Annotated in this window: 43 protein-coding genes and 1 pseudogene (2 of these 44 cut by a window edge); 24 read left to right on the top strand and 20 right to left on the bottom strand. The window is 74.3% G+C overall.

What is annotated here, in order from left to right:
* From CD790_RS16570 to CD790_RS16610, 9 genes are all read left to right on the top strand, one after another.
* Positions 1-656, top strand: the 3' portion of a protein-coding gene (locus CD790_RS16570; RefSeq protein WP_144383995.1) for a phosphocholine-specific phospholipase C. Its footprint begins 1402 nt before the window's first position; 656 of the gene's 2058 nt are visible here — the last part of the coding sequence; its start codon lies off the left edge, out of view; its stop codon occupies positions 654-656.
* Positions 657-861: 205 nt separating this feature from the next.
* Positions 862-2004, top strand: coding sequence for a CapA family protein (locus tag CD790_RS16575; protein WP_144383996.1), 1143 nt, complete (start codon positions 862-864; stop codon positions 2002-2004).
* A 668-nt stretch (positions 2005-2672) separates the two neighbouring features.
* Entirely contained in the window at positions 2673-3416 is a 744-nt protein-coding gene (locus CD790_RS16580; protein WP_144383997.1) for an IPT/TIG domain-containing protein, read from the top strand.
* 85 nt (positions 3417-3501) lie between these two features.
* Positions 3502-4560: an IPT/TIG domain-containing protein gene (locus CD790_RS16585; RefSeq protein ID WP_144383998.1), complete on the top strand. Its 1059-nt coding sequence runs from the start codon at positions 3502-3504 to the stop codon at positions 4558-4560.
* Positions 4561-4844: 284 nt separating this feature from the next.
* Entirely contained in the window at positions 4845-6209 is a 1365-nt protein-coding gene (locus tag CD790_RS16590) for a beta-ketoacyl synthase N-terminal-like domain-containing protein (RefSeq protein WP_144383999.1), read from the top strand.
* A 75-nt stretch (positions 6210-6284) separates the two neighbouring features.
* Positions 6285-12812: a type I polyketide synthase gene (locus tag CD790_RS16595; protein ID WP_186319057.1), complete on the top strand. Its 6528-nt coding sequence runs from the start codon at positions 6285-6287 to the stop codon at positions 12810-12812.
* Between the two features lie 406 nt (positions 12813-13218).
* A complete protein-coding gene (locus CD790_RS16600) occupies positions 13219-14130 on the top strand; it encodes a hypothetical protein (protein ID WP_144384001.1) in 912 nt (303 codons plus the stop codon).
* Between the two features lie 109 nt (positions 14131-14239).
* Positions 14240-14755, top strand: a complete 516-nt coding sequence (locus CD790_RS16605; RefSeq protein WP_144384002.1) for an ATP-binding protein — start codon at positions 14240-14242, stop codon at positions 14753-14755.
* Positions 14756-15026: 271 nt separating this feature from the next.
* Positions 15027-16406: a transcriptional regulator gene (locus CD790_RS16610; protein WP_144384003.1), complete on the top strand. Its 1380-nt coding sequence runs from the start codon at positions 15027-15029 to the stop codon at positions 16404-16406.
* A gap of 194 nt (positions 16407-16600) precedes the next feature.
* Here CD790_RS16610 and CD790_RS16615 read toward each other — a convergent pair whose 3' ends face one another.
* Genes CD790_RS16615 through CD790_RS16625 form a run of 3 tightly spaced genes read right to left on the bottom strand, consistent with a single transcriptional unit; the run spans position 16601 to position 19332 of the window.
* Positions 16601-18313, bottom strand: a complete 1713-nt coding sequence (locus CD790_RS16615; RefSeq protein ID WP_144384004.1) for a bifunctional phosphatase PAP2/diacylglycerol kinase family protein — start codon at positions 18311-18313, stop codon at positions 16601-16603.
* 12 nt (positions 18314-18325) lie between these two features.
* Positions 18326-18550 (bottom strand): hypothetical protein, encoded by a 225-nt coding sequence (locus CD790_RS16620; RefSeq protein WP_144384005.1) that lies wholly within the window; start codon positions 18548-18550, stop codon positions 18326-18328.
* Entirely contained in the window at positions 18547-19332 is a 786-nt protein-coding gene (locus tag CD790_RS16625) for a glutamine amidotransferase-related protein (RefSeq protein WP_144384006.1), read from the bottom strand. Before CD790_RS16625 ends, CD790_RS16620 begins: the two co-directional genes overlap by 4 nt.
* A 106-nt stretch (positions 19333-19438) precedes the next feature.
* On the opposite strand from CD790_RS16625, the gene CD790_RS16630 reads away from it, so the two are divergent.
* On the top strand, positions 19439-20347 hold the full coding sequence (locus tag CD790_RS16630) for a LysR family transcriptional regulator (protein ID WP_260867625.1): 909 nt from the start codon (positions 19439-19441) through the stop codon (positions 20345-20347).
* Positions 20348-20650: 303 nt separating this feature from the next.
* The gene (locus tag CD790_RS16635; protein WP_144384007.1) at positions 20651-21067 is read left to right on the top strand and encodes a VOC family protein; all 417 of its coding nucleotides are present in this window, start codon (positions 20651-20653) and stop codon (positions 21065-21067) included.
* Between the two features lie 103 nt (positions 21068-21170).
* Here the strand turns inward: CD790_RS16635 and sigJ are convergent, their stop codons facing one another.
* The 4 genes and pseudogenes from sigJ to CD790_RS16650 all read right to left on the bottom strand — a co-directional run bounded on the left by sigJ (position 21171) and on the right by CD790_RS16650 (position 23719).
* Complete coding sequence (gene sigJ, locus CD790_RS16640; RefSeq protein ID WP_186319070.1) at positions 21171-22076, bottom strand: RNA polymerase sigma factor SigJ; 906 nt, start codon at positions 22074-22076, stop codon at positions 21171-21173.
* Positions 22077-22199: 123 nt separating this feature from the next.
* Positions 22200-22367, bottom strand: a pseudogene (locus CD790_RS34640) (carbonic anhydrase); the annotation flags it as partial.
* On the bottom strand, positions 22345-22728 hold the full coding sequence (locus CD790_RS16645) for a GntR family transcriptional regulator (protein WP_144384009.1): 384 nt from the start codon (positions 22726-22728) through the stop codon (positions 22345-22347). The gene CD790_RS16645 and the pseudogene CD790_RS34640, both read right to left, overlap by 23 nt.
* A 1-nt stretch (position 22729) precedes the next feature.
* Entirely contained in the window at positions 22730-23719 is a 990-nt protein-coding gene (locus tag CD790_RS16650) for a DUF1648 domain-containing protein (RefSeq protein ID WP_144384010.1), read from the bottom strand.
* A 164-nt stretch (positions 23720-23883) separates the two neighbouring features.
* Between CD790_RS16650 and CD790_RS16655 the strand changes: the two genes are divergently transcribed.
* The 4 genes from CD790_RS16655 to CD790_RS16670 all read left to right on the top strand — a co-directional run bounded on the left by CD790_RS16655 (position 23884) and on the right by CD790_RS16670 (position 31208).
* A complete protein-coding gene (locus CD790_RS16655) occupies positions 23884-24258 on the top strand; it encodes a hypothetical protein (protein ID WP_144384011.1) in 375 nt (124 codons plus the stop codon).
* Between the two features lie 56 nt (positions 24259-24314).
* Complete coding sequence (locus CD790_RS16660; RefSeq protein ID WP_144384012.1) at positions 24315-25661, top strand: hypothetical protein; 1347 nt, start codon at positions 24315-24317, stop codon at positions 25659-25661.
* A 41-nt stretch (positions 25662-25702) separates the two neighbouring features.
* On the top strand, positions 25703-26791 hold the full coding sequence (locus CD790_RS16665) for a MoxR family ATPase (RefSeq protein WP_144384013.1): 1089 nt from the start codon (positions 25703-25705) through the stop codon (positions 26789-26791).
* Between the two features lie 112 nt (positions 26792-26903).
* Positions 26904-31208: an effector-associated constant component EACC1 gene (locus CD790_RS16670; protein WP_144384014.1), complete on the top strand. Its 4305-nt coding sequence runs from the start codon at positions 26904-26906 to the stop codon at positions 31206-31208.
* Between the two features lie 15 nt (positions 31209-31223).
* On the opposite strand, the gene CD790_RS16675 is transcribed toward CD790_RS16670, so the two are convergent.
* The 3 genes from CD790_RS16675 to CD790_RS16685 all read right to left on the bottom strand — a co-directional run bounded on the left by CD790_RS16675 (position 31224) and on the right by CD790_RS16685 (position 33351).
* Entirely contained in the window at positions 31224-31754 is a 531-nt protein-coding gene (locus tag CD790_RS16675; protein ID WP_144384015.1) for a DM13 domain-containing protein, read from the bottom strand.
* Positions 31755-31849: 95 nt separating this feature from the next.
* Positions 31850-33076, bottom strand: coding sequence for a beta-ketoacyl synthase (locus CD790_RS16680; RefSeq protein WP_144384016.1), 1227 nt, complete (start codon positions 33074-33076; stop codon positions 31850-31852).
* Positions 33073-33351: an acyl carrier protein gene (locus CD790_RS16685; protein ID WP_144384017.1), complete on the bottom strand. Its 279-nt coding sequence runs from the start codon at positions 33349-33351 to the stop codon at positions 33073-33075. The genes CD790_RS16680 and CD790_RS16685 overlap by 4 nt, the downstream gene beginning before the upstream one ends.
* Positions 33352-33768: 417 nt before the next feature.
* On the opposite strand from CD790_RS16685, the gene CD790_RS16690 reads away from it, so the two are divergent.
* From CD790_RS16690 to CD790_RS16705, 4 genes are all read left to right on the top strand, one after another.
* Entirely contained in the window at positions 33769-35700 is a 1932-nt protein-coding gene (locus tag CD790_RS16690) for an ABC transporter ATP-binding protein (RefSeq protein ID WP_260867628.1), read from the top strand.
* 10 nt (positions 35701-35710) lie between these two features.
* Complete coding sequence (locus CD790_RS16695; protein WP_144384019.1) at positions 35711-36601, top strand: TIR domain-containing protein; 891 nt, start codon at positions 35711-35713, stop codon at positions 36599-36601.
* Between the two features lie 248 nt (positions 36602-36849).
* On the top strand, positions 36850-37041 hold the full coding sequence (locus tag CD790_RS16700) for a hypothetical protein (protein ID WP_144384020.1): 192 nt from the start codon (positions 36850-36852) through the stop codon (positions 37039-37041).
* 155 nt (positions 37042-37196) lie between these two features.
* A complete protein-coding gene (locus CD790_RS16705) occupies positions 37197-37730 on the top strand; it encodes a hypothetical protein (RefSeq protein WP_144384021.1) in 534 nt (177 codons plus the stop codon).
* A 193-nt stretch (positions 37731-37923) separates the two neighbouring features.
* Here the strand turns inward: CD790_RS16705 and CD790_RS16710 are convergent, their stop codons facing one another.
* Together CD790_RS16710 and CD790_RS16715 are read right to left on the bottom strand one after the other, a co-directional pair.
* Positions 37924-39372 (bottom strand): NAD(P)/FAD-dependent oxidoreductase, encoded by a 1449-nt coding sequence (locus CD790_RS16710; RefSeq protein ID WP_260867629.1) that lies wholly within the window; start codon positions 39370-39372, stop codon positions 37924-37926.
* Positions 39369-40643: a globin domain-containing protein gene (locus CD790_RS16715; RefSeq protein WP_144384022.1), complete on the bottom strand. Its 1275-nt coding sequence runs from the start codon at positions 40641-40643 to the stop codon at positions 39369-39371. The genes CD790_RS16710 and CD790_RS16715 overlap by 4 nt, the downstream gene beginning before the upstream one ends.
* A 143-nt stretch (positions 40644-40786) precedes the next feature.
* Here CD790_RS16715 and CD790_RS16720 point away from each other — a divergent pair, with 143 nt between their 5' ends.
* Positions 40787-41560 (top strand): response regulator transcription factor, encoded by a 774-nt coding sequence (locus tag CD790_RS16720; protein ID WP_144384023.1) that lies wholly within the window; start codon positions 40787-40789, stop codon positions 41558-41560.
* An 86-nt stretch (positions 41561-41646) separates the two neighbouring features.
* Here CD790_RS16720 and CD790_RS16725 read toward each other — a convergent pair whose 3' ends face one another.
* Positions 41647-42483 (bottom strand): helix-turn-helix domain-containing protein, encoded by an 837-nt coding sequence (locus tag CD790_RS16725; protein WP_144384024.1) that lies wholly within the window; start codon positions 42481-42483, stop codon positions 41647-41649.
* 102 nt (positions 42484-42585) lie between these two features.
* On the opposite strand from CD790_RS16725, the gene CD790_RS16730 reads away from it, so the two are divergent.
* Entirely contained in the window at positions 42586-43356 is a 771-nt protein-coding gene (locus tag CD790_RS16730; RefSeq protein ID WP_144384025.1) for an SDR family oxidoreductase, read from the top strand.
* 72 nt (positions 43357-43428) lie between these two features.
* On the opposite strand, the gene CD790_RS16735 is transcribed toward CD790_RS16730, so the two are convergent.
* The 3 genes from CD790_RS16735 to CD790_RS16745 all read right to left on the bottom strand — a co-directional run bounded on the left by CD790_RS16735 (position 43429) and on the right by CD790_RS16745 (position 47763).
* On the bottom strand, positions 43429-44940 hold the full coding sequence (locus tag CD790_RS16735; protein ID WP_144384026.1) for an L-lactate permease: 1512 nt from the start codon (positions 44938-44940) through the stop codon (positions 43429-43431).
* Positions 44941-45091: 151 nt separating this feature from the next.
* Complete coding sequence (locus tag CD790_RS16740) at positions 45092-45910, bottom strand: AraC family transcriptional regulator (RefSeq protein WP_144384027.1); 819 nt, start codon at positions 45908-45910, stop codon at positions 45092-45094.
* Positions 45911-46026: 116 nt separating this feature from the next.
* A complete protein-coding gene (locus CD790_RS16745) occupies positions 46027-47763 on the bottom strand; it encodes a GAF domain-containing sensor histidine kinase (protein WP_144384117.1) in 1737 nt (578 codons plus the stop codon).
* A 969-nt stretch (positions 47764-48732) separates the two neighbouring features.
* Between CD790_RS16745 and CD790_RS35815 the strand changes: the two genes are divergently transcribed.
* The gene (locus CD790_RS35815) at positions 48733-49020 is read left to right on the top strand and encodes an acyl-CoA dehydrogenase (protein WP_260867650.1); all 288 of its coding nucleotides are present in this window, start codon (positions 48733-48735) and stop codon (positions 49018-49020) included.
* Between the two features lie 326 nt (positions 49021-49346).
* On the opposite strand, the gene CD790_RS16755 is transcribed toward CD790_RS35815, so the two are convergent.
* Complete coding sequence (locus tag CD790_RS16755) at positions 49347-50270, bottom strand: MurR/RpiR family transcriptional regulator (protein ID WP_144384028.1); 924 nt, start codon at positions 50268-50270, stop codon at positions 49347-49349.
* A gap of 317 nt (positions 50271-50587) precedes the next feature.
* On the opposite strand from CD790_RS16755, the gene CD790_RS16760 reads away from it, so the two are divergent.
* The gene (locus CD790_RS16760; RefSeq protein ID WP_144384029.1) at positions 50588-50875 is read left to right on the top strand and encodes a hypothetical protein; all 288 of its coding nucleotides are present in this window, start codon (positions 50588-50590) and stop codon (positions 50873-50875) included.
* A gap of 225 nt (positions 50876-51100) precedes the next feature.
* Here CD790_RS16760 and CD790_RS16765 read toward each other — a convergent pair whose 3' ends face one another.
* The 3 genes from CD790_RS16765 to CD790_RS16775 all read right to left on the bottom strand — a co-directional run bounded on the left by CD790_RS16765 (position 51101) and on the right by CD790_RS16775 (position 56212).
* Positions 51101-51745 carry a hypothetical protein gene (locus tag CD790_RS16765; RefSeq protein ID WP_186319058.1) on the bottom strand — a complete coding sequence of 215 codons (645 nt, stop codon included), beginning with the start codon at positions 51743-51745 and terminating at the stop codon, positions 51101-51103.
* A 138-nt stretch (positions 51746-51883) separates the two neighbouring features.
* Complete coding sequence (locus CD790_RS16770) at positions 51884-53938, bottom strand: RICIN domain-containing protein (protein WP_260867631.1); 2055 nt, start codon at positions 53936-53938, stop codon at positions 51884-51886.
* Between the two features lie 165 nt (positions 53939-54103).
* Positions 54104-56212 (bottom strand): sigma-70 family RNA polymerase sigma factor, encoded by a 2109-nt coding sequence (locus CD790_RS16775; protein ID WP_144384031.1) that lies wholly within the window; start codon positions 56210-56212, stop codon positions 54104-54106.
* Between the two features lie 408 nt (positions 56213-56620).
* Between CD790_RS16775 and CD790_RS16780 the strand changes: the two genes are divergently transcribed.
* Positions 56621-57671 carry the 5' portion of an amidase domain-containing protein gene (locus CD790_RS16780; RefSeq protein WP_144384032.1) on the top strand. 110 nt of this gene lie beyond the right edge of the window, so only the first 1051 of its 1161 coding nucleotides appear in the window; it begins with the start codon at positions 56621-56623; its stop codon lies off the right edge, out of view.

Below are 57671 nucleotides of genomic sequence, written 5' to 3' on the forward strand. Positions count from 1 at the left end.
CGATCGACGACAAGCGGCACCCCGACTACTCGCCCACGCCGCCGGCCGACCCCTCGATGCCCAAGCAGGAGAAGGGCTCCCGGCGCACCCGCCCGCTGAAGTACGCCCCGCTGACCGACGGCTCCACGACCCCGTCGACCGGCCGCGTCACGCTAACCTTCAGCGGAGGCGAGAAGGCGGGCGCCTGCTTCACCGTCACCTCCGGCAACCGCACCGACGGCCCGTGGACCTACACCACCGAGGCCGGCAAGAAGATCTCCGACACCTGGAACACCGCCTACTCCCGGGGCGTCTACGACCTGACGGTGCACGGCCCGAACGGCTTCCTGCGCGGCTTCAGGGGCGCCGGCTCGGCCACCGACCCCGAGGTCACCGCCCGTCACGTGGCCCGCGGCGGACGGCTCAGGCTCACCATGACCAACCCGGGCACGGTCGACGCCCACCTCACCCTCACCGACGCCTACACCGGCCGGAGCGAGACCTTCCGGGTGCGCGCGGGCCGCACCGTGACCCACACGGTGGAACCGCGCCGCGGCAGCCGCTGGTACGACCTGTCCATCACCTCGGACACGGACGAGAGGTTCCTACGGCGCTTCGCCGGACACGTGGAGACGGGTGAGCCGGGCGTGAGCGACCCGGCGATCATCACCGGGTGACGGCCGTGGGCTGATCCCGACCCGTTCACGGGCCTACGGGCCACGGGGGCCGCTCCCGCGCGTACGCGGGGGCGGCCCCCGCACTCCGTACCTCCGCCGCCGGCCCCGGTCGGGTGCCGAGCGCCACCGAGGGAGCGAAGGAGGCAGCTATGTGGGTAAATCTCATTATCGACATTCCTGTCCGCATACGAAGGCGGCGTGCACCGTGTTCCACTCCCTGCGCCACCGAACCGCGCCGGCGGCCGCCGCGCTCCTGCTCGGCATAGCCCTGGCCTGCGAAGCCGGATCCGTGCACCAGAGCGCGCAGCAGGGGCCCGCGCCGGCCGGCCGGGGCTTCACCCTGCTGGCCACCGGCGACCTCCTGGTCCACGCCTCGGTGATCCGTCAGGCGCGGGCCGACGCGGGCGGCGAGGGGTACGACTTCCGGCGTATGCTCGCCGGGGCCCAGCCCCTGGTCAGCGAGGCTGACCTGGCGATATGCCATATGGAGACGGTCTACGGCTCCGACGGCGGCCCGTTCACCGGCTATCCCGCCTTCAAGACCCCGCCGCAGCTCGCCCAGTCGGTGCGGGACACCGGCTACGACTCCTGTTCCACCGCCTCCAACCACACGTTGGACGCCGGCGCCGAGGGGGTGCGGCGCACCCTCGACGCCATGGACCGGGCCGGCCTCCGGCACGCCGGCACCGCCCGCTCCGCCGGCGAGCGCGACTGGACGCTGTTGAAGGCGGGGGATGCCGAGGTCGCCCATCTGGCGTACACCTACGGCACCAACGGCATACCCGTCCCCGAGGGCCGACCCTGGCTGGTCAACCTCATCGACCCGGAGCGGATCGTCCGGGACGCCCGGGCGGCCCGCCGGGCCGGAGCCGAGGTGGTGGTGGTGAGCCTGCACTGGGGCACCGAGTGGCAGCGCGCCCCCGACGAGCTCCAGCTCTTCGTGGCCCGGAGGCTCACCGCCTCGACCGACCGGGGCCACCGCGACATCGATCTCATCATCGGCACCCATGCCCATGTGCCCCAGGCGTACGAGAAGGTCAACGGCGTCTGGGTGGTCTACGGGATGGGCGACCAGATCGCCGGTGTGATGGGCGACCCCCGCGGCCAGATGGGCTCCGCCGCCCGCTTCACCTTCGCCCCGGCCACGGCCGGGGGCGCCGCGTGGACGGTGCGGAAGGCGGAGTTCATCCCCTACGTGGTCGACAACGATCCCATCCGGGTGGTCAACCTCCCCCAGGCCCTGGCCGAGCACCCGGACGACGCGCGCTACTCCACCGCTCTGAAGACCGTCCGCGACGCCGTCCTCGACCGCGGCGCCGACCGGGACGGCCTCACGATGGGCCGCTGACCCGCCCCGACCCGCGCCGTCCCCCTTCCACGCCCTCGGAGCCACGCGCCCTCGGACCCACGCGCGCGCCCCGTCCCGCCGTCCGCCGCCGGGGGCGCGCCACGCGCTCGGCGACGTCGCTCCGCGGGCCGTGACCGGCGCGGGGGCCGGGCGGCGCCGGCGCGGAGCCCGGGCGCGGGCAGCGGCCCGGGGCGGGGCGGCGGGGCCCCGCGGGGGGCACGGGGGTAGTACGACGCACCAGGCGTCACGACCCGCCATCCGGGTGACAGGGCCGCGCGACTATTGCCCCGCGTAACAGCCGAATGGATTACTTGTCATTATCCAATCCGGTGGGTCGCCCATCCTTTCCGGGGAGTGGCGTTCGGCTTGCCCTCGCCTTTGCCTCACATCGGGCGGCGGCCTCGCCGAAAGTCACCTGGGCGTCCCCGGAAAAGGATTGGGAGGCGCCAGCCGGCGCCTTACGAGTCGCCGGCTGGCGCGCACCACACGCCGCGTCCGGGGAGCTTCGGGCCCATGGCCGTGGCGGCGTCGGCACACCGTCGACGGCGGAGCGTCCCTTCACCTCGACGTGCGCGCACGATGCCAGCCGGGCGGATTTCGCCCCGTTCCAACGCGCCTCCATCGCGCGGGATTCCCCCATCGCACCGATAACCAAAGAAGGAGTGGCCATGCCCATTTCTCCCAATCAGGGATCGACCGGCGGCGGAACGACGGTCACCATCACCGGCACCAACCTCGGCGGCGCGCTCGCGGTGAAGTTCGGCAGCAAGCTGGCGACCATCACCGCGAACACCGCCACCTCGGTCACCGTCATCTCGCCCTCCGGCACCGGAGTGGTCGACGTCACGGTCGTCACGCTCGGCGGCGTCAGCAATCCGCTGCCCTTCTACTATGTGGGCGCCCCGTTCAAGTCGGGGCTGAGCGACCTGTCCGGGCCGACGGCCGGTGGTAACACCGTCACCCTCACCGGTGTGGGCCTGTCCACCGCCTCCGCGGTGAACTTCGGCGCCAACGCGGTGACCCCGGTGGTGCTCAGCGACAGCCAGCTCAGCGTCACGGTGCCGGCGGGCGCCGCGGCCGGACCCGTGGCGGTCAGCGTCACCACGCTCGGCGGCACCAACAACGGGCTGTCCTACACCTATGTGGACGTCCCCACGATCGGCGCCCCGCTTCCGGCCACCGGGCCGACGTCCGGCGGTACCCCGGTGACCATCCCCGGCACGGGGCTCAGCACCACCCAGTCGGTCACCTTCGACGGGGCCTCGGCGCCGTTCGTGGTGGTCTCCGACACCAGCCTGACCGCCGTCACCCCGCCGGGGACGGCGGGTGCCGCGGACGTCGTGGTGACCACCACCGGCGGCACCGTCACCGGCGCCGGCGCCTTCAGCTACGTCGCCGGACCGGGTATCTGACCGAAGGCCCGCCCACGGCCCCCGCAAAGCGAGCCCCGGCCGGTCAACCCCCCTCCGGCCGGGGCTCTCCCCGGAAAGGGATTCCATGCGTGAGCTCCACGATCCATCAGGCCGTCAGAGCGCCCAGCAGGTAGGGCCCGTCGTCGGTTCCGTCTCCCCGTCGTCCGGCCCGGCCTCGGGCGGCGCGCTCGTCACGGTGACCGGCTCGGGCTTCAGCGCGGTCACCGCGGTGTGGTTCGGCTCACTGCCGGCCATCCGCTTCACCGTCGAATCCTCCTCACGGATCACCGCGGTGACGCCGCCCGGCGCCGGCACCGTCCGGGTCAGCGTGAGCACGCTGTTCGGCGGCACGAGCACCCAGAACGTCACCTACACCTACCTCACCGTGGCCGCCCCCCGGCTGACCGCGATCACCCCCGACTCGGGCCCGGTTTCCGGGGGGAACGTCGTCGCGCTGACGGGGACGGGTCTGACCGGGGCCACGGCCGTCCACTTCGGGACCGTCCCGGCGACCTCCTTCACCGTGGTCTCCGCGACCCGCATCAGCGCCGTCGTGCCGCCCGGCGTGGTCGGCCCGGTCGCGGTCACCGTCACCACCCCGGGAGGTGTCAGCGACGGTCTGGCCTACTACTACCTGGGCGCGCCGACGCTCACCGGTGTCAGCCCCGCCATGGGCCCCATCGGCGGCGGGAACACCGTGACGCTCACCGGCGACCACCTCTCCACGGCCACCGCGGTGCGCTTCGGGAGCGTGCCGGCCCCGTCCTTCACCGTCGTGTCCGACACCCGGATCACCGCGGTCGCCCCGCCGGGGGTCGGCACCGCGCAGATCACCGTCGAGACGACCGCCGGCGTCAGCAACGGGGTCCGCTACGCCTATCTCGCGGCCCCGGTGCTCGTCTCCGTCAGCCCGGACCGCGGCCCGCAGTCCGGCGGCGACAGCGTCACCATCGCCGGCACCGGCCTCACCTGGGCCTCCGCGGTCCGGTTCGGCTCCGCCTCGGCGACCTTCACCGTGCTCTCCGACACCCGGCTCACCGCGGTGGTCCCGCCCGGGAGCGGCACCGCGCCGATCACCGTCACCACCCCGGGAGGCGTCGGCTCCGGGATTTCCTATACGTATCTTTCGGCGCCCGCCATCTGAGGGCCGGCCGGCTCCGACATCGCCCCGGTGCCCTTCCCCACGGGAAGGGCACCTTTCCCTGCTTTCTCCACCTTCTCTTCACCGTCCTCTCCGGCCTTTGGCAGAACCCCTTTCGCCGCACCCGTGAATACCTTCTCGTACCACCCCCACGCATCGTTCACTCCCTTCCTCGCCTCATCCACCGAAGTTAAAGTCAAACGCCCAACGACAAGCCGTACTTCGGTGAAGTCGCATCCCCGCAGGAGGGAATCCATGCGTAATTCCCCCACGCCCGGAGGTACTCCATGAATACACGAGAGGCCGCCCGACACGCCGGAAACGCCAGAGACGTCATGGTCACCGGAATGGGCTTCTGCCTGCCTGGCATCCACGAACCGGTCCGCACCGCGGCCGAGTTGTGGGACATCGCCTCCCGGGGCGCCACGTGTCTCGCCCGGGACGAAGTCTACTTCGGCTCCGTGAACCTCACTCCCGCGATGTTCGAGGAACGACTCCCCGATATTCCGGAATTCTTCTCCCGGCATTACACCGCCGCCCACCGGTTCGGTCTGATGGCCATGGCGGAAGCCTGCGCGGACGGGCAACTCAACTACCGCGCCGGCGATCTCGAGGAAGCCGCCATCCTGGTCGGGCGGGGCAGCGTGGACACCAACATCGACAGCTATCTGTCGGTGCTCGGCGCCGATCCGGACGCGGTGGGCGGGCTGGCGGCCATGGATCTGTTCGTCTCCGCCGAACAGGCCATGACCCCGTCCGACGTCGCTCTCGTCCAGTCCGCCCTGGCCCGGTCCACCGGTCCGTGCTTCACGGTCTCCTGCGGCTGCGCCTCCTCCGCCGTCCAGATCGGCAACGCCCGTCGGATGATCGCCCACGGCGAGGTTGACCTCGCGGTCGTCACCGGGGTGGACGTCTTCAACCTGCGGCTCCTGCAGAACATCCAGCGTCTGCTGCACGACACCCAGGCGGCGTACGACACGGTGCGAGCCGACGTGGCGCGGGCCGACGCGGTGCCCGACGCCGAGGGCATGCCCGACCTGGTGCCCTCGTTCGAGTCGCTGATGCGTCCCTACGACCGCCGGGCGAGCAGCATCAACCACGGCGAGGGGGCGGCGACCGTGATCCTGGAGAGCCGCGAGCACGCGGAGCGCCGCGGCGCCTACACCTACGGCCAGGTCCTGGCCACCGCCCTGACCCGGGACGGGCTGGGCAACCCGCTCGCCGCCGACGAGTCCGGCGCCGAACTGGTGACGGCCGTGCGCAGGTGCCTGGGCGACCGGTGGCGCATCGAACAGATCCCGTACATCCACGGCGGCAGTGACGGCAATGTCGTGGTGACCGCCTTCGAGGCGAACGCGGTGCGCGAGCTGTACGGCGACGGCGTCGAGCCGCTGATGACCTCGCAGGAAGGCTGCTTCGGTCACAACGGGGCACCGTCCGGCTGCCTCGGGGTCGCCCTGACGACGCTGATGCTGGAGCGCGGCGAGGTCTGCCCGACCGCCAACTGCGAACAGCCCGTCGAGGGGCTGCCCTTCGACCCGGTGCCGGGCGTTCACTCGCGGCGGCTCGACTTCGATTACGCGCTCAACTTCAACTACCAGGTCGGCGGGGCGAAGCACGTCGTCCTGCTGGGTCGCCCGGATGCTGTCTGACCGCGGCGGCGGGGCGGCCCCTCCCTCGGTGGCCGGCCGCCCCGCGAGGAACCGAGAACGAGGAAAGAGGACGCGATGGACCACCACACGCGAGGGTCCGGCGATGCGATGACGGATGTCGCCGTGGTCGGCATGGGGTGCCGGCTCCCCGGCGGCGCGGACACCCCCGCCGCCTTCTGGCAGTTGCTGCGGGACGGACGGGACGCCGTGGGGGAACCGCCACCCGGCCGGCCCGAACTGCTGCCGGGCCCGGCCCCGGAACCCGACCGCCGGGGCGCCGACGCGGTCGCCCAGGGCGGGTATCTGAGTGACGTGTCCGGCTTCGACGCCGGCTTCTTCGGCGTGTCCGGTCGCGAGGCGGATGTGCTCGACCCACAGCACCGGCTGCTGCTGGAGGTGGCGTGGGAGGCCCTGGAGCACGGGGGATTCGCCCCGGACCGGCTGAAGGGCACCCGGACGGGGATCTTCGTCGGGCTCAGCTACGGCGACTACATGGAGCGGCTCGCCGAACTCCCCCAGTCCCTGGAGGGCTCCGTGCTGACCAACGGCCACTGTGTGGCCCCGGGCCGGATCTCCTACCTGCTGGGGCTGCACGGCCCGTGCCTGGCGCTCGACACGGCCTGCTCGTCGTCGCTGGTGGCGCTCCACCTCGCCGGCCAGGCGCTGCGCTCAGGCGAGTGCGACCTCGCCCTGGTCGGGGGCGTCTCGCTCGCCCTGGGGACGCGGGTCACCGGCTCCTTCGCCAGGATGGGCATGCTCTCGCCGACCGGGCGCTGCCACAGCTTCGACGCGGCGGCCGACGGCTTCGTGCGCGGCGAGGGGTGCGGGATCGTCGTACTGAAGTGCCTCGGCGACGCACAGCGGGACGACGACCGGGTGCTGGCCGTGGTGCGCGGCACGGCGGTGAACCAGGACGGCGCCTCGGACGGCCTCGCCGCCCCCTCGGCCGCCGCCCAACAGGCCCTGTACGAGGAGGCGCTGGCCCGCGCCGGCGTCGATCCCGGCGAGGTCGGGATGGTGGAGGCCCATGGCACCGGCACCCCGTTGGGCGACCCGACGGAGTTCGCCGGGCTGGCCGCGGTGTACGGGCAGGGGCGCGATCGCTGCGCGCTCACCTCGGTCAAGACCAACCTCGGCCACCTCGAACCGGCCGCCGGGGTGACCGGACTGATCAAGGCGATCCTCTCTCTGGGACACGGCCTCATCCCGCCCAACCTGCACTTCACCCGGTGGAATCCGGCCCTCTCGCCGGAGCGCACCCGGTTCTTCGTGCCCACGGAGCTCACCCCCTGGCCGACGCCCGAGGAGCCGCGCCTGGCGGCCGTCTCCTCCTTCGGTTTCTCCGGGACCAACGCGCACGCCGTGCTGGCGCAGGCGCCGCCGGCCCGCCGGCCGCTCCCCCGCGCGGTGCGCCCCGACCACCCCGACCACCCCGACCGCCATGACCGCGCCGAGCGCCACGACCGTGCGGACGGCCCCGACGGCGCGGACGGCCCCGACGGCGCCGACCGCCGCGAGGCCGCGCCGCGGCCCGAGGTCTTCCTGGTTCCCGCGGGTTCGCCGGACGCGCTGCCGACCGCGGCCCGGAGACTGGCGGACTGGCTGGAGGACGACGGGGCGAAGGCGCCGCTGCCGGACGTCGCCCACACCCTCGCGCTGCGGCGCTCCCCCGGGCGGGGGAGGCTGGGCGTGGTGGCCGCCACGCGCGGCGAACTGGTCGCCGAGCTGCGGCGGTTCGCCGAGGGACAGGCGGGGCCCTGCACCGTGTCCGGCGCGGTGGGACCGGATGTCGTCCGGCGCCCGGTGTGGGTGTTCTCCGGGCACGGATCGCAGTGGCCGGGCATGGGGCGCACGCTGCTGGCGGAGGAGCCGGCCTTCGCGGAGGCGCTGACGGAGGTCGACGCGCTGATCCGCGCCGAGAGCGGTCTGTGCATCCTCGACGCGATCCGCCGCGGCGCCCCGCTCGACGGGTGCGGGCGGGTGCAGCCCGCGCTGTTCGCCCTCCAGGTGGCGCTCGCCGCGCTGTGGCGGGCCCACGGGGTCGAACCGGCCGCGGTCATCGGCCACTCCCTCGGCGAGGTCGCCGCGGCCGTGGTGGCCGGCGGGCTCTCCCTGGCGGACGGGGTGCGGGTGGCCTGCCGCCGCTCCGCGCTGCTGGACCGGATCGCCGGCAGCGGGGCCATGGCGACCGTGGGGCTGGGCGCGCGGGAGGTGGCGGAGGAACTCGCGGCCGCGGGCGCCGACGGGGTCTCGGTCGCGGTGCTCGCCGCCCCCGGGTCCACGGTGATCGCGGGGGACACCGCTGAGGTCGAGCGGCTGGTCGCCGTCTGGGAGGCCCGCTCGCTCCCGGCCGCGATGATCGCCGTGGACGTCGCCTCCCACTCCCCCCAGGTGGACCCGCTGCTCCCGGAACTGGCCGCGGAGCTCGCGGAGCTGGAGCCCCGCCGGCCCCGGCTGCCCTTCTACTCGACGGTGTCGGACGAGCCGACGGAACCGGCCGGCTTCGACGCCGCCTACTGGTGCGCGAACCTGCGCCAGCCGGTCCGGTTCACCGCCGCGCTGGCCGCCGCCGCGGCCGATCGCCATCGGGTGTACGTGGAGGTCTCCCCGCACCCGGTGGTGGCCCACTCCCTCGCGCGGAGCCTGCCCGGGCCGCCGGACGCGGCCGTGGTGGTGCCCACGCTGCGTCGCGGCGAGCCCGAACGTGCCACCTTCCGGACCCAGTTGGCCGCGCTGCACTGCGCCGGTGTGCCGGTGGACTGGACCGTCCTCTACGGCGAAGGCCGACTGGCCGAGGTGCCGCCCATCGTCTTCGACCGGCAGCGCCACTGGGTGCCGCCCGCCCCGCCGGCGGCGGGACCGCCGGCGGAACCGGCGACAGGACCGGCGACGCCGACGGCGGGACCAGCCGCGGATCCGGCGGCGGAGGACGGGACGGGCGCACCGCTGCCGGGCGTCCGCCGGGAGGCTCCCGGCGACCCGGCGGTGCACTACTGGCGCGGCGAGGCCGGGACCGGAGCGCTGCCGTGGTTGGCGGACCACACCGTGCACGGCTCCACCGTCCTGCCCGGGGCGGCCCACCACGCCCTCGCGCTGACCTGCGGCTGCGCGGTCTTCGACGCTCCACCGGAGGAGATCGACGTGATCGACCTCCGGTTCCTGGAGCTGCTGCGGCTGGCGGAGCACACACCCGTCGCCACGACGGTGACGCCCACCGGGCCGGACCGCGCCCGGTGTGAGATCTTCGGCCGCGACCCGCAGGGCGGATGGGTCCGGCAGGCCACCGCGGAGCTGCACCGTCGCACCGCGCCGCGCCAGTCGCGGCCGGTGTCGGTGGACAGCCTGACGCTGCGTCACCCCCTGTCGCTGGACCCGGCCGCCCTGTACGCGAGCATGCGGGCCTGCGGCCTGGTGCACGGTCCGGCGTTCCAGGGCGTCACCGAGCTGAACGCCTCGCGCCGCGGTGACGGCTTCTGGGCGCGGCTCGAACTGCCCGCGGCCGCCTGGGCGCCCGAGCACGGGCTGGCCGTCCACCCCGTCCTCGTCGACCTCTGCGCCCAGCTCCCCATGGCCTGTCTGATCTCGGAGACCGAGCCGTCCCTGATCCTGCCGGTGGGGATGCGGGCGGTGCGGATCCTCGGCGACCCGGCGACCGCCGTCTACGGGCAGGTGCGTCTCGTCGACCCCGCGACCGACTCCGTGACGGGGCACGTGCGCCTGCTGGACGAGGCGGGCCGGCCGGTGCTGGCCGTCGACGGACTGCGCTTCGCCCGGCGTACCGAGCCCGCTCCCGACCGGACCGAGGGCTGGTTCCTCCAGGCCGGCTGGCAGCCCGCCGCTCTCGAGGAGCCCACGCCGGACGCCGCGCCCAAGGACGTGGTGCTCACCGGCGGCAACGGCAGTTCGGTGCGCACGCTGGAACAGTCCCTACAGGCGACCGGGGCGCAGGTGGAGGTCTGGACCGGCCCGGACGGGGACGAGCCGGTGGAGGCGCTCCGGGAGACCCTCGCCTGGCGGCTGTCCACCCGCTCGGTGCCGCCGCGCTCCGTGGCCCTGCTGTGCGAGGCGCGCCCCGGCGAGGATCCGACCGTGGCCGGGCTGCGGCACGCGCGGCAGCTGGTCGCCCTCGCCCAGGTGGCCGCCGACGTGCCCGGCACCCCGCCGCGGCTCTACGCGGTCACCCGCGGGGCGCGCGCGGTGCTCCCGGGTGAGGAGACCGACCTGGGGCCGAGTGCCCTGCGCGGGCTGGTGCGCGTACTCGCGCTCGAGCACCCCGAGCTCCGGGCGACGCTGGTGGACGCCGACCCGGCCGACACCGAGCTGCGCGGCGTGGCCGCGGAACTCGCCGGTGACGGGGTGGCGGACGAGGTCGGGCTGCGCGGCACGGACCGCTACGCCTCCCGGCTCGGCCGCGTCTCCCCGGCGGAGTGGGAGCGGGCCGGGGCGGCCGCCCGGACCGTGCGGTACGGGTTGGACGGGTTCCGGCTGCGGGCGGCCCACCCCGGCGACCTGGGGAGCCTGGAGCTGGCCGCGGTCGGGCGCCGGACGCCGGGCCAGGGCGAGGTGGAGTTGCGCGTCCAGGCCGCCGGGCTCAACTTCCGCGATGTGCTCACCGCCATGGGGTTGCTCCCCGGGGACCGGGACGTCCAGTACCGGATCGGCTTCGAGTGCGCGGGCGTCGTCACCGCGACCGGTCCCGGGGTGACCGAGGTCCGCCCCGGTGACCAGGTGTTGGCGGTCGACCTGCGGGGCGGGGCGTTCGGCTCCTTCCTCACGGTGTCCGCCGCGGCCGTCGCGCCGCTGCCGGCCGGGCTCGACCCCGTCGTGGCGGCGCGGCTGCCGGTGGCGTACCTCACCGCCTGGTACGCGCTGCGCGAGGTCGCTCGGCTCACGGCGGGCGAGCGGGTGCTGGTCCACTCGGCGACCGGCGGCACCGGGCTGGCCGCGGTCGAGGTGGCCCGTACGCTGGGCGCCGAGGTGCTGGCCACCGCGGGCAGCGAGGAGAAGCGGCGCTGTCTGCGCGCCATGGGCATCGCGGAGGTGATGGACTCCCGATCGCTGGACTTCCGCGACCAGGTGTGGGAGGCGACCGGCGGCGAGGGCGTCGACGTGGTCCTCAACTCCCTGTCCGGGCCGGCGATCCGAGCCGGTCTGGAGACGCTCCGCCCGTTCGGCCGCTTCGTCGAGCTGGGCGTGCGGGACATCCTCGCGGACAGCCCGCTGGGGCTCGCGCCGCTGCGCCACAACATCACCCTCAGCACCGTGGACCTGATCGAGCTGCAGCGGGCCCGCCCGGACGCCTTCGCCGCCCTGCTGCGGGAGGTGCTGGGCGAGGTGGCGGCGGGTCGACTGAAGCCGCTGCCGGGCATCGCGTTCCCGCTCTCCGCGGCCACCGACGCCTTCCGGCACATGGCGCAGGCCCGTCACATCGGCAAGGTGGTCCTGACCGTCCCGGAGCGCGGCGAGGCGACCGCGGTGCTGCCGGAGGGGGCGCCGACGGTCCGGCCGGGCGGCGCCTATCTCGTCACCGGCGGGCTGCGCGGCCTGGGGCTGGCCACCGCGCGCTGGCTGGCCGACCGGGGAGCCGGGCACCTCGTGCTCAACGGGCGCAGTCGCCCCTCCCCGGTCGTCACCGAACTCCTGGACGAGCTCACCGCCGGCGGAACCCGGATCACCGTCGTCCTCGGCGACATCGCCGACGCGCGCACCGGCGAACGGCTCATGGCCGCGGTCGAGGCCGAGGGAGCCCCGCTGTACGGGGTCGTGCACTGCGCCATGGCGCTGGAGGACGCCGCGGTGGTCAACATCCGGGACGATCAGCTCCGTCGGGTCTGGGCGCCCAAGGCGGTCGGGGCGTGGCGGCTGCACCAGGTGACGGCCGACCGCCAACTGGACTGGTTCGTGGTGTTCTCCTCGATGGCCTCGCTGCTGGGCAACCCCGGGCAGGGCGCGTACGCCGCCGCCAACTCCTGGCTGGACGGCTTCGCCGCGTGGCGTTCCGCGCGCGGGCTGCCGACGCTCGCGGTGAACTGGGGTCCGTGGGGCGAGACCGGTGTCGCCACCGACTTCGCCGCCCGCGGCTACCGGACCCTCTCCACCGAGGAGGGCCTGGCGGCGCTGGAGTTGCTGCTGCGCCACCGGCGGACGCAGACCGGCGTCATCCCCGGCGAGCCGGACACCTGGGTGCCCGCCGCCGGGCGGCGTTCGGACTTCTTCGGTCTGTTCACCCGGGACGATCGGCCGGACGACGACGGGCAGCCGGCCGACGACGCACGGACGGGTGACGGCGGACCGCCGCGGGACGACGGGATTCGCGCCCGTCTGCACGACCTCCCCGCCGGTCTGGGCCGCCGGGCCGCCCTGGAAATCTATCTGGCGGACCATATCCGTGCCGTGTTGCGATTGCGGGCCACCTCCCTCGATCCGCAGATTCCGTTGAAGGCGCTCGGATTCGATTCGCTGCTGGCGATGGAGCTGAGGTCGATCCTGGAAAGGAACCTGGAAATCCAACTGCCGGGGAATTTCGTGTGGCAGCATTCCACTGTGGCGGCGCTCGCCGAGGGGCTCGCCCAGCGCATGGGGCTGGAACTCACCCCGCCCTGACCGACTCCCGGCCCCGCGCGGCCTCGGTGGTCCGCGCCTCGACCGCGGCGGCACGGCCCGCTTCCCCCTGTGGGACGGGTCGTGCCGCCGCGCGCGCGGCACCCCGCGCACCCGCCTTCGGCCGTCCGCCCGTTATCCTCGCGACGGCCGTCGGCTATCGACGGTCGGGCAGCCCCTCCGCGCTTTTGCGGTCATCACACATGCCTCCACCGGGCTCTTCCCGCTTCCTTCACGGCCGCATGCGCCTACCGATTCGCACATCCTCGTGGATTCAATGAGATAACGCGAGAACGAAGGCTCATAGGAGCCTCGCGCCGCGATATGACGGGGCATCGCCTGGTGACCCTGAATTCGGGGCGAGAGTCTCGCTCGAATTCGCGCACGTCCCATGCGCTAGGAGGAAGAAATGAATCTGCGGAAGAACCTTCCGTCGATCGGCCTCGGCGTCGCCGGCGCCCTCGCCGTGACGCTGGCGACGACGATGCCGGCCGCCGCCCAGCCGAAGGCATACGTCTCGTGTGCGGTCTCGGACCTGATCGACGCCATCGACCAGGCCAACGCGGGCGGAGGCGGCACCCTTCTGCTGACACCCGGCTGCACCTACCAGCTGACCGCCGCGGAGAACGCGGACGACGGTCTGCCGGAGATCACCACCCCGATCAACATCCTGGGCGCCGGCGCCACCATCACGCGGTCCGCCTCCGCACCCAGCTTCCGGATCTTCCACGTCACGGGGTCGGGCAACCTCAACCTCACCGCCCTCACCGTTTCGGGAGGTTCGGTCCTCGGGTCCGGGGGTGGCATCCTCAACGAGGGGCAGCTCACCCTGAACACGTCGTTCATCGGCCGTAACGCCGCGTCCGACGTGGGCGGGGGCCTCGCCAACACCGGTACCGCGAACGTCAACGCCGGCACCCGTCTCGCCCTGAACACCGCCGTGGCCGGTGGGGGCGGTCTGCACAACGCCGCCGACGCCCTCGCGCGGTTGAGCGCCTCCAGCGTGGACAGCAACACCGTGACCGGGGAGGGAGCCCAGGGTGGCGGCGTCCTCAACGCGGGGGGCAATCTCCAGGGCTTCACGAGCACCATCGGCAGCAACACCGCCCTCGCCGAGGGCGCGACGGGCGGTGGGCTGGCCACGGTGGGCGGCACGGTGTCGCTGACCCTCGGCACCGTGGAGAACAACCGCGCCGACACCGCTCCAGGCGGGATCTACAACGACGGCTCCACCGTCAGCCTGACCCTGGTGCCGGCCTTCAACAACAACCCGACCAACTGCTCCGGCAGCCCCGATCCCGTCCCGGGATGCCTGGGTTGATGTGACGGGCACCGCTCCCCGGGGCGGGCCCCTGCCCGGGCGATCCCACCGCCCGGGCAGGGCGTCCGGCGACCGCCGGGGCAGCGGCGCCCCGACGGAAAGGCTTGCCATGCGCGGGAAATCATCGTCAGCCACCGCGACCGCGGTGGACGTCACCCTGACCCTGCAGCAGATCGAGGAGTGGTCGGGCGGCGCACCTCCGCCGCTGGACACTCCGTGGCGCTCGGGCCACCCCGTCGCGTTCTCCCTCCCGTCGACGGAGCGAGGAGTTCCGGCCTGCCGTCGCCTGGCACGGTCGTGGCTGGACTCGGAACAGGTCAACGGGGAGGGCGTGCGGTACGCGTTCCTGCTGGTGCTGTCGGAGCTGGTCACCAACGCGGTGCGCCACTCCCGGTCCGCCCTCATCACCGGCCGGTTCTGGAGGGCGAGCGGCCTGCTCTTCGTGGAGGTCCGCGACCAGGGCGGAACGCCCTCCAGGCCACGGGTGGTCGCTGCCCGCCGAAGCGACGCCCACGGGCGGGGGCTGGCGTTGATCGCCGCGACCGCATACGCCTGGGGCCGGCGCGGGAGTGGCGACGGCGGCTGTGCCGTGTGGGCGGCGGTCCCGCTCACACCGGTGCCGTAGGAGGTGAGCAGCTGATCCGGAAACCGTGCGCCGGGCATCGCGCCCCGGCGCACGCATGACGCATGGGGGGGCACGGGCGCCCACGCAAGCGCCCCTCGGGTTGCACCAGTTGCACCCGGCATACACCCAGTGATCCCGATACATGTTTTTTAGCCACAAAGACACCACCAGTTGCGGAAGAATGCTTATGCCAAGGGAAGATGCACCTCCGTTACGAAACGCCATGGTTTTCGACACGTGATGAGCAGATAGTCACTGGGAGGGACGCTGGATGGCTGCCCGATCACTTGCGACACGCGAGCCCAACGACCGGCTCGAAGCGTTGATCCACGAGGCGGCGGTTTCCCACGCGGGCCTGGCTCGTCGGGTCAACATGCGCGGAAGCAGATACGGACTCGATCTGCGGTACGACAAGACCTCGGTGAGCCGATGGGTCCGGGGACAGCGACCACGCGGCCGGACCACGGCCATCATCGCCGAGGTCCTGGGCGAGAAGCTGGGCCGCACGGTGTCCCTCGAAGAGATCGGCATGACCGACCGCGCGGACCTGGCGGCGGGAGCCGGGCTCAACTTCGCCCGGGACGTGGCGGGTGCGGTGGAGCACGCCTGCGCGCTGTGGCGCAGCGACGCCGGCCAGGGAAGGAGACCGTTCGGCGCCACGGTGTCGGCCTCGGCGCTGGTCAGCCCCAGCCGCGACTGGCTGATCACCGGCCTGGACGCGTCGGTCTCGCGCTCCGGGGGGCATCGGGTGGCCGATGCCGATCCGGACGCGGTCGAGGCGACCCTGCTGTCGCTGGCCACGCTCGACCACCGGTTCGGCGGCGGCCATGTGCGGCCCACGCTGGTGCACTATCTCGACAGCGTGGTGTCCGGGCTGCTGACCGGCTCCTACGGCGACTCCCTCGGCCGGCGGCTGTTCTCGGCGGCCGCCCGGCTCACCGAGCTGGCCGGCTATCTGGCGGAGGACGTCGGCCAGCCGAGCCTCGCCCAGCGCTACTACATCCAGGCCCTCCGGCTCTCCCAGGCGGCCGGCGACCGCGGCTTCGGCGGCTATGTGCTCGCCGCGGGCATGAGCAGGCTCGCGCCGCAGTTGGGGTACCCCCGAGAGGTCACCCAGCTGGCGCGGGCCGCCCGGGAGGGGTCGGTGGGCCGCGCGCCGTTCACGGTCCAGTCGCTGTGCCATGCCGCGGAGGCGCGCGGCTACGCCCTGCTCGGTGAGAAGCGGCTGTTCACCGCGACGATGGGGCAGGCGCTGGAGGTGCTGACGCGCGCCGACCCCGCCGCCGAGGCGGAGTGGGTCTCGCGCTTCAACCAGGCGTATCTGGCGGTGGAGCTGGCGCACGGTTACCAGGACCTGGAGAATCCGGCGCTCGCCGCGCGCTGGGCGGAGAAGGCGCTGACCGAGCTGCCCGAGGCCAGGGTGCGACGACGCGCCGTCGCGCTGCTGCTGCTCGCCACCGCGCGCGTGCTGGACGGGGAGGTGGAGGAGGGGTGCCGCTCGGCCGAACAGGCGCTGGACCTGATGCGGGGCCTGCGGTCGCACCTCGCCACCCAGCGGCTCAGCGAGTTCCGGCGCCGGCTGCGCGCCTTCCACCAGGTGGAGGCGGCGCGCTGCTTCTACAGCCGGCTGACGGAGTCGGCGACCTCGTAGCCCTGGGCGCTCGACCGCGGGCGACGCCCCGTCACCGCCAGACGCGGTCCAGGAAGCCGGCGATGAGCGGGGCGATGTCGGCGAGGCGCTCCTCCAGCGCGAGCGGCCTCCCGCCGCGGCAACCGGACCCGCGTCGCCCGCCACTACCGGCGCCGCACGTCCGGCTGAGCGACGGCGCCCCCGCGACGACCGGCTCAGCCCTCCCGCGGCGCGGCGCCCCCGGCCTCGCCCAGTCGGCGCGCCGCCGCGGCGGCCGCGCGGGCCGTCTGGAGGAGCTCGCTCTGGAGCACGGCGGGACGGTAGACGGTGAGCGCACCGGTGCGCTTGGCGATGAGCAGGGCGTCGGGGGCCGGGGCGACCTCTCCGTCGTGGGCGAGCCTGGCCGTGTCGCCCAGTCCGGTGAGCCGCAGCCGGTGGACCCTGGCCTTCATATAGATGTGCGAGTGCTCCAGCGCGCCGAACACGGCCGCCAGGATGACGCGCGTACGGGCCAGCCGTGGATTGCCGTCGATCAGCCGGACGTCGAGCAGGCCGTCGTCCAGCCGCTCGCGGTAGGCGGGGGCGAAGCCCTCGGGCGCGTAGCGGCCGTTGCCGACGAACAGCAGCCACACCCGGTGGGGGCGCCCGTTGATCTCCATCTCGGTCGGGGATCCGGTGCGCAGCACCCGGGCCAGCGCGACGGCGGTCGCGGGCCACTTGCCCAGCCGGCCCTGGAGCCGCTCGCGCAGGTGCACCAGCTCCGGGTAGAGGCCGATGCTGAAGGTGTTGACGAACGGGGTGATCCGAGCCGCCCCCTCGCCCGTCGTGGCCGGCCCCTCCCCCACAGCCGATCCGTCGCCCGACCCGGCGTCGGCGGCGGGGCCGAAGGGCGCGCCCGCGGCCGACCCCGCGTCAGGACCGGTGCCCCCGCCCCGTGCGGCGTTCGCCGCGTCGCCCTCGGCCGGCGCCGCGTACGCGAGGTCGACCGCGACCGCGTCCCCCTCCTCGACCGCGTAGGCGGTGTCGTCGAAGGCGGGGACGCCGACGTCGAGCGCGAAGTGGTTGAGGGTGCCGCCGGGGAAGACGGCCAGCGGCAGCCGGCGTTCCACGGCCAGGGCCGCGGCGGCGTTGACGCTGCCGTCGCCGCCGCAGATCCCGAGCGCGCCACCGCGCTCCGCGGCCCGGCGGGCGGCGCGATCCAGCAACGCGCCGAAGTCGTCGTCGGGGCCGCACTCCAGGATCTCCGCGGCGGGGAGCAGATCGCGCAGCTGCTCGGCGTACGACCGCACCGGTCCGAAGCCGGCGCCGGGCCCCGCCCCCCGGTTGACGACGACGCACAGCCCGGCGCCGCCGGGCAGCGCGGGGGCGGAGACACGTGGGCGGGCCTGGGCCGGCGTCTCCGGGCGCGGCGGCCACCAGCGGCAGGTGAGGGCGGCCGCCGTGGCGCCCATGGCGACCCCGGCCAGCACATCGCTGGGGTAGTGCACCCCGACGTACACCCGGGAGGCGGCCACCGCGGCGGCGACCGGGGCGACGAGCGCGCCGTACCGCAGCGATTCGAGGGCCACGCCGGTGGCGAAGGCCGCGGCGGAGGCCGAGTGCCCGGACGGGAACGAGCTCGTCCACGGCTGCCTGGCGAGCCGGCGCACCACCGGCACCGCGTCGATGACCGGGCGGCGCCGGTCCACCGTCCACTTGACGATCGCGTTGCTGGCCAGTGAGGCGGCCGCCAGCGAACCGACGCCGCGCAGCGCGGCGCGCCGCGCGGTGCGCCCCCCGACGGCGGCGAGCACCGCGGCCGTGCCCATCCAGAGCCGGCCGTGGTCGGCCGCCCGACTGAGCCGGGGCAGCAGCGGATGCGCGCCGCGGAACCGTCCTGCGGCGACGCGCGCGAAGATGTGCCGGTCCAGGTCGCTCAAGGGCCCCATGTCTTCGGAATCCTACGTGCCGACCGCCACCCGGGCCTCTCGTCGCGCCGCATACGGGTCGCCGCTTCCCGTGTCGTCCACCGTGCCGCCGGCCGGGGTGACGGCCCGTCGGGCGGCCGGGCCGCCGGGCGGGGCCAGCGGGCTCGCCCACTCCGCGTCCGGGACGGTGCAGGCGCGCACATAGCGCTCCACCGCTCCCACCAGCGCCGACCGCAGCCGGCGCGGCTCCCCCTTCACTCCGTCACCGCCGCGGCGTGGTCGGCCGCCGCGGCGGCGAAGGCACGGATCAGGGGGTGGGGACGGGTGCCGTCGCCGGCGAGTTCGGGCTGGAAGAGAGTGGCCAGAAAGAAGGGGTGCTCGGGCAGTTCGACGATGCGGGCGTCACCGGCCTCGTCCGTGCCGGTGACGCGCAGCCCGTGCGCCCGCAGCGTGTCCAGGCGGGCCGGGTCGGCCCCGTAGGAGCAGTGGTAGCGCTCCAGGGTCCGCTGGGCGCCCAGGAGGCGTTCGGCGAGCGAGCCCGGCGCGATGTCCACCGGCCCCTCATGGCCGATCAGGGAGCAGGCCAGCGGGACGATCAGGGTGTCCTCGGCGGAGGGCTGGTTCTCGGCGTGGGCGACACCGGTCAGCCCGCAGACGTTCCGGGCGTACTCCAGCAGGGCGTGCTGGAACCCGCCGCAGGTGCCCAGGAAGGGGATGCTCCGTTCCCGGGCGGTGCGCACGGCGTTCAGCGCCCCCGACTCGCTGGCGTACGGGCTGCCGGGGACCAGCCAGACGGCGTCGAAGCCGTCCAGCGCGCCCGGCGCCTCGGCGTCGGGGGTGGGGATCCAGTAGGCGTCCACCACGAGCCGGTCGCGTTCGGCGAGGGCGGAGAGCAGCGCCGAGGCCCGGACGTGGGCGCGCACGCCGGGCGAGCGCTCGCCGACCAGGGCGAGCCGCGGCGCGGGGGCGCCGACGGCGGCGGAGGTGACGGAGGAAGGAGCGAAGGAGGGGGAGACGGGGGCGGAGGAGGTCGCGGACATGACGCCCATCGTGTGCCGAGCGCCAGGTTCACGTCCAACGATGATTCCTGACCCTTCGATCAGAGATACTGATGGCCGGTGGAGGCCGCCCCGCCATACTTGCCGAGTGGATCTGCACCTCCTCCGTACCTTTCTCACCGTGGCCCGGCTCGGCTCGTTCTCCGCGGCCGCGCGCGACCTCGGCTACACCCAGTCCGCGGTCTCCCAGCACATCGCCGCCCTCGAAGCCGACCTCGGGGCGCCGGTGCTGGAGCGCCGCCCGGTGGTGCCCACCGCCGTGGGGGCGCGTCTGCTGGAGCACGCCGGTCCGCTGCTGCTGCGGGCGGAGGCGGCTCGCGCGGACATCGCGCGCATGACGACGCGTCCGACGGCGCGGGTCGTCATCGGCCGGACCCCGCTGGCCGCGGCCGAGGAGCTGGCCACCGCGCTGGCCGGGGCCCGCCGGACCGTTCCCGGGCTGCTCGTGCAGGTGCGCGTGCTGAGCGGCGCGGCGCTTCCGGCCGCGGTCGCCACCGGCGAGGTGGACCTCGCCCTGGTCGACGGCGTCGCCGCGCCCAACGACCCGCTGCACCTGCCCGACACCAGCCCGCTCGCCGCGGCCGGTGTGGGCGAACGTCCCCTGGCCGTCGTCCTGCCCCGCGATCACCCGCTGGCCGGCCGCGCCCGGCTGCGGCTGACCGACCTCGCCGACGCGGTGTGGCTGGACGCGCCCGACCTCATGCCCACCCCGGACCAGCTGTGCGGCATCACCGGTGCCGACGGCTTCCGGGCGCGCGTGCGGTACGAGGGTGCCGACCCGCACGGTCTGCTCGCCCTGGTCGCGGCCGGGCACGGCCTCGCCCTGCTCCCCTCCGACGCGGCCGACCGCGTCCCGGGACTCGCCGCCGTCCCCCTCGCCTCGCCGCGCCTCGTGCACCGCACCGAAATCCTGCACAGCCGCGGCCTCGACGGCCCCGGCGGGCTCATCGCCGCTCGCCTCACGGGGACGGATCCGGACCGGGCCCCGACCGGATGAACAACCCGCGGGCCCCGGCCGAGGCCACGCGCGGCGCTCCGCCGCGGCCCGGGCCGGGCCGGGCCGGGTCCCCGCTCGGCTCCAGCGCGGCCCGGGCCGGGTCGGGCCCTGTTCGGCCGCGCGCCCGAGGCCGGCCGCTCGTTCAGCTCCCGCTTCACCGAGCTGGTCGGGGAGTCTCCGAGCGCCCACCGGGCCCGGGACCACGCCGCGGGGCGGCCGTCCCGGCCTGCTACGCGAAGCTCTACACGCGACCGGTCAGGAACGGAGAAGCGGGATCCACGCCCCGCGCCTAGCGTGAGTCCCATGAACATCACTCTTTCCCAGTGCTTCGTCGCCGTCGACGACCACGACAAGGCGCTCGCCTTCTACCGCGATGTGTTGGGTCTGGAGGTCCGCAACGACGTCGGCTTCGAGGGGATGCGCTGGGTGACCGTCGGCGCCCCGTCCCAGCCGGACGTGAACATCGTGCTGGAACCGCCGGCCGCCGATCCGAACGCCTCCCCCGCCGACCGCCAGGCCATGACCGAACTCCTGGCCAAGGGCATGCTGCGCGGGGTGATCTTCGCGACCGACGACTGCGACGCCACCTTCGAACGCATCCGGGCCGCGGGAGGCGAGGTGCTCCAGGAGCCGATCGACCAGCCGTACGGGGTCCGCGACTGCGCCTTCCGCGACCCCGCCGGGAACATGCTGCGGTTCACCCAGGCCCGCCCGGTGTAGCGTCGCCGGCCCCCGGTGCCGACCGGTCGCCGTCCGCCACGAACCCCTCGGGCGTCCCGGCGACCGGTGCCGGCCCACCGCGGCCGGCCGTGGCCCGCCGCGGTCAGCCGTCCAGGACCGCCAGGTCGAGCCGGTCGAGGCGCTCGGGGTCGGTGAGGATGTCGAGGGACGCGACCCTGCCGCCCGAGACGGTGAACGCCATGACGGACATGGGCCGGCCTTCGGCGGTCGCCACGACGCCGACCGCGCCGTTGACGAGGACGAGCCGCGCCGACGAGGCGAAGCGGGCGAAGGTGATCGCCTGTCCGGCCACGGCGGCCGCGCCGTGCAGCATCACGCCGGGGCGTTGGGCCCCACCGTCGGAACGCGCCACCACGTCCGGGTCGAGGACCTCCACCAGCGCGTCGAAGTCGCCGCTCCGCGCGGCCCTGAGGAACGCCTCCACGACCTCGCGCTGGAGCGCGAGGTCGGCGTCCGGGACCGGGGCGGCGCCGCGGACCCGGCGGCGGGCCCGACTGGCGAGCTGGCGGGCGGCGGCGGGGTTGCGGCCGACGATGGCGGCGATCTCCTCGAAGGGCACACCGAACAGGTCGTGCAGCACGAACGCGAGCCGCTCGGCGGGGGCCAGCGTCTCCAGGACCACCAGCAGGGCCAGCCCCACCGAGTCGGCCAGCAGCGCCTCCTGCTCGGGTCCGGCGCCGTCCACGCTTCCGATCACCGGGTCGGGCAGGTGCACGCCCAGCGGCTCCTCACGCCGCGCGGTGCGCGAGCGCAGCATGTCCAGGCACACCCGGCCGACGACCGTGGTCAGCCAGCCACCCAGGTTCCGCACCGCGTCGGTGTCGGAGCGGCTGACCTTCAACCACGCCTCCTGCACGGCGTCCTCCGCCTCGCTGAGCGAACCCAGCATGCGGTAGGCCACCGCCCGCAGATGGTCGCGGTGCGCCTCGAAGCGCTCCGCCAGGAATGCGGTGTCGTCCCTGTACGCGCCGTCGTCCACCCGTGCCATCTGCCGTTTCCCCTTGCCGTCACTGGTCGTGCCTTCATCGGGATGACGGATCGGAGGGCGTCGATGTGACACCGGCGGCGACCCGCCGGCGACGGCGGGCAGCGCGGTCAGGTCGTGCGCCTCGGCCAGGGCGGTCATGGCGCCGCACCCGGAGTGCCCGCAGACCACGATGCCGGTGACGCCGAGGACGGCGACGGCGTACTCGACGCTCGCCGCCACCCCGCCGTCTCCCGCCGCCACCCCGTCGGCGCCCACGTACCCGGGGCCTTCACCCGGCTCCTGCGCGACCACCGCCCTCCGGGGCCAGGGACGCCCGGACCAGGGTGAGCACCTCCTCCCCGCTCAGGCCGAGGCTGTGGGAGAGGGTGACGAGTTCGCGGATCTGCTGGAGCAGTTGTGCGCGGCCGGCGGGCCGGGCCTCGGTGACGACGGCCCCGCGCCCCCGACGCAGATCGATCAGCCCCTCCTCGCGCAGCCGTTGGTAGCCGCGCAGCACGGTGTGGACGTTGACATCGAGCGACTCGGCGAGCTGCCGGGCGGGCGGCAGCCGTTCGCCGCCGCGGACCTCGCCGTCGGCGATGGCCTGGCGCACACAGCCGGCGATCTGGTCGCCGAGCGGGAGCGGTGATCCGGGGTCGAGACGGAAGAGCACGTCAGGCCCCCGGGGCGGGACGCTCGCGGACGACCAGCGCGTTGAGGAGGGCGGCGGCGGTGCGGGCGTCGTCCACGGTGACGACGAACTCGCTGCCGTGGCTCAGCCGCGCCGAGAGCGCGCCGCCGGACCGCAGGATCACCCCACTCGCGCCGGAGTGCACCCGGTAGCCCCAGCCGGCGAAGTCCCGCAGCGCGTTCACCTCGCGCTCGGTCGCCTCCTCGATGCGGTCCAGGGGCACGGTCAGCCGGGGGCGCGGCAGCAACAGCGGGGTGACGGTGAGGCCACGGCGGTCCACGGTGACCCGCGCTCCGGTCAGCAGCGCCAGCGGAAGCCCGCCCGCCAGCAGGCCGATGCCCGACCCCCAGCCGACGGTGACGCCCGCGACCACCCCGGCCACGGCGAGGGCCAGTCCGACGTACGCGATCGGGCGGGAGCCCGCGGTGTGGGTCCAGCTGGCCCGCTCGCCGTCGGCCAACTCCAGCCGGGGCGCCGTCGGAGCCGGCGTCCGACGGGTGACGGGCGGCGGCGCTCCGGGCCCCGCCAGCAGCCAGCCCAGCCCGCCCAGCGCGGCGGACGCGGCGCACACCAGGGCCAACTGACGACCTGCCAGGGTGACGGTCCCCGCGTCGTCGGCCCCCGCGTTGGCCCACAGGGTGACACCGAAGGCGGCGCCCAGCAGCGCCGCGACCGCGCACCCGGCGGCGGTCAGCGCGCGCTGCGCGCCGGGCGCCTCGCGGCCGAGGTGGGCGAGGGTGCCGAAGAGCGCCCCGAGGCCCAGCAGGACGCCCAGCGCGACGCCGAGGAAGCCGCCGCGCGCGGTGAAGCCGTCCGCGGCGCCGCCGGCGCCGAAGTGGGTGGCGAGGGGATCGGGCAGCCGGTCCCACAGCCCGGCGCAGCCCAGCGACACGGCGGCCGCGGCGAGCCCGAACGCCAGCGTCACCACGGCGGTCCGGCGATGGCCGGACGGACCCTCGTGCCTGCGGAACATGCGATCAGCCCCCTCCAGTTGTTCGTATAACACTAGAACAACCTAAACCCAGAAGGGGCGTTCGCACCACCGGCGGCCCTCGTGCGCGGCCCCCTTCACGGGGCGGCGCCGCCACCGGCGCCATCCGGCTGACAGCCGTCGCCCGAGGGGTGGATGATGTCGGGATGCTGCACGGCTGGAAGAAGACCGCGTTGGTCATCGCCTCCGCCCTCCTGGTGCTGGGGATGGCCGCGGTGTGGGTGTGGGTGGATCTCGACACCGCGAGCGGCGTGGCGAGCGTGGTCGGGGCCGTGGTGGGCGTCGCGGGGCTCGGCTGCGCGCTGCTCGGTCCCGGACAGTCCCCGCCTCCGCCCCCGCCGCCACCGGCTCCGACGACGCTGCGCGCGACCCGGACCGGCAGGGCCACGGCCCGTGCCGGCGGCACGGCGAACACCGGGGTCAGCGCGCCGGCCACGACCTCCGCGGACGCCGCGGCAGAGGACACCGGGGACGCCGAGGGCGACGGCGGCGATGCCAACACCGGCGTCCGGCTCGGCTGAACCCGTCGGACACGACAGGCCACCGCGGGCGACAGAGAGCAGAGGTCGGAACGACAGTGGGGTGGAAACAGCCACCGCGTACCGGGATCACCGAGACCACGGAGGCCACCGAGACCGGCGAGGCGCACGCGGACAACGGCGGCGTGGCCAACTCCGGGGTCCTCGTCATCAAGGAGTTCCACCAGCACCTGCCGGAGTCGGGCGCCGACCCGGCGGGCCCGCCACCGGCCGCCCCGCGCCTGGACCAGGCCGCCTGGGACGGGTTGGGCGCGCTCTTCGACGACCGGCCGCTGCCCGAGGGGACCTACGAGGCGTACCGCTGGGCCTTCGAGATATCCGGGGCCGTCCCGCCCGTGGGCGACAGCCTGCCGTCGGGCGGCCTGACCGAGGTGGTCAAGGACCTGGACGCGCGTCAGGGCGTGCGCCCCGACATGCCGCTCGCGGTGCCGTTCGTGCGGTGTCTGATGGCGCGGGCCGCGACACGCGACCCGGAGTGGGCGACGCAGCTGGCGGACTGGCTCGCGGCGACCTGCGAGCGGACGGGGGTCGGCCCCCTCCCCACGCCACCGCCCGCCGAACGTCAGGTGGTCCTCCATCTGCGTCTGGAGCCCGCCCAGACCGAGGACCGCCACTGGGTGCGGATGTGGCTGCATCGGGGCGGCTTCGAGACGCTGTGGGAGTCCGAGGCCACCCCGTTGACGCTGGACCAGGTCCGCTGCGAGCTCGGCCGACAACTGCTCCGGGTGGAAAGACGGTTCAGTGAGACCGACCCCGTGGCCTGCCGCCGGGTGGACCGGGTGGAGTTCCACGTCCCGTTCGAACTGCTCGATGTCGACTTCGAGAACTGGCCGATGCCCATCGGACGCCGCGGCGCGCCCCGCCGCCTCGGCTTGATCTACCAGGTGGCCGTCCGCTGCCCCGACGAGCGCGACGGCGTGACCGAGGCGCTGTGGCGGCAGAAGTGGCGCTGGTACCAGGCGCAGAGCAGCCGCCATCCACGGGCCGTCCATGTGCTGCCGGACCACGAGGTCAGCCAGATGCTCGGAGACCGGCTGCAGGCCGACCAACCGCCGGTCTGCGTGCTGGCCGAGGTGTCGGCGACCCGGCTCCAGGACGCCCTGAACGCGGTGTTGGACGCGGGGGTGCCGATCGCGGTGTGGCGGCGTGGCGGCCCGCCCCGGGCGGCCGGACCGGGTGAGGGCCTCAGCGCGGCGCTGACGACACCCGGTCCCGACGCGACCGGGGACGAGTCGGGGATCGATGTGCGGCGCCTCCCCAGGCTGCTGCGGGAGCTGCGCCTGGAGCACGCCGACGGCGCGGAGGACGACCAGGGCTGGCACCATCCGTTGGCCCTTCTGTGGGACGATCCCGACTGCAGGCCGCTCAGCCGGTCCTTGTCGTGACGTGAGAGCCGAGAAGCGGAGAAGGGCACGGTGGGGGCGCGGTGAAGGACTGGTGGATCTACGGCAGCGAGGGCACCCAGGAGGTACGGCGGACCTCGCTGACCGCTCTGGAGGCGCCACCCTGGCGGCAGTTCGCCGGCACCCCCGACCCGGAGTACACCGCGCCGCGGAACGAGGGCACGGCGTGGGAGCGCACCGAGGCCCGCGGCCGTGGCTACGTGCCGGACGAGTCGGAGAAGGACGCCGTCAACACAGCGCTGTACCTGCGCCGACCGCTGCTGGTCACCGGCAAGCCCGGGGTGGGCAAGTCCACGCTGGCGTACAGCATCGCCGCCGACCTCGGGCTGGGGCCGGTGCTCCACTGGCCCATCACCAGCCGGACCACCCTGCGCGACGGGCTGTACCACTACGACGCCATCGGCCGGCTCCAGGACGCGAATCTGCACCAGATGCGGACCGGGGGGCCGGGGCGGGCCGCACCCGACCCCGCTGCGGGGACATCCGCGGACTCCGCCGACGGCGGGGCCGCGGCCGCGGACGCCTCCTCCATCACCCCGTACCTCCGGCTGGGCCCGCTGGGCACCGCGCTGCTGGCCCAGGACCAGCCGCGGGTGCTGCTGGTGGACGAGGTCGACAAGAGCGACATCGACCTGCCCGGCGATCTGCTCACCGTCTTCGAGGAGGGCGAGTTCGAGATCCCCGAACTGGCGCGGCTGGCCGTGCGACAGCCGTCCGTGCGCATCGCCACCGACGACTCGCCGGACGACCTCGTCCGGGTCGAACGGGGCCGGGTCCGCTGCCGGGCCTTCCCCGTCGTGGTGCTGACCAGCAACGGGGAGCGCGACTTCCCGCCACCCTTCCTGCGCCGCTGCATCCGGCTGCACATGGAGCCGCCCGGGCGGGAGAAGCTGGAGCGGATCGTGCGCGCCCGGCTCCGCATCGACCCGGAGGACGGGCGCCACGAGGACCTGATCCAGAGCTTCGTCACCCGTGGCGCCGACGGCGACCTCGCCACCGACCAGTTGCTCAACGCCATCCATCTCCGGCTGAACAACGCCTGGTCCGGACCCGAGGAGCGCGAGCGGTTCCTGAGCACCGTCATGCAACGGCTCACCGGCCCGTCGACGTGAGGGCGAGCACCAAGGTGGGGCCGTGGGCCGTCGCCAGGCCGTGGGCCGTCGCCAGGCCGTGGGTCGTCGACGAGCCCGTGGCCGTCGTGAGGACGTGGACCGAGGTGGGGCCGTGGGTCGTCGACGAGCCCGTGGTCGCCGTGAGGACGTGGCGGGGCGCGTGATCGAGGCGCTGCTCAGAGCCGTCAACGAGGCCGGGGCGGACGCCGGTCCTGAGGAGCTGGCCGACATCCTCTGGCTGGCCGGCAGGGTCGGCCCCGCGGCCGGCTCCCCGGAGCCGGAGGCCCCGAACCCGACCCCGGCCCCCGCCGCTCCCCCGCCGCCACGGCGACCGTCGACCTCGACGGCGGCCGCCGCGGAGACCCGGGCCAGGCTGTACCCGGCCTCGGACCCGGACCCGGCCGAGGACGAACCCGGTGCCGGCCGCGGCGACCCGGTGCGAGTCCCCCGCGCCACGACCCTGCGGGACCCGCTGGCCGTCATGCGCTCGCTGCGGCCGGTGGGCCGCCGTGCCCGCGGCGGCCTCGACGCCGAGCGGGAACTCGACGAGGAGCTGACCGTCGCCCGCAGCGTCGAACTCCTGCTGCCGACGCCCGTGCTGCGGCCCGCGCGGAGCCGCTGGCTCGACCTGGCGCTGGTGGTCGACACCCACCACTCGATGCTGCTCTGGCAGGACCTGGTGGCCGAGCTGCGCCGGGTCATCACCCAGACCGGGGTCTTCCGCGATGTGCGGCTCTGGTACCTCGACGGCACCGGGGCCGACGGCCTCCCCGCGGTGACCCACCGCCGAGGTGCCGCCCCGCGGCGCCCCCAGGAGATCGCCGACCCGTCCGGGCACCGACTGATCCTGGTCGTCACCGACACCGTCGGCGGCGGCTGGGCCGGCGGCCCGCTCCATGAGGCCCTGCGCCACTGGTCCTGCCACAACCCGGTGGCCGTGCTGAACGTCCTGCCCGAACGACTCTGGTCCCGCGGCGCCGCCCGCCCCTCCCCCCGGCTGCTCCGCGCCTCCCGCCCCGCCGCCGCCAACGCCTCCTGGCAGCAGGCGCCGACCACCCCCCGGGCGCGCACCCGCCGCCGCCCCGGCCCCGCGGCCGCCCGGCTGCCCGTCCCGGTGGTGGACCCCTCCCCGGCGGCGCTCGGCCGCCTGGCCGACCTGGTCGCGGGCGACAGCCGCTGGCAGCGGATGGCCTGCCTGCTCCTCGACACCGCGGCGGAACAGTCGTCGTCCCCCGCCGCCGACCCCGAGGCCCTGCCCGCCGGCCCGGCCCTCGAACGCTTCCGGGAGACCTCGTCCATCACCGCCCAGCACCTCGCCGGCTACCTCTCCGCCGTGCCCCTGACCCTCCCCGTCATGACCCTCGTCCGGCGCGCCATGCTGCCCGACTCCGACCACGGCCACCTCGCCGAGGTCACCCTGAGCGGCCTGCTCCGCCCCTGGGACGAGCACACCGGCGGAACCGATCCGGAGCACATGGAGTTCGCGTTCCTGCCGGGTGTGCGCGAGGCGCTGCTCGGCTCCCAGCTACGCCACCAGATCAGCGCCGTACGGGAGCTGGTGCCGGAATCCGTCTGGCGCTACCTCAGCCGTCAACCGCGTACGACGGCGGAGTTCGGGGCCACCCGCGTCGACCCGGCACAGCCGTCGGGGGACGGGGCCAGGACGGTCGCGGCGGGACGGCTGCCGTTCGCGGCGGAGCCGGGGGCGGTGGATCCGAGGACGGTGGATCCGAGGACGGTGGATCCGAGGACGGTGGATCCGAGGACGGTGGATCCGAGGACGGTGGAGCTCGGCGAGTCGGCGGCGGGAACCGCCTGGGAGCACCGTCGCTGGGGGCTCGTCAGGTGGGCGCCGCAGCGGGTCACCAGCCGGTCGGCGACCGGAGTGCTGCTGACCCCGCGGACCTTCCTGACCACCGTGAGCCCGTCTTCCCGAGACGGCGACGACGGGCCCTCCGCCGTCTGGAACGGCGGCCGCCGGGCCGCCTGTCATACGGTGTGGGGGCGGTTCGGCGGCGCGTTCCGGGCCGCTCTGATACGTGCCGAGACCGACCTGGTCGATCCGGTGGCATGGGCCCGGTCGGAGCCCGTCATGCGGTGGGGTGAGCTGCCCCGCACCTCGCGGCTGAGTGGTTGTCAGGTGCCCTGCACCACCGAGGTCGGCGACCCGACCACGGCGGAGGGCACCCTGATCTCCACTGGCGGGCGGCTGTACTTCGAGCCGTCCGGCCCACCGGGACCCACCGTCGACTGGTCGGAGCTGCGCGGAGCCCCGGTGTTCCACGGTGACGTCCTGATGGGTTGCCTCATCGGCGAGGCGACCTGGCCGGAGCGATGGGAGGTGCAACCGGTCGGGCCACTGGTGAACGACGCGAGCTTCATCACCTGCCTTGACGACGGTTCCGGGGTGGCGCCGTACCTGGAGCGGGTCGGGGTGCCGGCGGAGGAGAGTTCGCTGTGCGTGGCCGTGCGGCTCAAGGTGGTCAACCGGCTGCGCCGGGCCGCCCGCGAGCCGGCTCTGGACGGGCTCTTCAGCGAACGGTGGCTGCGGGAGCTCCTCCTCCACATCATGGCGGAGGCGGGAATCGACGGGCTCGTCAGCCCACCGCGTCCTCCCGCCGACGAAAGCGCGGACCTCGTGGTGTGTCTGGGCGGCGCCGACTCCCTCGCGAGCGCCGGCACGATCCTGACCGCGCTGGGCGACTGGCTGGCCCGACGGAACGAGGAGTCGAACGGCGAGCCGCGGGCGGCCCTGGCGCTCGCGATCTCCTCCGGGACGGTCGCCGAGGAGCCGGACGGCCTCGCCGGGACCGCCGTCGCCGACGCCTTCACGATGGTCGGCCGGGCCTCCGTGCGCAGCGAGGTGCGGGCACGGCTCCTCCGCTCCTCCTCGCCCTCCACCACCGCGGTCCTCGTGGTCTCAGCGGATGTGCGCGACGAGATACAGGGGGTTCTCGGCTCGGCCCCAGCCGGGGACTTCCACCCGGTCACCGACGGAGACGGCGACGACCCGACGCGGGGGCCCGCCGGCGCCTACGCGTTCCTCGGGGACATCACGGCCCTCGGGCGGGCTCTGTCCGCCCCCGCCGGCGCCCCCGACTGGCCCCACTGCGGCGTCGACGCCTCCCTCGAGGACCCTGTGGGCTGCCGGGGCATCCGGGTGCCCGACCATCGGCGCTGCCTGGTGCACCTGACCGGGGCGGAGCGCTCGGCGTATCTGTCCGGGCTCAGTCCGGGCGATGACATCGACGCCTCGGGCACGCCGTTCACCGCCGAGGTGCTGGCCGAACTCCTCGCCGCGCTGTGGCACCGGGGCAACCGCCGGTCCCGCTTCGGCAGGGCGGAGTTCACCGACGCGGTGTTCACGGAAGGTGCGCCGTTCAAGGACGCCCATTTCTCGGGGTTCGCGTCCTTCGACCGTGCGACCTTCCACGAGGGGACCGACTTCACGACGGCGGGCTTCAGTGCCGGGGCCCGCTTCCGCCATGCGACGTTCCACGGCCGCACCACGTTCTTCCGCGCGGCCTTCAGTGGCACGACCGACTTCGACCACGCCACCTTCCATGGGGTGACCGAGTTCCAGGACGCCCTCTTCGTCGCGCCGGTGAGTCTGCGCCACACCACGTTCCACGGCCACACATACTTCCTCGACGCCACCTTCCGGGACGTCGTGGCCTTCGACTTCACGACAGTGCACGGACAGATGCTCTTCGCGCGTGCGGTGTTCCAGCAGGACACCACGCTGACCGACGCCACCTTCCACGGCCCGGTGAGTTTCCGCCACGCCAGGTTCGAGGGCACCACCGACCTCAGGCACAGCACCTTCCACGCGGGCCTCAAAAGCGAACGTGCGGCGTTCGAAGGCCCGGCCCGTTTCGACCACGTCACCTTCCACGATGTGGCCACGTTCGCCGGCGCCCGCTTCGCCCATGACGCCCCCCCGGCGGCCGCTCTCCCCGAACCGGTCCTCGCCTCCGAACCGGCCGTCTCCCCCGAACCCGTCACACCCACCCTCATCACCGTCGCCGGCGAGCGACCGGACGACGCCGAGCGCTCGGCGGACGACCTGCGTCGCTGGCTGGACCAGGAGCCGACGCTCCGTGGTCGGCTGCGCCGGGCCGTGGAGTCGGCTCCGGCGGCAGGAATGGGCCTCGCGGCCGGCGGGCTGCTGGCCGCACTGGCGCCGCCGGCCGCCCTGCCGGTGCTCGCCGGCGCGGTGCTCACCTGGTTGCAGACCAGGCGGACCAGGCAGCCGACCGTCACCATCACCCGGCCCGACGGCACCGCGGTCACCGTGTCCGGGGAGCAGGCGAGCGCCTTGGACCCGGAGCAGCGGGCGGAGCTGGCCCGCCGGATCGCGGCCCGGCTCGAAGCGGATTCCGAGAGCGAGGCGCCGCCCGAGTCACCCGCCCCCTGACCGCGACCGCCCGGCTCAGGCCCGCTTGAGCTCGGCCGCGCCGAAGGAGACGTCGAAGCGGTCACACCAGATGGACACGCTGGTGTAGCGGTTCAGGTCGGTGCCCGCCGGCAGGGTGTAGTTCTGGCTGCCCTTGTTCCCCTTGAGTTCGCCCGCGTTGATGTGGCGTCCGTCGTCGAAGACGTGCCAGCCGTCCTCACCCGGCTTGACGGGGGCGTCGGTGAGCCAGACCCGCAGGGCGGGGCCGTTGCTGGTGTCCAGGTCGTCCAGGCGGAGCACCAGGGTGCCGTCGGCCAGCCGAAGGATGCGGACGCCGCCGCTCGTGGAGTGTTCATGGCTGATGAACTCGCCGGTGGCCAGCGTCTCCGGCTGCTCCGGCTTGCCGGCCCCGGGGGCGGTCGCGGTGGGGAGATCCTCGTTCACCGTGTCGTCGACCCACAGCTTCCAGGGCTGGAACCAGTAGAGTCCCAGGCCCACGAGCAGCAGCCCGACGAGCGTCACGCCCACCACCACCGGCCGGGTGAACACCCGTGTCACACGCCCCATGTCCTCGCTCCCCGACGTTCGGCACCTCGCCCCCAGTGAACCACCCGCGCCGTCCTCGGCGGCGACCGACGGTGGTGTACCGCTCCCGGCCGGGGCTAGGGGACGGCGAAGGCCAGCACCGCGTTCTGGCCGCCGAAGCCGAAGGACTCGCTGATCGCGGTCTTCAGCCGGGCCGGGCGGGGCGCCTTGGCGACGACGTCGAGATCGAGGTCGGGATCCACCCGGTCGAGGTTGGCCGTGGGCGGGATGAGCTGGTGCTGGAGGGTGAGGACGGTGCAGGCCGCCTCGATGGCCCCGGTGGCGCCGAGGGAGTGCCCGAGGGCGCCCTTCAGCGCGGTGACGGGCGGCGGGCGGTCGAAGACGCGGTGCAGGGCGCGGGCCTCCGCCTGGTCGTTGAGCCGGGTCCCGGTGCCGTGCGCGTTGACGTGGTCGACGTCGGAGGGGTGCCAGCCGGCGTCGGCGAGCGCGGTGCGCAGGGCGGCGACCGCGCCGTCGCCGTCGGGGTGCGGGGCGGCGAAGTGGAAGGCGTCGCAGGAGGCGCCGTAGCCGGTCAGCCGGGCGCGGACGGGGGCCCGTCGGGCGGCCGCGTCCGCGAACCGTTCCAGGACCAGTATCCCGGCGCCCTCGGCGAGGACGAAGCCGTCGCGGTCGGCGTCGAAGGGGCGGGAGGCGCCTTGGGGGTCGTCCACGCGCCGGGACAGCGCCTGCATCTGGTGGAAGCAGGCCGCCGGGACCCGGGTACACCCCGACTCGCTGCCGCCGGCGACGACGACGTCGCAGGAGCCGGCGCGCAGCAGGTCGCGGGCGACGCCCAGGGCGGTGGCGCCGGAGGCGCAGGCGGTGGAGACGGCGAGGTTGGGGCCGCGGGCGTCGAGGTCCATGCCCACCTCGCCGGCGGCCATGTTGGGGACGCTGCGGGAGATGGCGATCGGGGAGATCTTGGTGGGGAGCCCGGCGGCGAGCTTGTGGAACTCCGCCTCGTACTGCTCCATGCTGGCCGTCCCCACGCCGATGACCACGGCCACCCGGCTCGCGGGCCAGGAGGTGGGGTCCAGTTCCGCGTCGGCGACGGCCTCGCGGGCGGCGACCAGCGCCATGGCGGTGAACCGGTCCAGCCGTCGGCCCAGTCGGGGGTCGAGCTGTCGCAGCGGGTCGAAGTCGGCGACGCGGCAGGAGATGTCGACGGGCAGCCCGGAGAGCAGTGGGTCGCGGCGGGCGGTGGACCGGCCCGTCAGCAGGGTGTCCCAGGTGGCCGCGGTGCCGATGCCGCCGGGGGTGACCAGGCCGAGCCCGGTGACGGCGATGCCGGCAGGGCCGCTCAAGAGCCGGCCGTCGGCGTCGCGAGGCGCTCGGGTCGCGCGCCCTCGGTCGCCTCGAGGGCGGCGTCGATGGCGGCGGTCGCCTCGCCCAGGGTGGACTGCGTGGTGAAGCCGTCCAGTTGGACGCCCAGCCGCTCCTCGACCACCAGGGCCAGTTCGACCAGGGCGAGCGAGTCCAGGTCCAGGTCCTCGAAGGTGGTGTCGGGCCCGGCCTGGCCGGTGTCGACGTAGAAGGTGTCCTGGAGCACGGCGACGACGGAGTCGAAGGTGGTGGGCATACGAGGTCCTTTACTGGAGGGCGGGTGACGACCGCGGACCGTGCGTGAACGCGAGCCAGTATTCCGACCGGGCCGCCCGCGTCACGGCACCGCACGGACCGTCATCGTCCGTACGGAGCAAGCGGCCGCCGCCATCACCCGGATGGCACGCCGCACGCCCGGCGTCCGGATGAGTCGGACCGCCGAATGGGATGGAATCGACCGCTCTCCGCCCTCGATGCCCCTTTCGCTCCTCTCCGCGCCCTGTCGGGGGGATCAGCACTGGGCTAACTCCCTTAAGCGGAGCACATCGCCGTATCGCAGGACAGACCCAGGCATCGGAGGCGCAACATGTGGCACCGTTTCCCGTCGGCCGGCCGGCACGCCGGACCGGTCCGGCGCGCTTCCGGCAGAAGGCCGAAGGGGCCCGACTCGGCCGTGGAGCGCGAGCTCTTCGGGGGCCACCGGGAGCTGGACACCGGATACGCACGACATGAGATGGCGCGGCTGAACATCTCCTTCCGGGGCATGGCCCGGCGCATCCCGCACCTGGTGGCGCAGTCGGTGCGGCTGGCCTGGGCGACGGACCGCGCCGCGCTGCTGCTGGTCGCCGGGGCGGAGCTGGGGCAGGGACTGGGGACCGCCTTCGGGCTGTTGGCCACCAACCGGGTGCTCGTCGAGCTGTTCGCCGCCGGGCCCACCCCCGAGCGGGTGCGGGCCGCGCTGCCGTCCCTGCTGTGGGTGGCGTGTGCCAGCGCGCTGATCGCCGTGTTGCGCGGGGTGTCCACCGCCGCCACCGGGCGGCTGGAGCCCAAGGTGGAGCGAGCGGCCAATGTGCGGCTGCTGCGGCCGGTGATCCATGTGGAGCTGGCCGACCTGGAGCGCGCCGAGTTCCGGCGGCTGCTGGACTCCGCCCGCTACGGCACGGACTCGGCCCGCCGCATGATCAGCCACAGCGTGGGCGTGCTCAACGCCCTGGTCTCCCTGGCCGCGGCCGCCGGGGTGCTCGCGGTGCTGCACCCGGCGCTGTTACCCATGCTGCTGCTGATCGCCTTGCCCAAGGGCTACGGCACCATCCGCAGCGCCCGGCGCATGTACCAGTCCATCCAGGTCTGGCTGGAGCATCTGCGCAAGCGGCACCAGCTGTCCCAGCTGCTCACCGGTCAGGAGGCCGCGGCCGAGGTGCGGGTGCACGGCGCCGGTCCGCATCTGCTGGGCCACTTCGAGCGGATGTCGCAGGAGCACGAGACGGAGCAGGCCCGGCTGGCGCGTGCGGAGGCCGCCACCGACCTGGCGTCCAGCGCGGTCTCGGGGCTCGCCACGGCCGCCACCTACGGGCTGCTGGGGCTGCTCCTCCAGGGGGGCGTGATCCCGCTGGCGGTGGCGGGGACGGCCGTGATCGCGATCCGCAACAGCACCTCCCAGCTCGGCCAGCTGGTCCGCCAGGTCAACCACCTCTACGAGCAGTCGCTGTTCTACCTGGACCTGGAGAAGGCCGTCAGCAACGCCGCCGACCGGGCCATGCCGACCGACGGCCACGTCCTCAAGCGGGCTCCGCAGGAGATCCGCTTCGACCATGTGACCTTCACCTACCCCGACCGCCCCACCCCGGCCGTCGACGACGTCTCCTTCACGGTCCGTCAGGGCGAGATCGTCGCGCTGGTGGGCGACAACGGCTGCGGCAAGTCCACCACCGCCCGACTGCTCGCCGGGCTGTATCTGCCCGACCGCGGACACATCCTGGTGGACGGGACGGACATCCGGGAGCTGGACCGGGCCAGCCTCTTCCAACACGTCGCCCTCATCGACCAGTCGTTCATGGAGTGGCCCTTCACCGCCGGCAAGAACATCCACCTGGGCCGCCCCTCCGACCCCTACTCGCCGTCCGACATCCATCGGGCCGCCGCCTACGCCGAGGCCGACGCGGTCATCGCCGAGCTCCCGCAGGGGCTCAACACCCTGCTGGACCGCAACTACCACCAGGGGGTGGGGCTCTCCGGCGGACAGTGGCAACGCATGGCGCTGGCCCGCGCCACGTTCCGCGCCGCGCCGATCGTGATCGCCGACGAGCCCACCGCCGCGCTGGACGCCCGCTCCGAGATCGCCGCCTTCGAACGCATCCGCCGGCTCGCCGACCAGGGCGCCACCATCATTCTGATCAGCCATCGCATGGCCTCCTGTCGCCACGCCGACACCATCTACGTCCTCGACCACGGCCGCCTGGTCGAGCACGGCACCCACACCGAGCTCCTCACCCGCCCGGGCTCCCGCTACGCCGCCGCGTACAAGCTCCAGGCCGACCAGTACGCCCACGTACCCGGCCCGGCGGCTGCCGCTAACGTCGATCGAGGGGACCGACTCCGCGGGTAGGGAGGAAGGCATGGCCGGGCAGACCGTCACGGGTGGCGTCGACCCCCGCAAGGTGTTCGTGATCCACGGGCGCAACGAGCCCGCGCGCAAGGGGCTGTTCGAGTTTCTGCGGACGCTCGGGCTCGACCCGATCGAGTGGTCGGAGGCGATCCGGCTCACCGGGAAGGGCTCCCCGTACCTGGGCGAGGTGCTGGACGCGGTGTTCGCCCACGCGCAGGCCGTGGTCATCCTCCAGACCCCGGACGACGTCGCCCGTCTGCACGAGAGTCTCACCCTTCCGGGCGACCCCGAGTGTGTCCCGCGGTTGCAGCCGCGGCCGAACGTCCTGTTCGAGGCGGGCATGGCCATGGGCCGGGACGAGGAGCGCACGGTGATCGTGGAGCTGGGCGAGGTCAGGGGCTTCAGCGACATCCAGGGCCGGCACGTGGTCCGGCTCGACGACTCCGTCAAGCGGCGGCAGGAGCTGGCGATCCGACTCCAGACGGCCGGCTGCGCGGTGCGGCTGAGCGGCACCGACTGGCACGACGCCGGCGATCTGACTCCCCCCGTCCCGTCGTTGGCCGATCCCGTTCCCGGAGCCGGGGAGGAGGTCGCGGACTCCCCGCGGCTGGAGGCGCGCTATGTCGACCACGGACCGGGGAGAAGCGGCGTCGTGCAGATCACCAACCACGGCCCCGGGGACCTGTACGACCTGGAGGTGACCGCCGCCGAGCGGGGCGGGGGCGTCGTCCAGGACGCCGACGGGTTCTCGGTCCCCAGGCTGCCCGCCGGGAAGACCGTACGGGTGCTGCGCCGGCGGCCCGCGGGCGTCGGCGCGGGCGGCCGCTGCGACATCACCGTCATCGGCAGGACCGCGGACGGGACGCCGGTCCGGGTCGGCGAGTTCGCGGACTGTGGCTGAGCGCACCGGCTGAGCGACGGGGGCGCCGCGCGTCGAACGCCGGCGCCCCGGGTCCGCGTGGTCGGACAGGGGGCCACGCGCCCGCCGGCCCCGGCGTCGGCCCCGTCGTCGCGCCCTCGCGCGCCGTTGACGTGTACCGAGAAACTCCGGGGAAAACTCCCGAGTAGGGGGTTGAATGCGCCGGTCACCGAAGCGTGTCACCCTGGAATCGACTCCTGTATTCCGATCGCCCCGAGGAGTGAGCAGCTATGGGAATCGGAGACCAGCCCAAGGGCACGCCCGGGCGGGTGAAGGCCACGCCGCGGGATGTGCAGGAGAAGGCGCAGCGAGCCGGGCAGGCGCGGGAGCGCGCGGTCGAGGAGGAGCGGAAGGCCCGGCTGCGAGCCCAGGCGGAGCAGCAGAAGGCCCGGGAGACCTTCGATCGGGACTTCGAGGTCTGAGCTGAGCAGGTGCGAAGGAGCCGGTCGGCCGGGTGAGCCGGCCGACCGGGCACCGTCAGGGCCGTTCGGCCCCTACCGGCGGGGGATCACCGCTGTGTTCACTGCGACGCGGACCCGGTGAACGGGTGGAACGTGGTGATGAGGGGAGCGGTGCGGTGATCGCGGCCGTGGGGCATGCGGATCTGACAGCGGGGACGCTGGAGCTGGTGGAGGCCGAGCTGCGGGCCCGGTTGGAGCGACTGGAGCGGCTGGCCGAGGGAGCGGTGGGGTTGGTGCGGGCGGGTGCCGGGCTGCCGCTGGCCTTCGGCCGGGCGGTGCGCGCGGCCGGCCGGAAGCTCACCGTGTGGCTGCCCGCCCAGGGCTCGGTGCCGGCCGTGCTGCCGGCGCGTGACCGGCCGGCCGCCGGGGAGCTGCTGGTGCTGGCCGAGCATGTGCGGCTGCTCCCCTTCGACCCGGCCGACCGGTACGCCTGCATCGGCGCGGACGAACGGCTGGTCGGCTCCTGCCGCACGGTGCTCGCCGTCTGGGACGGTTCGCCGTCCGACGGCCGGGACGCGACCGCGCACCTGGTGGCCTACGCCCGGGCCCGGGGCATTCCGGTCGAGGTCGTCTGGCCGGCCGGCGCGGCGCGCCAGGGCAGGGGCGCGCCGAAGAGTCCCAGGGGTTCGAGGACTCCGAAGAAGAAGTGACCCCGGCTCCCGGGCCGGATGGCCGGCCCGGGGATACGGGAGCCGGGGTCTGACGGTCCAGGGGAGGGCCGGACCGTCGGGGACGGGGATCGCGGGGTCCGGCCGGGATCGCGGGGCCGGGGGAAGGGCCCGCCGCCGCCCGATGCGGGGGTTGGCGGCGACGGACCCGGTCTCAGGGGGACGAGCCCCGGTCTCAGGCGGCGCCGATGAGCTCGTCCGCGGCGCGCTGCCCGCTGGCGACGCAGTCGGTGATGTCCACCCCGTCGTACGCGGCTCCGCAGAGGGCCAGCCCGGGCAGCCGGCCGAGCGCGTCCCGCACCCGTGTCACCCGGGCCGGATGCCCGGCGCCGTACTGCGGCAGCCCGTCGATCCAGCGGGTCACCTCGGTGGCCACCGGCCGGGCGCCGAGCCCGGTCACCTCCTCCAGGTCGCGCAGGGAGGCGCCCACGAGGTCGGCGTCGTCCAGGTAGAGCAGCTCCTCCTCGCCGTGCCGGCCGATGGAGGTGCGCAGCACGAAGAGCTCCCGGGCGCGCCGGGAGACCCAGTCCCACTTGTGGCTGAGGAAGGTGGCGGCCTTGATGGTGCTGTGGCACAGGTCCCGGTCCACGGGCGGGATGAGAAATCCGGACCGGCCGTCGAAGGCGCTCAGCCCCGTCAGGTCGGAGCGGCGGAAGGCCATGGTCACCACGGCCGTCGAGGCGTAGTCGACCCTGGACAGCTCGGCCGCCGTGGCGGGTGCCTCCGCGGCGAGCAGCGTGGCCGCCACCCAGGCGGGGGCGGCGATGACCACCCCGTCGCAGTCGAGGGTCCGCGCCGGGACGCGCACCTCCCAGCCGGTGGGGGTGCGGTTCAGCGCGAGGGCGGGGCAGTCGAGCACGATCTCTCCGCCCGCCGCCCGCACGGCCGCGGCGACCGCGCCCGGCAGGGTGCCGACGCCGCCGTCGACGCCGACGATCGACGGCCCGGCGGGGTGGGGGCCCGCACCCGCGCCGGGGGCCTCGTCGCGGGTGCGGGTGCGGGCGCGCGGGGCGCGGCGGCCGGCGGCGACCGCCGAGCCGCGGGGGCCGTCCGGGTGGTCGCCGGTGCCGTCCGGGGTCTCGGTCCCGGGCGCGCCGTCCGAGCCCTCCGCCTCGCGCGGGCCGTACGTGCCGTCCGATCCGTACGGGTCGCCGGCCCCGAGCGCGCCCTCGGAGCCGTAGCCGTAGCCGTCGAAGTAGCCGTAGGCGTCGTAGTGCCCCAGCGAGACGTCCTCGCTGATCTCGATCCGGGGTCCGGCGCCCGCGGCGCCCGGCCCCCGGTCCCCCGGCAGGCTCAGTACCCGGCGGGTGGGGACCGGGCGCAGCGCGCCCCGGCTCCACAGCGCGGCGGAGGCGCTGGCGGGGGCGCGCAGCCGGTCGCCGAGCCCGACCGCCCGCGCCAGTTGGAGCGCCTCCGGGCGGCGGGCGAGCAGCGCCTCGGCGCCGAGGTCGACCGGCGCGCCCGCGATGGAGCCCCGGCGCAGCTTGCCGCCGAGCCGCCCGGCGGATTCCAGCAGGGTGACGCGGAGCCCGGCGCCGGTGAGCCGGTGCGCCGCGGCGAGCCCCGAGATGCCGCCGCCGACGACGATGACATGGGGTGCGGGTGCGCCGGGGGTGAGGCTCACGCGTCCACTCCTTCGTACGCCGCCGAACGGGAGGCGGCCGGGGTCAGGCTGTCGGGCAGGGGGTCGTACCGGATGCGCTCGACGGGCAGGCCGGACGCCGCCAGGCGCGCCACGGTGGCGCCCACCGCCGAGGGCGGGCCGCTGACGTAGGCGAGGTGTTCGGACCAGTCGCCGTGGCGCGCCACGGCCTCGGCCACCGAGCCGTACTCGCTCGCCCCCGGCCCCTCGCCGACCACCGTGACCACGCGCAGCCACGGGCGGTGGCGCTCCCAGCCGGAGAGCGTCTCGGCCTCGTACAGCTCGGCGAGGCCGCGGGCGCCGACGAACAGGTGCACGCGGCGGTGGAAGGTCCGGCGTGCGGCCAGCTCCTCCACGAGCGCCTTGACGGCGGCCCAACCGGTGCCGTCCGCGACCAGCAGCAGGTCCCGTGCGAGGTCGTCCGCCACCGTCATCGTGCCCTGGGCGGGCCCGAGGCGCAGGGTGTCGCCGACCCGGGTGTGCCCGACGAGGGCGTCGCTCACCCCGCCGGGACCGGTCCGTCGGACGTGGAACTCCAGCTCGCCGTCCGGCCGCGGGGCGCGGGCGATGGAATACCGCCGCCACGCCTGGGGCAACAGCGGCGACTCCACGGCCGCGTGCTGCCCGGCGTGGTACGGGTACGGCTCCCCCGTCCGCACCCGCAGCACGGCGATGTCCGGGTGGCGCAGCTCGTGCCCGGTCACCGTGGCGTGCCAGGAGGTGGGTTCGTCGAGCGCGGCGTCCGCGCCCTCGACCATGGCCGCGACGGCGAACCGCAGCATCCGCACCCACGCCTGCTCCACCGCCTCGGACCAGCGCGGGCCCGCCGTACGGGCCAGCGCCTCGCACAGCGCGGCCTCGAAGGTCTCGTAGTGCACGGGCCGCACCCCGAGCTTGCGGTGGTCGCGGCCGAGCCGGGTGAAGGTGGCGGCCACCTCGTCCGGCTCGTGCAGGTTCTCGATCAGGTACCAGAAGATGCGCGCCAGATGGGCCCGTTGGAACTCCATCGACTCCGGGAAGAGCGACCGCAGATAGGGCCGGCGTTCGAACATCGCGTCGTAGAGGTGGGTGATCAGCTCGCTGAACGGGGTCACCAGGCCCAGGTACTGCGTGATCAGCCGCTGATCGGCCGCGCCGTCATACGGCTCCACGGCCCTCCGGGACTCGGACGGCGACGACAGGATCCGTCGGCGCAGCCGCATCGCGTCATGCCGGGCGAGCAGCGCGTGGTACTCGTCGTTGACGGTGTCCATGGTCAGCGGCTCTCCTTATCGGGAGATGGGGGGTCGAACCGCGTTCAATATGGCACCGCCCGTAGCGGCCCGTCCGGCCCTATCCATAGGGCCGTTCGGCCCCCTCGACGGCGGCACGGACGGTCGCGAGATAATGGATCTTCATGGATCACCACCAGGACCAGCCCACCCCGCCCGCCGGCGTGCCGGCCCCCTCCCCCATCCGGGTCTTCATCCTCGACGACCACGAGGTGGTCCGGCGGGGGGTGCGCGACCTCCTTGAGGCCGAGGAGGACATCGACGTGGTGGGCGAGGCGGCCGGCGCCCACGAGGCGCTCGCCCGGGTGCCGGCGGCCCGCCCCCATGTGGCCGTGCTGGACGTACGGCTCGGGGACGCGGGGGGCTCGGCGCCGGGCGGAGTGGGGGGCGTGGGCGGCTCGGGCGGCGACCACGCGGGCATCGAGGTGTGCCGGGAGCTCCGGGCGCGGATGCCGGAGCTGGCCTGTCTCATGCTGACGTCCTTCGATGACGACGAGGCCCTGTTCGACGCCATCATGGCGGGGGCCGCCGGCTATGTGCTCAAGCAGATCAACGGCTCCGACCTGGTGACCGCCGTCCGCACGGTGGCCACCGGACAGTCGATGCTCGACCCGCGGACGGCCACCCGCGTGATGGCCCGGCTGCGCGGCCCGCACCAGCCCGAGGCGGCCCCCGAGCCCTCGGAACTCGATCGGCTCTCCCCCCGCGAACGGCAGATCCTGGAGCTCATCGGGGAGGGCCTGACCAACCGTCAGATAGCCGACCGGCTGTTCCTGGCGGAGAAGACCGTCAAGAACCGCATCTCCTCCATCCTGGCCAAGCTGGGCGTCGGCCGCCGCGTCCAGGCCGCCGTCATCGCCGGCCGCGTCCTGAACCGCCGCGACCCACGCGGGCACTAGTACTCCGGTCGGAAACCGTTGTCGTGTCCGACGACATCGCCCCGGAAGCGCGGCAGGCCCTGTCGCGCGAGCGGCGCGGCGTCGGCTCAGGACTCCCGGCGCGAGGTCGCGGCCAGCGAGCCGAGGAGTGTGAGTGCGTCGCTGCTGGGTGACGTCGGCTCCGCGTGGTAGACGACGAGTTCCTGGCCGGGGGCCGAGCGGACGTCGAACGTCTGCATGGTCAGCGTCAGCGGCCCGACCTCGCGGTGCTCGAAGCGCTTGCGTTCCAGTGCCTTGCCCCGCACGTCGTGGTGGGCCCACAGGTCGGCGAACTCCGGGCTGTGGTGCAGCAGTTCGGCGAGCAGGTGCCGCAGCCGCCAGTCGTCGGGCGCCGCGCCGTAGCCGAGTCGAAAGCCTGCCACGGCGTTGCGCGCGACGTCGTACCAGTCGCGGTAGAAGGTGCGGGCCGCGGGGTCGGTGAACACGGCGTGCATGAGGTTGCGCGAGTGCGCCCAGCCGTGGAAGAGCGCGTCGGCGATCGTGTTGGAGGCGAGGACGTCGTACGCGCGGTTGTAGACGATGGCCGGGTTGTGCGGCCAGGCGTCCATGAGCGCCAGCAGGCTCGGCTCGACCCGGTCCGCGACGGCGGGGGCACCGGTGCGTGCGTGGGGGCCGAGGCCGGCGAGCCGGAACAGGTGCAGGCGGCCGTCCTCGTCCAGCCGCAGGGCGGCGGCCAGCGCGTCGAGCACCTGCGCGGAGGGGGTGCGCTCCCGGCCCTGCTCCAGGCGTACGTAGTAGTCGGCGCTGACGCCGGCGAGGAGGGCCACCTCCTCGCGCCGAAGCCCCGGTACCCGGCGATACCCCGTGGCGGGGAGGTTCACCTGGGCCGGGGTGACGTGGGCGCGCCGGGCGGTGAGGTAGGCGCCGAGCTCTGAGCGTGCCATGCCGCCATGTTAGGTCCGGGTCCGCCGCGCTTCCTGGGTGCGCCGCACCCAGGAGGACGCCGCCTCTCCCGCGGGCGCTCCGGCTGGGACAGCCTCCAGGGCATGACCACACAACACCCGGACAACGCCAAGCCGGCCGACCGCAAGGTCGTCCTCGTCACCGGCGCCAGCAGCGGCATCGGCGCGGCCGTCGCCGCACGACTCGCGACAGAGGGACACCAGGTGGTGGCCGGTGCACGCCGCACCGGCCACCTGCGGGCACTGGCGGAGAGCACGGCCGAGGCGGCCGCCCGCTCCGGCGGCGGCCTGCAGCCGATACGGCTGGACGTGACGGACCGCGCGGACGTCGCCGCCGCCGTCCAGGCCGCCCGCGACCTCCACGGCCGCGTCGACGTCCTGGTCGGAAACGCCGGCGTCATGCCCCTGTCGCGGCTGGACTCCCTGCTCGTCGACGAGTGGGACCGGATGATCGACGTGAACGTCCGCGGCCTGCTGCACGGGATCGCCGCGGCCCTGCCCGTGTTCGCCGCGCAGGGCTCGGGGCACTTCGTCACCGTCGCGAGCATCGGGGCTCACCAGGTCGTGCCCACCGGAGCCGTCTACTGCGGCACGAAGTACGCGGCCTGGGCGATCACCGAGGGCCTGCGCCAGGAGTGCGACCCCTCGATCCGGGTCACGACCATCTCGCCCGGCGTGGTCGACTCCGAGCTCGCCGACACCATCACCGAGGCCGGCGCCGCCGAGGCCATGCGCGCCTACCGGGCCCACGCGATCGGGCCCGACGCCATCGCCGGCGCCGTCTCGTACGCCCTCGCGCAGCCGGCCGACGTCGACGTCAACGAGATCGTCGTGCGCCCCGTCCGCCAACGCTGAACCCACCGGAGGACCTCATGACCGCATCCCCCGGACGAACGGCAGGCCGGCGGTGTGGTCGGGAACCGGGGATCAGGCGTACAGGACGAGGACCACCGCCGTCGCCGCCAGTACGGCGTACACGGCGGCCGCCACGCGGAGGCCGAAGCGCAGGAGCGTGTGCTCCGAGACGTCCGCGGTCCTCGCGCGGTCGCCCGCCACGGCCAGGATCAGCATGATCATCGGCAGTGAGGTGAAGACGGCGTGGCCCGCGGCGCTGTTCTGCAGGGCCGCGAACCAGGTGTCGAGCCCCGCGCCGCTCGGGGCGAGGCGCTCCTGAAGCGGCATCATCATCGCGTTGCCGCCGACGTTCGAGCCGGTGATGAAGCCGCTGAGCATGCCGAGCGCGGGCGCGGCCAGCGCGGTGACCAGCGGTGGCGCCCCGGCGACCGCCGCGCCCAGCTCCCCGATCATGCCACTGTCCGCCATCAGCCGCCCGAGGGCGACGAACCCGGTCAGGGCGAGCAGCGGCCGAGCGACGCGGGCCAGCGCGGCGCGGGCGTCCGGGCCGTGCGGACGGCCGCCGTCCAACAGCAGGGCGGCGGCCAGGAGGGGCAGGCCCGGTGAGGACAGCAGCGCGAAGCTGGCGCCACCCGCGTGCAGTTCCACCGTCGGGACCCCGGCCGCCTTCGCCGCGCGCGTGAGCGCGATACCGCCGAGGACGAGGCCGTACGCACGCAGGACCGCACGCGGCGGCAGCAGTCCACCGGCGGGCTCCGCGCCGGAGCGGGACCGGGTGGGCTCCGCGCCGGACCGGGGTCGGGTCGTCTTCGCGCCGAGGCGGGATCGACGGGTGGCGCAGAGCGCCAGTCCGATGGTCGTGGTCAGCAACCCCGCCAGGACGCCCGCCGGTTGGACCACGCCCGCCAGGTTGAGCGCCAGCAGCCCGAGCGAGAGCGTGGCACCCGCGGCCGCGGCCATGGCGGCGGTACGGAACCGGCGCCGCGGGCCGGCCAGCAGCGCCGCCCACACCGTCACCAGAGGGAAGACCAGGCCGCTGGCGACCGCGGTGGCGGTGCCCAGGGTGGCCGTCTCCATGCCGGTGAGCGCGGCACCGATGACGGTGGCGAGGCCGAGGGTGCCCCACGGCATGATGTTCATGCCGAGCATGGCCTGCCGCAGGGCGGTCGGGGGTGGCGCCAGGGCGAGCAGCACGGGCACGGTGACCAGCAGCGACACCCCGAAGCCGGTGAGCGCCTCCACGGTGGGCGCGATGCCCGCCACCACCAGGGCGATCTTCGCGGGTCCCGGAAGCGGCAGCCCGCGCACCCAGTCCTGCAGCGATCGGTGTACCTCCCGACGGGTGAGCACCTGGCTGAGGTAGACGCCGGGCAGCATCACCGCGGCGGCGTTGAGCACCAGCAGACCGGCCGCTCCGGCCCCCGTCGCCAGCGTCGCGTCCGGCAACGTGAAGTCCGGCAGCCACCAGATCAGCACCGCCGCCAGCGCGGCGCCCGCGACCGCCGCCCAGTGCGCCGGCCGACGCAGACCCGTGATGATTCCCAACACCATGACGAGCGGGGACACCGCTATAGCCCAGACCATGTGTTCCAGTCGCCCTTCGTCTCTCGCCTGTACGACCGACACACAGCCTGGCGGCGACGGCCGGCCGTGGTCTTGAACGAAAGTCGCGGAGGCGTCGACAGAACTCGGGGCACAGCGGCCCAGGGAAACAGCGGCACAGGGGCACAGGGCGTCAGGGACGGATGGCTCCCGGCGTGACCCCGAAGTACCGCTTGCAGACCCGGGTCAGGTGCGCCTGGTCGGCGAAGCCCGTGGCGGCCGCCACCTCCGCCGGTCGCTGCCCGGCCAGCAGGAGTCGGCGGGCCCGGTTGGCACGCAGCCGCAGCAGATAGGCGTGCGGAGGCAGCCCGTACGCCTGGCGGAAGGCGGCGATGAGCGTGGCCCGCGGCATGCCCGCGGCGGCGCTGAGCTCAGCGACGGTGACGGGCTCGGTCCACCGGTCGTGCAGCAGCTGCCGGGCCAGATCCGGACCGCGGCGCACGCCGCGCGGCGGCCCGGGGGCGGACGCACGGCCGGTGCGCGCATGCCGCCGCAGCACCGCGCCCAGGCCGTCGAGCAGCAGGGATTCGGCGGTGAGGGGATCGGTGGCGCGCTCCTGCTCCCGGTGGACGCGGCGCAGCCGGGCGAACAGCCCCGCGTCCCGTACGGCCGTCTCCGGAAACCAGACGTCGGGAGCCCCCAGGCGCTCGCGGGCCAGCTCGTCGACCATCGCGGTGTCGAAGTAGAACATCCGGTACCGCCAGCCGGACTCCGCGGCGGCGAAGCCGGTGTGCACCTGGCCGGGGTTGAGGATCACCAGTTGTCCGGCGGGCACCACGACCTTCCCGCCGGCCATGTGCAGCCCCTCCGCGCCCTCTTCGATGACGCCGACGGAGAGCTGCTCGTGGCTGTGCCGGTCGAACGCGAAGCGCTCGAATCGGGCCGCCAGCAGCTCCACCCGCGGACTGGCGACCGCGGTCCACAGCCGTGCGTGCTCGCTCCCCGCTCCCATCGACGCATGCTCGCAGACCGGCACTCCCCGTCATAGGGCGCTACTCACAACGTCGGTGGCCACGGAACGGCGACCGTGCGGCCGCCCGGCTCATCTTTGGAAAAGGGGTACGACGCTCAGCCGGGCAGCGGCGCCCGCCAGGTGATGCGGGTGCCACCGGACGAGGGCGCTTCGACGGTCAGGGAGCCGTGGTGGAGCTCCGCGCGGGCGCGCATGTTGGCCAGGCCGCCGGTGTGCCGGGCGGTGCCGAGGCCGACGCCGTCGTCGACGACGGTCAGGGTGACCGTGTCTCCGTGGCCGGGCCCGCGGCCGTCGTCGTCGCGGCCCACGGCGAGGGTGATGTCCACGCGCCGGGCGCGCGCGTGCCGGGCGGCGTTGCTGAGCGCCTCGGCGGCCACCGCGAGGACGTGTTCGGCGAGTTCGGGCGGGACGTTGGTGTCCACCGGCCCCTCGATGCGCAGGGACGGGGTGAAGCCGAGGGTCCGGGCGGCGCTCCGCACGGCCTCGGCCATGCCGTGGCGCAGGCTCGGGCCGCCGGGGCCGACGCCGGCCGTGCGCAGCCCGAAGATGGTCGAGCGGATGATCTGGATGGTGGTGTCCAGGTCGTCGACCGCGCGGCCGACGCGTTCGGCGGCCTCGGGGCGGTCGATGAGCCGGGTGGCGCTCTGCAGCGTCATTCCGGTGGCGAAGAGCCGCTGGATGGCCAGGTCGTGGAGGTCCCGGGCGATCCGGTCGCGGTCGTGGAGCACGGCCAGCTCCTCCGACTCGGCGCGCCGCTGGGCCAACTCCAGGGCGATCGCGGCCTGGTCGGCGAAGCCCGAGATCAGCTTCACCTCGGTGTCGTCGAACGGGGGCCGCCCGGCGCGCCGGTTGAGCCGCAGCGCGCCGCAGCCGCCGGTGTCGATGCGCAGCGGCACCGCCACGACGGGACCGCACGACTCCTCGGCGTCCTCGTCGCCCAGCGGGCAGGCCCGCTCGTCGGAGCGGAGGTGGGGGCTGGAGACGGGGGCGCCGGTGCGCACCGCCAGGCCGGCCAGCGATCCGTCGACCGGCAGGGTCAGCCCCTCGACGCGTTCCGCCCCCTGTCCGTACGCCACCGCCACCGTCAGCGTGTCGGGGCCGGGCACCTCGCCGGCCGTCGTCCCCGACGGGGCGTCCGGTGCCGTGCCGGGCGACGACGGGTCGGACGCGCCGAACGCGCCGCGCGCCCCGGCGTCCCGGTCCGAAGGGAGCAGCACGACGGCGCGGTCCGCGCCGGCGACCTCGGCCGCGTACTCGGCGATCAGGTGCAGCACCTGGGCCGCGTCCGTGCCGGAGAGCAGGGTCCGGGTGATCTCCCCCAGCGCCTCCAGCCAGCGCTCGCGGCGACGGCTCTCCTCGTACATGCGGGCGTGGTCGATGGCCACGCCCGCGGCGATGGACAGGGTGGTCAACACCGCCTCGTCGTCGGCGTCGAAGACGCCGCCGCGCTTCTCGGTGAGGTAGAGGTTGCCGAAGACCTCGTCGCGGACCCGGACCGGCACCCCGAGGAAGCTCCGCATCGGCGGGTGGTGCTCGGGGAAGCCGTAACTGCGGGGATGCCGGCCGAGGTCGGTGAGGCGCAGCGGGACCGGGTTGTGGATGAGCTCGCCCAGGATGCCCCGTCCGCACGGGGAGGGCCCGATGCGGGCCACCAGCTCGTCGGCCATGCCCACCGGCAGGAACTGCGACAGGCGCTGTCCGTCGCCGACGACGCCGAGCGCGCCGTACTCCGCGTTGGTGAGGGTGACCGCCGCCTCGACGATCCCCCGGAGCACCTGCGGCAGTTCGAGCCCGCGTCCCAGGCTCATCACCGCGTCGAGCAGACTGCGCATCCGGTCGGGTTCCCGCAGCTGCGGCCAACGCGCCGCCGACGGCTTCTGGTCAGGTGTTTCGGACATCCGCGCCTAGGTGACTGGGAGGAGGGTGACCAGAGCGATTCTTGATCGTTAAGCAGGTCATGTTTTCGAGTGTCGATACTACTGCGTACGCTCCGGGGCCTGTTGACCACAGCGCGCTGACCGCCGCCCTGTTCGCGGACGCCCCCGCGGCCCGGCACGCGCACTGGCGCGAGGTCGTCTCCGGGGAGCTCTTCCGGTACCGCCCCGGGCTCACCGTCGAGGAGCGCCACGCGCTCTCCTCGCCCGGCTCCGCGCGCTCCACGAGGAGACGCCCGACGCCGAGGCGCTGGCGCGCGACCCACGGCGGTTGGCGGCGATGCACGAGTGGGCCGCGGTGGTCGACGGGGCGCTGGCCACCGTCGCCGGGGCCACTACAACCTGTTCCTGGGCAGTCTGGTCGATGACGACCGGTCACCGTCCCGCGAAACGAGGGGGCGGAGAAGTTCATGCCCAACTCCGGTCCGGCGGGCGGCCCGAAGAGCGCGGTGGTGGCCGCCCGGCTGCTCGTCGACGGGCGGGACCTGGGCGTCTTCCTCTTCCTCACCCCGCTCACCGACCGGGACGGGGTTCCGCTGCCCGGGATCCGGGTGCGGGAGCTGCCCGAGCGGATCGGCAGCCCGGTCGACCACTGCGTCACGGCGTTCGACCGGGTCCGTCTGGACCGCGGCGCGCTGGTGCAGGGCCCACACGGCAGGCTGCGGGCCGACGGTTCGTTAGAGAGCTCGGTGGGCAGCCCGAGAAAACGTTTCCTCGCCGCCATCGGTCGGGTCACCGTGGGCAAGCTGTGCATGAGCGCGAGCGCGCTCGGCGGCAGCCGCGCCGCGCTGGCCATCGCCGTCCGCGTCGGGCCCGGCGCTGGAGCTGGTCGCGGCCCATGCCACGCTGCAGGCGGCGGACGCGTTCATCGCGGCGCTCGACTCGGTGACGGACTCCGCCACCCGGGCCGTCCTCGGGGAGCTGTGCGCGCTGTTCCTCCTGGAGGCGGTCGCCCCGCGAACCGGCGAGCTGCTGGCCGACGGCCGGATGAGCGCCGAGCAGGTCCGGGCGCTGCCCGACACCGTCGAGCGGCTGACCGCCGCGCTGGCCCCTCACCTGACGGCGCTCGCCGAGGCGTGCGATGTGCCGGAGGAGCATCTCTCGGGGCTGCCGCTGCTCTCCGTGCCCGATCCGGTGACCCGGCGAACCGGGTGACACGTGCCGGCGACCCCAGCCCAGGGGTTGACCGGGGCCGCCGGGGGCATCCGAAGGGGGCGGACTGCCCGAATGAAACACCATCGGGCCGACTGAGGAGGGTGCCGTCCCTGGGGTGCCACAGGCAGTAAATATACATACTGCCAAGTAAGCAAGGGCATGAAAAATTTCATACATGTCGGAGCACGTGAAAATCCTTGCTCACTCGAGTGTGGCACCCCTGGGAAGGCCCCGGGGAGGAAACCACTCGGGGGAACGCCGGGAAGCACCCCGGAGCACCGCCGGGGAACGGCGGGCGGTCCTGTCCGGCGGCGGCGGCGGGCGCGTCAGTAGTCCAGGAAGAAGTCGTGCTGCTCCGCGGCCTGCTCGTACTTCTCCAGCCGGAGCTGGGTGCGCTCGGGCTCGGCGTCCGCCATCGCCTGCAGGATGGCCGCGGAGAGCACCCCGGGGGCCGCGTAGGAGTCGAAGACGAGACGTGAACCGGTGCCCGCGGTGAGCGCCACATCGGCCTCCTCCACCAGCGGCCCCAGCGTCAGGTCGGTGATCAGCGCGACGCGCAGGCCCGTGCGGCGCGCGGCCCGCATGGCCGACAGCAGCTCGTTGGAGTGCCGGGGCATGGCGAAGGCCAGTACCCACGTCCCGCCCGCCTCCCGCGACTGGAGCAGGGCGTCGTAGGCCACGCTGCCGCCGCGGGAGACCAGGCGCACGTCCGGATGGATCCGCTTGGCCGCGTAGGCGAAGTACTCGGCCAGCGAGACGGAGATCCGCAGGCCCAGGATGGTCAGCGGCACCGACCGGGCGAGCTCCCGGCCGATGTCGAGCACCTGGTCGGCGTCGGCGAAGACCCGGCGCAGGCTCTCCAGGTTGGCGATCTCGGCGTCGACGGCCGCCTGCAGCTCGTTGCGGCGGTCCTCCTCCCGGGTGTCCGGGGAGCCGGCGACCGCGCTCAGGGCGATGGGCTGCAGGGCCTCCCGGAGCGCGGGGTAGCCGCTGAAGCCCAGCGAGGAGGCGAAGCGGGTCACCGACGGCTGGCTCACCCCCACCCGATCCGCGAGATCCGTGATCGACAGGAACGCGGCCTCGGTGAGGTGGTCGGTGATGTACTGGGCGATGCGCCGTTGCGCGGGGGACAGCCGGTGGCCGCCGAACAAAGCACGCACCTTGTCCGCCGGGGCCGGTTCGCCCCCGGGAGCCCGCCTGCCCGGCGTGATCGCGGACGCCTGCGCGCGTGCCTGCTGCCCTGATGGCACCGGTGTGCCTCCTTATCGTCCCGCTCCCGCTCAACATAGCTCACGCACCGTGGTCGCCATCACGGGCAGCGAGCGGGACCGGCCCCCGGTCGCCCTCCCGTCGAGGGGGCCTGAGCGCGAGGCACCGGGCGCCCACGGACGTCAGCCGCCGAAACGGGTCGCCACCGGCACCAGGTCGCCCCGCCTGGCGACCCCCACGGCCCACAGCCCGCCCCCACCGGGCACCGCCGAGGAGCCGCGCACCACCACTGCGGGGTCGGCCGCCCGCGACCAGCGCCGTCGGGTGGCGTCCCTGGACAGCGGGAACGGCGGACGCGATGGACCGCGGCACGGCCCTGCCCACCGTCCACGCCCACCCGTCGGGCGCGGTGGCGACCGCGTCGGGGAGCACCCGGCCGCCGGGGTCGGGCGTCAGGGCGTGGGCGGTCCACGCCCGGCCGTTCCAGTGCGCCGCCGTGGCGCCGACCGCCCAGAGGTCGGCGGCGCTCCGCACGGCGAGGGCCTGGGGGAAGCTGTCGCGCGGCAGCGTGGACTCCTGGCGCCAGGAGGTGCCGTCCCAGCGCAGGGCCAGCGCCTCCGCCTGGCCGTCGGACGTCAGCCGGTAGCCGACGGCCCACGCCCGGGGGGTGCTGAGCGCGGCGACGGCGGTGAGGTCGCCCTTGGCAACCGGGACGGGGGTCTCCCGCCACCCCCCGCGGGGCGCGGCGGCAGGGTGTCCATGGCGTTGAGCGCGGCGAAGTCCCTCCCGGGGCGACGATCGGGCGACGGCCGGGGAAACGGCGAGGGCCGACAGGCGTTCGACGCCTGACGGCCCTCGCGGCGGCGCCGAGCTAGCGCGCGGCGGCGCGGCGCCGACGGACCAGCAGCACCGTCGCCCCGCCGCCGACGGCGACGACGGCGCCCGCGCCCGCCCAGAGGGGCAGCGCGGACGACGAGCCCTCGCCGCCGGCGCTCTCGCGCTCCGCCGTCCCCTGCCGCTCCGCGCGGTCCGCGTCGCGGGCGGGTTCCGCCGGCTTCGCGGACTCCGTCCGCCCGGCGGGCTCCGGACGCTCGGTGCGCGGCTCCCGGGCGGGCACGTCCACCGTGGCCTCACCACGGCCGAGGTCGGGGAAGCCGCAGTTGACGGTCACCGTCCAACGGCCCGGGGGCAGTTCCTGGCGGGTGGTGTACCGTGCCTCCTCGCCGGGGACGGGGACCAGCTTCCAGGGGCCGAGGGAGCGCCCGTTGACGTCGACGGCGGACAGTGTGCCCGCGATGGCGTCCGTCACCGGGTCGTTGTCGTTCTCCCAGGTCGCGACGGCCTCCACATGTCCGTCTGAGGCCGCGGTCTCCACCTCGAAGTGGATGGTGTCGCCGTGCGCGGCGGCCGGCCCGGCCGGGCCGAGGGCGAGCAGCGCGGCGAACGCGGTGAGAAGGACCGCACCGGCGCCGCGGGCCGCGGGCGGGGCGAGTCGTGGGCGACGGACGTGGGGCACGGGGACTCCTGAACACGGGAGAGCGGCTGGGGGGCCGGGGGAACGGGGAACCGGGGGAACGGGGGGCGGGCCGGCGGCCGTGGGGGAAAGAACAGGGCCGCCGACCCGGTCCGGACCTACGTGATCAGCTCACGCGGATCAAGAGGCGCGCTGCAGGCTCCAGCGCTGGTAGCCCTCGTCGTTCTTGCGCTGGAGCTCCAGCAGCCAGCCGCCGTAGTACCAGCGCTTGCTGACACCCAGCACGAGCGAGGAGTCCCCGGGCTGGAGGACGTACGTGCCGTCCGCGGACGCGCGCAGCCGCCACTTCTGGCCCGCGGCACCGCCGCACGGCTGCTGGGCGACGTACTGGCCCGCGACCGCGGAGGAGAACTGAAGGCACTTGCCGGACGCCGCCGACTTCACCCGCACCGCGTCGCCGCCGGCGGGTTCGAAGACCCACTGCTGGTTGGCGTAGCCGTGGCGCTGGTAGGCGATGGCGACCGTGCCGTTGTTGGTGGAGCCGCCCCACATGTCGGCCGCCTGGCCGGTGAGGGCGTTGAGCATCAGGTACTTCGCCCCCGGCTCGGTGGGCGTGGAGTCGGAACCGGCGGTCAGGGTGCGGAACGAGTGCGCGGCGCCGGGCTGCGAGGTCTTGCCGCCCGCCTCGCGCACGGCGACCGCGACCCGGTAGGACGTGCCGGGCTTCAGCCGGACGACCCGGACGCTGGTGCCGGTGACGTCGGCGAGCTTCTTTCCGTCGAGGTAGAGCGTGTAGCCGGCTGCGGAGGGCACCTTGGCCCAGCTCACCACCGCGGAGTTCGAGGTGATCTGGCTGACCTTGGCGGCCGGGCCCGTGGCCGGGCCGGGGGTGGACGTCGGGGTCGGGGTGGGCGTCGGGTTCGGGGTGCGGGTCGGGGTGGGCGACGGGGACGGGTTCGGCCCGGTGTCGCCACCGCCGGCTATCAGGAAGCGGTTGTTGGCGATGTTCCAGTGGGTGTCGAGGTAACTACCCCGCTTGGGCGACGTGTTGTAGTAGTCGTCGTGGTTGCAGTCCAGGCGCTCGTCGGAGGTGCGCTCCGGGCACACGGTGCGCATCTGCGGGTAGTTCGGCGAGTCGGAGTAGCACATGATGTCCCACTCGTCGACGCAGTGTCCGCCCTGGCTGGTGTTCGGGGCGCTGTTGTTGACCGCACCGAGGTTGTGGCCCAGTTCGTGGGCCGGCGTCGAGCCGCCCCAGCACCCGGCGTCCGTGCGCCCGTAGGAGGGACCGAAGTTGCTCAGGTTCTCCGAGCCGGGACGCTCGTCGCCGTTGAAGGTGCCGATGCCGCAGTACACCTTGGAGTCGACGAACATCATGTACTTGCGGTCGCGTCGGTTGAAGCCCTTCGCGGCCAGTTCGTTGTTGGTGGAGCCGAACTCCCGCAGGGCGGCGGCCGACACCTCGACGTTCAGCACCGAGGCGGTGCAGTCGGACTCGGTGACGTAGCGGATGTGCCGGGCGCCGCCGGTCTCCTTGGCGCTGGCGTCGTAGATGACGTCCGCCTCGGCCGCCCACTTCTTGAAGGACGCCACGTACTCGGCGTAGCGGTCGCCGCCGGGAGCGTGCACGTAGAGCACCTGCACCCGGTTGCCGGAGGAGCCGTCGCCCTCGCAGACCACCTTGGTGTCGGCGCCGGCCTTCGGGTCGCCCGCGGTCGGCCCGGAGGCCGGCGAGGCGGGACGGTCCGCCTCGCCGGTCCGCGCGTCGAGCGCGGGCACTCCGCCGCGCAGGACGTCGGCGGCGTCCGGCGTGGCGGAGCCGCCGCCCTTCAGCGACGGGGCCTGGACGGTCCGAGGCACCGCGGGCGGGGTGTCCTTGGCGATGTCGACGCCCTTCGGCGGGGCGTCCGGGCCGTGGGTGCACAGCTTCGCCTTGGAGACGACGTAGACGCCCACGCAGGGGTCGCCCTCGGGGGCGGGCTTGAGACCCTGGTACACCATGCCGCGCCGCTTGTTGGAGTCCGGCACCTCGCTCAGCGGCTCGGGCGGGTTCTCCTGCAACGGCTCCGCACCGGGAGTCCTCCCGTTCGCGGCGGCCGGGCGGTCCTCGGTGCTCGCCGATCCGATGGTGACCACGCCGACGGCGAGCCCGGCGGCGGCCGCGGTGGCGGCGGCCACCAGCGCCAGTCTGCGCCTCGCCTTGCTCCGCCGATGGTTGGGGCGATTCTGCTCCATGAGTGTTCCTGTCTGTACTCGTGTACTACCCGTGGGGGGGTATGTGGGGGGGACTGTGGGGGGTGTGGGGTGTTCGGGTGTGTGGGGATGGCCGTGGGGGCCGATGACGGGGGTGGGGAAAGGGGATGGGGGAACGTGGATGGGGGTTCCGGGCGGGGCCGGTCGTCAGCGGTCGCCGAACACCTGGGTCCAGATCGGCCCGCCGGAGTCGAGGTTGACGCCCACTCCCATCTCGGTGACGTCGCAGTTGAGGATGTTCTGGCGGTGCCCCGGACTGTTCATCCAGGAGTCCATGACCGACTGGGCGGTCTGCTGGCCGGCGGCGATGTTCTCGCCGTACGTCCGCCACCGGTAGCCGGCGGCGGTGATCCGGTCCCCCGGGTCCGAGCCGTCCGGGGAGGTGTGGTCGAAGTAGTCGCGCGCCGCCATGTCGTCGGAGTGCCGCTGGGCCGCGGTGACCAGCAGGTCGTTGCGGCGCACCGGCGAGCACCCCGCGGTCGCCCGTTCGACGTTGACCAACTCCAGGACCTGTGCCGCGAGTTGGTCACCGCGCCCCGATGCGGGCGTCGGGTCCGGAGTCGTCTCGGACGTGCGGCTCGGCGTGGGCCGGGGCTTGGGCGCGTCGGAGGCGGTCGGGGTGCTCGGCGTGGCCGGAGTGCTCGGCACGGCCGGGGTGCTCGGCGCGCCCTTCGTGGGACGCGACGAGGGCTTGCGGGTCGGCTTCGTCGACTTCTTCACCGGGCGCCGAGTGGGCTCGTCCGCGCGGCTGGCGGGGGCGGTGGTCGGACGCTCCGGGGTGGAACGCGCCGGGGTGGGCGTGTCCTCCGTCAGCGACACGGTGCGCGCCGAAGCGCTGTCCGTCTGCTCGTCCCGGTCCTGGAACCCGTCGACCAGTAGCGCGGCTCCCCCCACGGCCATGATCAGCGCCGCCGCTCCGGCCGCCTGCGCCGCGCGCGGGCGGCGGCGCGCCCGGTGCCGGCCCACCCGGGGCGGCACCCCGTCACCGGCGTGCCCGGCGGGACCGTGCGTGGGAACGGCGAGGCCGTGCGCGGGGGTGGCGAGGCCGTGCGCGGGAGTGGCGGGGCCGTGCGCGGCGGCCGCGAGGTCGTGCACGGGGACGGCGGAGTCGTACGTGGGAGCCGCGGGGTCATGGGCGGGCGACGCCTGACCGTATGCGGGAGCCGCGGGAGTCGCGGGGTCGTACGCGCGGGCCGCGAAGGACGCGGGGTCGTACGCGGGCTCCGGGTGACCGTACGAGGGGGACGGGTGACCGTACGCGGGGGCCGCGAAGTCGTGTGCGGGGGCCACGGGGTCGTAGGCGGAGGCCACGGGGTCGTAGGCAGGGGCCGCAGGCTCGTAGGCGGAGGCCGCGGGGTCGGGTGCGGGTCCCGTGGGCCCGTGTCCGGGGGCCTCGAACGTCATGGTGTCGGCGCCGTCCACGGGGGTGGCGGACCCCGTCGGCGCGAACGCGGCGGGTGTGGCGGCGTCGCTCGCCCGCCAGCCCACGAGGGCGCCGGCGACCGGGACCAGCCCGAGACCGACCAGCAGCCCCTCGGCCGGCACCAGCGCCGATCGGTGGCCGGAGCAGCCCGCGCAGCCGCGCGCGTGTCGGGCTATTCGCTTGCGCCACAGCACGGAGGGGCCTCCGTGCCAGTTGCCGACCAGGTGGTCCAGCCCGGCGCAGCGCGGCGTGGCGTTCAGCGCCCGGACCACCACCCGCGCGGTCTCCAATTGTCCCTTGGTGCGCTGCACACGGACGGCGGTGTGCTGCGGCGTCAGCTCCAGGGCGGCGGCGACCTCGGCGCGCGTGAGCTCGCCCACGGCCTCCAGCCACCACAGGGAGAGGACTTCCTGCTCGTCGCCGTCGAGCCAGCGCGTCGCCTCGGCGACCTCCTTGCGCTGACCCTCGAGGCCGAGCCGCACGATCGTCGCGTCGGCGAAGTCGGGCTCGGGGTGGGCCACCTCGTGGACCTCCCGCAGCCCGCCGACGGGCGCGGTCCGGCGCTCCTGCTGCCAGTGCCGTCGCACCTGGTTCACGGTGATCGCCACCAGCCAGGAGCGGAAGCTGGAGGGGTCGCGCAGGCCGCCGAGCCCGCCGAGGGCCCGGAGCATCGTCTCCTGCACGACGTCGTCGACGTCCGCGTGCCCGTTCAGGGCGCGGCCCACGATGTTGTAGACCAGCGGCAGGTAGAGGGCGACGAGCTGGTCGCGCGCCTCCGCGTCACCGGATCGCGCGGCTGCGACGACCTCCGCTCCAACCTCGCTGTGCACCATCCGTACCCCTCTCCTGTGCCGGGCTCGCGGCCCGTCCGACACATGGGAGACCTGGGGTCGATCGGCTGATAACAAAAAAGTGCGGACGATTTTTCGACGACTTCCGAGGGGCCGTGGTCGTCAGCGCGGCGGCCGGCGGCGCCCGCGTCGGCGAGCGACCGCCCGTGGCGCCCCGCGCGACGCGGAACCGGAATGACGAGGGACACCCCAGCGAGACGCAACGCCACGTCTCGCCAAGAGGGGGTATCGGGTCGATTGCGGCCACGTTCACCCCATTCCGGAGGCCGGCCTGACACCCCGTCGCGCAAGTTCGGAGCGCATTTTCTTCACACCCTCACCGTGGATCCGGAGTTCGTGCGAAGATTCCGTCCCCGGTCCGTGGGGGACCGGGTGACAAGGGGAAAGATGATGGAACCAACGAGGTTCAGAACCGCAGTCGGTGCGGCGCTGACCCTGGCCGTGTCGGCCGTTCTGCTGCCGGCTTCGGCAGCGAGCGCGGCCGGACACGAGGCCGCGGCCCCGACGGGCGGCGCGACCGAGGCCCGGACGGTGAACAGCGCGACGGTCGACGCCTTCGGCCGGATCGCCGACGCCGTCCTGACCGACCGCACCGCGGCGCTTCTGGACGCCAAGCCGACCCGGCGAATAGCCCCGCTCGGCAACAAGCACACCCGCCTGACGGCGGGCCTGGCGCGGTCGGAGAACTCCGCGCTGTCCTCCCTGCGGTCCCGCAAGGCGCGGCTCGCCGCGCTGGGTGAGGCGTACACCTCCGCCGACACCCGGACCACGGTGGACAAGGTCCGCGTCAAGGACGGGCGTGCCACGGTCCAGGTGACCGAGACCACCACGCTCCGGTACAAGAAGGTCCGCGGCGACGAGCCCGCGACGACCGGCTTCCAGGCCCACCACGAGCTGAGCTTCGCCGCCCGGCCGGGTGGCACGTGGGAGCTGACCGGGATGAAGGCCAAGGAGGACGCGCTCACCGCGATCAACGCGCCCACCACGACGGTCGCCACGACCGCGGGCGTGCTGCCCAAGGCGACGCCGGCGTCCACCTCGTGGCCCGCGCCGGCGAAGCCGAAGCGTCAGCTGCCCGACGGCTACGACTACAAGGCCATGGCCGTCTACGCGGAGAAGTACTGGCGGAACTACAACCCCGCGTACCGCAAGTTCAACGACGCGGGTGGCGACTGCACCAACTTCATCAGCCAGGCCCTGAAGGCCGGTGGCTGGAAGCACGACTCCGGTATGTACGACGACTACCGGAACTGGTGGTACGACGCCAGGTACCAGACGAACTCCTGGGTGGGTGCCGACGACTGGTCATGGTTTGCTCTGCACTCGAAGCGGGCCACCAACCTGGCCAACGTGTACCAGATGGGCCTCGGCGACATCCTGCAGCTGGACTTCGACCGGAACGGCTCGAAGGACCACTCGATGATCACCACTTACCGGAGCT

This window comes from Streptomyces sp. SAJ15, from assembly GCF_007595705.1.
GTDB lineage: Bacteria > Actinomycetota > Actinomycetes > Streptomycetales > Streptomycetaceae > Streptomyces.

What these genes read in the sequence shown, in the direction of transcription:
- CD790_RS16580 (WP_144383997.1), top strand. Translation starts at nt 2,673, where the DNA reads ATGCCCATTTCTCCCAATCAGGGATCGACCGGCGGCGGAACGACGGTC.
- CD790_RS16585 (WP_144383998.1), top strand. Translation starts at nt 3,502, where the DNA reads ATGCGTGAGCTCCACGATCCATCAGGCCGTCAGAGCGCCCAGCAGGTA.
- CD790_RS16590 (WP_144383999.1), top strand. Translation starts at nt 4,845, where the DNA reads ATGAATACACGAGAGGCCGCCCGACACGCCGGAAACGCCAGAGACGTC.
- CD790_RS16595 (WP_186319057.1), top strand. Translation starts at nt 6,285, where the DNA reads ATGGACCACCACACGCGAGGGTCCGGCGATGCGATGACGGATGTCGCC.
- CD790_RS16600 (WP_144384001.1), top strand. Translation starts at nt 13,219, where the DNA reads ATGAATCTGCGGAAGAACCTTCCGTCGATCGGCCTCGGCGTCGCCGGC.
- CD790_RS16605 (WP_144384002.1), top strand. Translation starts at nt 14,240, where the DNA reads ATGCGCGGGAAATCATCGTCAGCCACCGCGACCGCGGTGGACGTCACC.
- CD790_RS16610 (WP_144384003.1), top strand. Translation starts at nt 15,027, where the DNA reads ATGGCTGCCCGATCACTTGCGACACGCGAGCCCAACGACCGGCTCGAA.
- CD790_RS16615 (WP_144384004.1), bottom strand. Translation starts at nt 18,313, where the DNA reads ATGGGGCCCTTGAGCGACCTGGACCGGCACATCTTCGCGCGCGTCGCC.
- CD790_RS16625 (WP_144384006.1), bottom strand. Translation starts at nt 19,332, where the DNA reads ATGTCCGCGACCTCCTCCGCCCCCGTCTCCCCCTCCTTCGCTCCTTCC.
- CD790_RS16635 (WP_144384007.1), top strand. Translation starts at nt 20,651, where the DNA reads ATGAACATCACTCTTTCCCAGTGCTTCGTCGCCGTCGACGACCACGAC.
- sigJ (WP_186319070.1), bottom strand. Translation starts at nt 22,076, where the DNA reads ATGGCACGGGTGGACGACGGCGCGTACAGGGACGACACCGCATTCCTG.
- CD790_RS16650 (WP_144384010.1), bottom strand. Translation starts at nt 23,719, where the DNA reads ATGTTCCGCAGGCACGAGGGTCCGTCCGGCCATCGCCGGACCGCCGTG.
- CD790_RS16655 (WP_144384011.1), top strand. Translation starts at nt 23,884, where the DNA reads ATGCTGCACGGCTGGAAGAAGACCGCGTTGGTCATCGCCTCCGCCCTC.
- CD790_RS16675 (WP_144384015.1), bottom strand. Translation starts at nt 31,754, where the DNA reads ATGGGGCGTGTGACACGGGTGTTCACCCGGCCGGTGGTGGTGGGCGTG.
- CD790_RS16685 (WP_144384017.1), bottom strand. Translation starts at nt 33,351, where the DNA reads ATGCCCACCACCTTCGACTCCGTCGTCGCCGTGCTCCAGGACACCTTC.
- CD790_RS16695 (WP_144384019.1), top strand. Translation starts at nt 35,711, where the DNA reads ATGGCCGGGCAGACCGTCACGGGTGGCGTCGACCCCCGCAAGGTGTTC.
- CD790_RS16700 (WP_144384020.1), top strand. Translation starts at nt 36,850, where the DNA reads ATGGGAATCGGAGACCAGCCCAAGGGCACGCCCGGGCGGGTGAAGGCC.
- CD790_RS16715 (WP_144384022.1), bottom strand. Translation starts at nt 40,643, where the DNA reads ATGGACACCGTCAACGACGAGTACCACGCGCTGCTCGCCCGGCATGAC.
- CD790_RS16720 (WP_144384023.1), top strand. Translation starts at nt 40,787, where the DNA reads ATGGATCACCACCAGGACCAGCCCACCCCGCCCGCCGGCGTGCCGGCC.
- CD790_RS16725 (WP_144384024.1), bottom strand. Translation starts at nt 42,483, where the DNA reads ATGGCACGCTCAGAGCTCGGCGCCTACCTCACCGCCCGGCGCGCCCAC.
- CD790_RS16730 (WP_144384025.1), top strand. Translation starts at nt 42,586, where the DNA reads ATGACCACACAACACCCGGACAACGCCAAGCCGGCCGACCGCAAGGTC.
- CD790_RS16735 (WP_144384026.1), bottom strand. Translation starts at nt 44,940, where the DNA reads ATGGTCTGGGCTATAGCGGTGTCCCCGCTCGTCATGGTGTTGGGAATC.
- CD790_RS16740 (WP_144384027.1), bottom strand. Translation starts at nt 45,910, where the DNA reads ATGGGAGCGGGGAGCGAGCACGCACGGCTGTGGACCGCGGTCGCCAGT.
- CD790_RS16745 (WP_144384117.1), bottom strand. Translation starts at nt 47,763, where the DNA reads ATGCGCAGTCTGCTCGACGCGGTGATGAGCCTGGGACGCGGGCTCGAA.
- CD790_RS16760 (WP_144384029.1), top strand. Translation starts at nt 50,588, where the DNA reads ATGGACCGCGGCACGGCCCTGCCCACCGTCCACGCCCACCCGTCGGGC.
- CD790_RS16770 (WP_260867631.1), bottom strand. Translation starts at nt 53,938, where the DNA reads ATGGAGCAGAATCGCCCCAACCATCGGCGGAGCAAGGCGAGGCGCAGA.
- CD790_RS16775 (WP_144384031.1), bottom strand. Translation starts at nt 56,212, where the DNA reads ATGGTGCACAGCGAGGTTGGAGCGGAGGTCGTCGCAGCCGCGCGATCC.